Origin of the sequence: Actinoplanes sp. NPDC026670 (assembly GCF_040638175.1) — a bacterium.
In the GTDB taxonomy this organism is placed as follows: Bacteria; Actinomycetota; Actinomycetes; order Mycobacteriales; family Micromonosporaceae; genus Actinoplanes.
Genome location: NZ_JBEZXU010000054.1, coordinates 1 through 55222 on the forward strand (window position 1 = coordinate 1; position 55222 = coordinate 55222).

The 55222-nt window shown below is 69.2% G+C and carries 60 protein-coding genes and 1 pseudogene (1 of these 61 cut by a window edge); 29 read left to right on the forward strand and 32 right to left on the reverse strand.

The window, feature by feature from the left end:
* Positions 1-402: 402 nt before the first annotated feature.
* The 5 genes from AB0E94_RS37730 to AB0E94_RS37750 all read right to left on the reverse strand — a co-directional run bounded on the left by AB0E94_RS37730 (position 403) and on the right by AB0E94_RS37750 (position 4527).
* Positions 403-1017 carry a Maf family protein gene (locus AB0E94_RS37730; protein WP_360336447.1) on the reverse strand — a complete coding sequence of 205 codons (615 nt, stop codon included), beginning with the start codon at positions 1015-1017 and terminating at the stop codon, positions 403-405.
* Between the two features lie 326 nt (positions 1018-1343).
* Positions 1344-2390 carry a type VII secretion-associated serine protease mycosin gene (gene mycP / locus AB0E94_RS37735; protein WP_360336449.1) on the reverse strand — a complete coding sequence of 349 codons (1047 nt, stop codon included), beginning with the start codon at positions 2388-2390 and terminating at the stop codon, positions 1344-1346.
* A gap of 102 nt (positions 2391-2492) precedes the next feature.
* Positions 2493-3794, reverse strand: coding sequence for a hypothetical protein (locus AB0E94_RS37740; protein WP_360336451.1), 1302 nt, complete (start codon positions 3792-3794; stop codon positions 2493-2495).
* On the reverse strand, positions 3794-4243 hold the full coding sequence (locus AB0E94_RS37745) for a hypothetical protein (protein WP_360336453.1): 450 nt from the start codon (positions 4241-4243) through the stop codon (positions 3794-3796). Before AB0E94_RS37745 ends, AB0E94_RS37740 begins: the two co-directional genes overlap by 1 nt.
* An 86-nt stretch (positions 4244-4329) precedes the next feature.
* Entirely contained in the window at positions 4330-4527 is a 198-nt protein-coding gene (locus tag AB0E94_RS37750; RefSeq protein WP_360336455.1) for an acyl-CoA carboxylase epsilon subunit, read from the reverse strand.
* 101 nt (positions 4528-4628) lie between these two features.
* On the opposite strand from AB0E94_RS37750, the pseudogene AB0E94_RS37755 reads away from it, so the two are divergent.
* The 3 genes and pseudogenes from AB0E94_RS37755 to AB0E94_RS37765 all read left to right on the forward strand — a co-directional run.
* Positions 4629-6122 (forward strand): annotated as a pseudogene (locus AB0E94_RS37755) (protein kinase); the annotation flags it as partial.
* Between the two features lie 1442 nt (positions 6123-7564).
* Positions 7565-7783, forward strand: a complete 219-nt coding sequence (locus tag AB0E94_RS37760; RefSeq protein WP_360336457.1) for a hypothetical protein — start codon at positions 7565-7567, stop codon at positions 7781-7783.
* A gap of 23 nt (positions 7784-7806) precedes the next feature.
* Positions 7807-8550, forward strand: a complete 744-nt coding sequence (locus AB0E94_RS37765) for a M50 family metallopeptidase (protein ID WP_360336459.1) — start codon at positions 7807-7809, stop codon at positions 8548-8550.
* On the opposite strand, the gene AB0E94_RS37770 is transcribed toward AB0E94_RS37765, so the two are convergent.
* Positions 8547-10109, reverse strand: a complete 1563-nt coding sequence (locus AB0E94_RS37770; RefSeq protein WP_360336461.1) for an acyl-CoA carboxylase subunit beta — start codon at positions 10107-10109, stop codon at positions 8547-8549. The two genes, AB0E94_RS37765 and AB0E94_RS37770, sit on opposite strands and share 4 nt — an antisense overlap.
* A gap of 305 nt (positions 10110-10414) precedes the next feature.
* Between AB0E94_RS37770 and AB0E94_RS37775 the strand changes: the two genes are divergently transcribed.
* From AB0E94_RS37775 to AB0E94_RS37785, 3 genes are read left to right on the forward strand one after another with little or no spacing between them, the layout of a single operon-like run.
* Entirely contained in the window at positions 10415-11029 is a 615-nt protein-coding gene (locus tag AB0E94_RS37775; protein WP_360336463.1) for a hypothetical protein, read from the forward strand.
* Between the two features lie 9 nt (positions 11030-11038).
* Complete coding sequence (locus AB0E94_RS37780) at positions 11039-11860, forward strand: biotin--[acetyl-CoA-carboxylase] ligase (protein ID WP_360336465.1); 822 nt, start codon at positions 11039-11041, stop codon at positions 11858-11860.
* 4 nt (positions 11861-11864) lie between these two features.
* Complete coding sequence (locus AB0E94_RS37785; protein ID WP_360336467.1) at positions 11865-12416, forward strand: PH domain-containing protein; 552 nt, start codon at positions 11865-11867, stop codon at positions 12414-12416.
* On the opposite strand, the gene AB0E94_RS37790 is transcribed toward AB0E94_RS37785, so the two are convergent.
* Genes AB0E94_RS37790 through AB0E94_RS37800 form a run of 3 tightly spaced genes read right to left on the reverse strand, consistent with a single transcriptional unit; the run spans position 12380 to position 14274 of the window.
* Positions 12380-12937: a GtrA family protein gene (locus AB0E94_RS37790; RefSeq protein WP_360336469.1), complete on the reverse strand. Its 558-nt coding sequence runs from the start codon at positions 12935-12937 to the stop codon at positions 12380-12382. The two genes, AB0E94_RS37785 and AB0E94_RS37790, sit on opposite strands and share 37 nt — an antisense overlap.
* Before the next feature lie 37 nt (positions 12938-12974).
* Entirely contained in the window at positions 12975-13457 is a 483-nt protein-coding gene (locus AB0E94_RS37795; protein WP_360336471.1) for a GtrA family protein, read from the reverse strand.
* Positions 13458-13509: 52 nt separating this feature from the next.
* Positions 13510-14274: a sigma-70 family RNA polymerase sigma factor gene (locus AB0E94_RS37800; RefSeq protein WP_360336473.1), complete on the reverse strand. Its 765-nt coding sequence runs from the start codon at positions 14272-14274 to the stop codon at positions 13510-13512.
* A 311-nt stretch (positions 14275-14585) separates the two neighbouring features.
* Between AB0E94_RS37800 and AB0E94_RS37805 the strand changes: the two genes are divergently transcribed.
* Positions 14586-16394 carry a phosphoenolpyruvate carboxykinase (GTP) gene (locus tag AB0E94_RS37805; protein WP_360336475.1) on the forward strand — a complete coding sequence of 603 codons (1809 nt, stop codon included), beginning with the start codon at positions 14586-14588 and terminating at the stop codon, positions 16392-16394.
* 157 nt (positions 16395-16551) lie between these two features.
* Entirely contained in the window at positions 16552-17322 is a 771-nt protein-coding gene (locus AB0E94_RS37810; RefSeq protein ID WP_360336477.1) for an isoprenyl transferase, read from the forward strand.
* Between the two features lie 782 nt (positions 17323-18104).
* Here AB0E94_RS37810 and otsB read toward each other — a convergent pair.
* The gene (otsB, locus tag AB0E94_RS37815; protein WP_360336479.1) at positions 18105-18911 is read right to left on the reverse strand and encodes a trehalose-phosphatase; all 807 of its coding nucleotides are present in this window, start codon (positions 18909-18911) and stop codon (positions 18105-18107) included.
* Positions 18912-19188: 277 nt separating this feature from the next.
* On the opposite strand from otsB, the gene AB0E94_RS37820 reads away from it, so the two are divergent.
* The 4 genes from AB0E94_RS37820 to AB0E94_RS37835 all read left to right on the forward strand — a co-directional run bounded on the left by AB0E94_RS37820 (position 19189) and on the right by AB0E94_RS37835 (position 22994).
* Positions 19189-20601, forward strand: a complete 1413-nt coding sequence (locus tag AB0E94_RS37820; protein WP_360336481.1) for a PhoH family protein — start codon at positions 19189-19191, stop codon at positions 20599-20601.
* 198 nt (positions 20602-20799) lie between these two features.
* On the forward strand, positions 20800-21489 hold the full coding sequence (locus AB0E94_RS37825) for a lytic transglycosylase domain-containing protein (RefSeq protein WP_360336483.1): 690 nt from the start codon (positions 20800-20802) through the stop codon (positions 21487-21489).
* 78 nt (positions 21490-21567) lie between these two features.
* Complete coding sequence (locus AB0E94_RS37830; protein ID WP_360336485.1) at positions 21568-22332, forward strand: serine protease; 765 nt, start codon at positions 21568-21570, stop codon at positions 22330-22332.
* 44 nt (positions 22333-22376) lie between these two features.
* Positions 22377-22994: a rhomboid family intramembrane serine protease gene (locus AB0E94_RS37835; protein ID WP_360336487.1), complete on the forward strand. Its 618-nt coding sequence runs from the start codon at positions 22377-22379 to the stop codon at positions 22992-22994.
* Positions 22995-23061: 67 nt separating this feature from the next.
* Here AB0E94_RS37835 and glpX read toward each other — a convergent pair whose 3' ends face one another.
* Positions 23062-24087 carry a class II fructose-bisphosphatase gene (gene glpX, locus AB0E94_RS37840; protein ID WP_360336489.1) on the reverse strand — a complete coding sequence of 342 codons (1026 nt, stop codon included), beginning with the start codon at positions 24085-24087 and terminating at the stop codon, positions 23062-23064.
* Positions 24088-24179: 92 nt separating this feature from the next.
* Here glpX and AB0E94_RS37845 point away from each other — a divergent pair, with 92 nt between their 5' ends.
* Entirely contained in the window at positions 24180-24755 is a 576-nt protein-coding gene (locus tag AB0E94_RS37845; RefSeq protein ID WP_360336491.1) for a DUF4245 domain-containing protein, read from the forward strand.
* Here the strand turns inward: AB0E94_RS37845 and AB0E94_RS37850 are convergent.
* From AB0E94_RS37850 to AB0E94_RS37865, 4 genes are read right to left on the reverse strand one after another with little or no spacing between them, the layout of a single operon-like run.
* Positions 24752-24955: an exodeoxyribonuclease VII small subunit gene (locus AB0E94_RS37850; protein ID WP_317790164.1), complete on the reverse strand. Its 204-nt coding sequence runs from the start codon at positions 24953-24955 to the stop codon at positions 24752-24754. The two genes, AB0E94_RS37845 and AB0E94_RS37850, sit on opposite strands and share 4 nt — an antisense overlap.
* Positions 24955-26181, reverse strand: a complete 1227-nt coding sequence (gene xseA / locus AB0E94_RS37855) for an exodeoxyribonuclease VII large subunit (RefSeq protein WP_360336494.1) — start codon at positions 26179-26181, stop codon at positions 24955-24957. The genes AB0E94_RS37850 and xseA overlap by 1 nt, the downstream gene beginning before the upstream one ends.
* 9 nt (positions 26182-26190) lie before the next feature.
* Positions 26191-26712, reverse strand: a complete 522-nt coding sequence (locus AB0E94_RS37860) for a hypothetical protein (RefSeq protein ID WP_360336496.1) — start codon at positions 26710-26712, stop codon at positions 26191-26193.
* A 9-nt stretch (positions 26713-26721) separates the two neighbouring features.
* Complete coding sequence (locus AB0E94_RS37865; protein ID WP_360336498.1) at positions 26722-27177, reverse strand: hypothetical protein; 456 nt, start codon at positions 27175-27177, stop codon at positions 26722-26724.
* Positions 27178-27224: 47 nt separating this feature from the next.
* On the opposite strand from AB0E94_RS37865, the gene AB0E94_RS37870 reads away from it, so the two are divergent.
* Positions 27225-28268 (forward strand): 4-hydroxy-3-methylbut-2-enyl diphosphate reductase, encoded by a 1044-nt coding sequence (locus tag AB0E94_RS37870; RefSeq protein WP_360336500.1) that lies wholly within the window; start codon positions 27225-27227, stop codon positions 28266-28268.
* Here AB0E94_RS37870 and AB0E94_RS37875 read toward each other — a convergent pair.
* Positions 28261-29394: a DNA recombination protein RmuC gene (locus AB0E94_RS37875; RefSeq protein WP_317790169.1), complete on the reverse strand. Its 1134-nt coding sequence runs from the start codon at positions 29392-29394 to the stop codon at positions 28261-28263. The genes AB0E94_RS37870 and AB0E94_RS37875 overlap by 8 nt on opposite strands.
* A gap of 54 nt (positions 29395-29448) precedes the next feature.
* On the opposite strand from AB0E94_RS37875, the gene AB0E94_RS37880 reads away from it, so the two are divergent.
* Positions 29449-30216 carry a hypothetical protein gene (locus tag AB0E94_RS37880; protein ID WP_360336502.1) on the forward strand — a complete coding sequence of 256 codons (768 nt, stop codon included), beginning with the start codon at positions 29449-29451 and terminating at the stop codon, positions 30214-30216.
* A 76-nt stretch (positions 30217-30292) separates the two neighbouring features.
* Here the strand turns inward: AB0E94_RS37880 and AB0E94_RS37885 are convergent, their stop codons facing one another.
* The 4 genes from AB0E94_RS37885 to AB0E94_RS37900 form a co-directional block, all read right to left on the reverse strand.
* The gene (locus AB0E94_RS37885; protein ID WP_360336504.1) at positions 30293-30832 is read right to left on the reverse strand and encodes a hypothetical protein; all 540 of its coding nucleotides are present in this window, start codon (positions 30830-30832) and stop codon (positions 30293-30295) included.
* Positions 30833-30855: 23 nt separating this feature from the next.
* Positions 30856-33393, reverse strand: coding sequence for a valine--tRNA ligase (valS, locus tag AB0E94_RS37890; RefSeq protein WP_360336506.1), 2538 nt, complete (start codon positions 33391-33393; stop codon positions 30856-30858).
* 40 nt (positions 33394-33433) lie between these two features.
* Complete coding sequence (locus AB0E94_RS37895; RefSeq protein WP_360336508.1) at positions 33434-33928, reverse strand: methylated-DNA--[protein]-cysteine S-methyltransferase; 495 nt, start codon at positions 33926-33928, stop codon at positions 33434-33436.
* A 143-nt stretch (positions 33929-34071) separates the two neighbouring features.
* Entirely contained in the window at positions 34072-35535 is a 1464-nt protein-coding gene (locus AB0E94_RS37900; RefSeq protein WP_360336510.1) for an AlkA N-terminal domain-containing protein, read from the reverse strand.
* A gap of 111 nt (positions 35536-35646) precedes the next feature.
* Between AB0E94_RS37900 and AB0E94_RS37905 the strand changes: the two genes are divergently transcribed.
* The 5 genes from AB0E94_RS37905 to AB0E94_RS37925 all read left to right on the forward strand — a co-directional run bounded on the left by AB0E94_RS37905 (position 35647) and on the right by AB0E94_RS37925 (position 38619).
* Positions 35647-36441, forward strand: a complete 795-nt coding sequence (locus tag AB0E94_RS37905; RefSeq protein WP_360336512.1) for an alpha/beta hydrolase — start codon at positions 35647-35649, stop codon at positions 36439-36441.
* Between the two features lie 22 nt (positions 36442-36463).
* Complete coding sequence (gene ychF / locus AB0E94_RS37910; RefSeq protein ID WP_360336514.1) at positions 36464-37549, forward strand: redox-regulated ATPase YchF; 1086 nt, start codon at positions 36464-36466, stop codon at positions 37547-37549.
* A 91-nt stretch (positions 37550-37640) separates the two neighbouring features.
* Positions 37641-37925: a hypothetical protein gene (locus AB0E94_RS37915; RefSeq protein ID WP_360336516.1), complete on the forward strand. Its 285-nt coding sequence runs from the start codon at positions 37641-37643 to the stop codon at positions 37923-37925.
* On the forward strand, positions 37907-38320 hold the full coding sequence (locus AB0E94_RS37920) for a hypothetical protein (protein ID WP_360336518.1): 414 nt from the start codon (positions 37907-37909) through the stop codon (positions 38318-38320). Before AB0E94_RS37915 ends, AB0E94_RS37920 begins: the two co-directional genes overlap by 19 nt.
* Before the next feature lie 8 nt (positions 38321-38328).
* The gene (locus tag AB0E94_RS37925; RefSeq protein WP_360336520.1) at positions 38329-38619 is read left to right on the forward strand and encodes a DUF1905 domain-containing protein; all 291 of its coding nucleotides are present in this window, start codon (positions 38329-38331) and stop codon (positions 38617-38619) included.
* Positions 38620-38622: 3 nt separating this feature from the next.
* Here AB0E94_RS37925 and AB0E94_RS37930 read toward each other — a convergent pair whose 3' ends face one another.
* Positions 38623-39201, reverse strand: a complete 579-nt coding sequence (locus AB0E94_RS37930; protein ID WP_360336522.1) for a Uma2 family endonuclease — start codon at positions 39199-39201, stop codon at positions 38623-38625.
* A gap of 4 nt (positions 39202-39205) precedes the next feature.
* Positions 39206-39679, reverse strand: coding sequence for a GNAT family N-acetyltransferase (locus AB0E94_RS37935; RefSeq protein WP_360336524.1), 474 nt, complete (start codon positions 39677-39679; stop codon positions 39206-39208).
* Between the two features lie 65 nt (positions 39680-39744).
* Here AB0E94_RS37935 and AB0E94_RS37940 point away from each other — a divergent pair, with 65 nt between their 5' ends.
* Entirely contained in the window at positions 39745-40350 is a 606-nt protein-coding gene (locus tag AB0E94_RS37940; protein ID WP_360336526.1) for a TetR/AcrR family transcriptional regulator, read from the forward strand.
* A gap of 98 nt (positions 40351-40448) precedes the next feature.
* On the opposite strand, the gene AB0E94_RS37945 is transcribed toward AB0E94_RS37940, so the two are convergent.
* Together AB0E94_RS37945 and AB0E94_RS37950 are read right to left on the reverse strand one after the other, a co-directional pair.
* Complete coding sequence (locus AB0E94_RS37945) at positions 40449-41069, reverse strand: phosphoesterase PA-phosphatase (protein WP_360336528.1); 621 nt, start codon at positions 41067-41069, stop codon at positions 40449-40451.
* 183 nt (positions 41070-41252) lie between these two features.
* Positions 41253-41702, reverse strand: coding sequence for a MarR family transcriptional regulator (locus tag AB0E94_RS37950; RefSeq protein WP_360336530.1), 450 nt, complete (start codon positions 41700-41702; stop codon positions 41253-41255).
* A gap of 201 nt (positions 41703-41903) precedes the next feature.
* Here AB0E94_RS37950 and AB0E94_RS37955 point away from each other — a divergent pair, with 201 nt between their 5' ends.
* From AB0E94_RS37955 to AB0E94_RS37965, 3 genes are read left to right on the forward strand one after another with little or no spacing between them, the layout of a single operon-like run.
* Positions 41904-42881 carry a G5 domain-containing protein gene (locus tag AB0E94_RS37955; protein ID WP_360336532.1) on the forward strand — a complete coding sequence of 326 codons (978 nt, stop codon included), beginning with the start codon at positions 41904-41906 and terminating at the stop codon, positions 42879-42881.
* Between the two features lie 48 nt (positions 42882-42929).
* Positions 42930-43763: a nucleotidyltransferase domain-containing protein gene (locus tag AB0E94_RS37960; RefSeq protein WP_360336534.1), complete on the forward strand. Its 834-nt coding sequence runs from the start codon at positions 42930-42932 to the stop codon at positions 43761-43763.
* Positions 43760-44491: a peptidase E gene (locus AB0E94_RS37965; protein ID WP_360336536.1), complete on the forward strand. Its 732-nt coding sequence runs from the start codon at positions 43760-43762 to the stop codon at positions 44489-44491. Before AB0E94_RS37960 ends, AB0E94_RS37965 begins: the two co-directional genes overlap by 4 nt.
* A 122-nt stretch (positions 44492-44613) precedes the next feature.
* Here AB0E94_RS37965 and AB0E94_RS37970 read toward each other — a convergent pair whose 3' ends face one another.
* Positions 44614-44769, reverse strand: a complete 156-nt coding sequence (locus tag AB0E94_RS37970; RefSeq protein ID WP_360336538.1) for a hypothetical protein — start codon at positions 44767-44769, stop codon at positions 44614-44616.
* A 283-nt stretch (positions 44770-45052) separates the two neighbouring features.
* Between AB0E94_RS37970 and AB0E94_RS37975 the strand changes: the two genes are divergently transcribed.
* Entirely contained in the window at positions 45053-45952 is a 900-nt protein-coding gene (locus AB0E94_RS37975; RefSeq protein WP_360336540.1) for a hypothetical protein, read from the forward strand.
* A gap of 9 nt (positions 45953-45961) precedes the next feature.
* Here the strand turns inward: AB0E94_RS37975 and AB0E94_RS37980 are convergent, their stop codons facing one another.
* Together AB0E94_RS37980 and AB0E94_RS37985 are read right to left on the reverse strand one after the other, a co-directional pair.
* A complete protein-coding gene (locus tag AB0E94_RS37980) occupies positions 45962-46324 on the reverse strand; it encodes a PH domain-containing protein (protein ID WP_360336542.1) in 363 nt (120 codons plus the stop codon).
* Positions 46325-46348: 24 nt separating this feature from the next.
* A complete protein-coding gene (locus AB0E94_RS37985; protein WP_360336600.1) occupies positions 46349-46660 on the reverse strand; it encodes a 4a-hydroxytetrahydrobiopterin dehydratase in 312 nt (103 codons plus the stop codon).
* 184 nt (positions 46661-46844) lie between these two features.
* Here AB0E94_RS37985 and AB0E94_RS37990 point away from each other — a divergent pair, with 184 nt between their 5' ends.
* Entirely contained in the window at positions 46845-47270 is a 426-nt protein-coding gene (locus tag AB0E94_RS37990; RefSeq protein WP_360336544.1) for a (deoxy)nucleoside triphosphate pyrophosphohydrolase, read from the forward strand.
* Between the two features lie 3 nt (positions 47271-47273).
* On the opposite strand, the gene AB0E94_RS37995 is transcribed toward AB0E94_RS37990, so the two are convergent.
* Positions 47274-48809, reverse strand: coding sequence for a long-chain fatty acid--CoA ligase (locus AB0E94_RS37995; RefSeq protein ID WP_360336546.1), 1536 nt, complete (start codon positions 48807-48809; stop codon positions 47274-47276).
* 102 nt (positions 48810-48911) lie between these two features.
* Here AB0E94_RS37995 and AB0E94_RS38000 point away from each other — a divergent pair, with 102 nt between their 5' ends.
* From AB0E94_RS38000 to AB0E94_RS38010, 3 genes are read left to right on the forward strand one after another with little or no spacing between them, the layout of a single operon-like run.
* Positions 48912-49541: a TetR/AcrR family transcriptional regulator gene (locus tag AB0E94_RS38000; protein WP_360336548.1), complete on the forward strand. Its 630-nt coding sequence runs from the start codon at positions 48912-48914 to the stop codon at positions 49539-49541.
* Positions 49538-50950 (forward strand): aldehyde dehydrogenase family protein, encoded by a 1413-nt coding sequence (locus AB0E94_RS38005; protein WP_360336550.1) that lies wholly within the window; start codon positions 49538-49540, stop codon positions 50948-50950. Before AB0E94_RS38000 ends, AB0E94_RS38005 begins: the two co-directional genes overlap by 4 nt.
* Positions 50951-51008: 58 nt before the next feature.
* Entirely contained in the window at positions 51009-52085 is a 1077-nt protein-coding gene (locus tag AB0E94_RS38010; protein WP_360336552.1) for an alcohol dehydrogenase catalytic domain-containing protein, read from the forward strand.
* 136 nt (positions 52086-52221) lie between these two features.
* Here the strand turns inward: AB0E94_RS38010 and AB0E94_RS38015 are convergent, their stop codons facing one another.
* The 4 genes in view from AB0E94_RS38015 to AB0E94_RS38030 are tightly spaced (each overlapping or abutting the next) and all read right to left on the reverse strand, a layout consistent with a single transcriptional unit that may run on beyond the window.
* Positions 52222-52824 (reverse strand): TetR/AcrR family transcriptional regulator, encoded by a 603-nt coding sequence (locus AB0E94_RS38015; protein ID WP_360336554.1) that lies wholly within the window; start codon positions 52822-52824, stop codon positions 52222-52224.
* A complete protein-coding gene (locus AB0E94_RS38020) occupies positions 52821-54020 on the reverse strand; it encodes an acyl-CoA dehydrogenase family protein (protein WP_360336556.1) in 1200 nt (399 codons plus the stop codon). The genes AB0E94_RS38015 and AB0E94_RS38020 overlap by 4 nt, the downstream gene beginning before the upstream one ends.
* Positions 54020-55000 carry a phosphotransferase family protein gene (locus tag AB0E94_RS38025; protein WP_360336558.1) on the reverse strand — a complete coding sequence of 327 codons (981 nt, stop codon included), beginning with the start codon at positions 54998-55000 and terminating at the stop codon, positions 54020-54022. Before AB0E94_RS38025 ends, AB0E94_RS38020 begins: the two co-directional genes overlap by 1 nt.
* Positions 54997-55222, reverse strand: partial view of an SDR family oxidoreductase gene (locus AB0E94_RS38030; RefSeq protein ID WP_360336560.1) — the final stretch only. 551 nt of this gene lie beyond the right edge of the window; 226 of the gene's 777 nt are visible here — the last part of the coding sequence; the start codon falls outside the window, past its right edge; the stop codon is at positions 54997-54999. Before AB0E94_RS38030 ends, AB0E94_RS38025 begins: the two co-directional genes overlap by 4 nt.

Here is a 55222-nt window from a genome sequence, read left to right on the forward strand (position 1 = left end):
TTCGGATCCTGTCTCGACAAACCGGAACCTAAGGCCTGCAACGGCGTGCGCCTGTCTAAACCCCTCAAACCACCCACACATACGACCGGAGAGCCGTATTTCCGGGTTCTCGCGAACTTGCACGTATTTCCCGACCCTGGGGTGAATTGCCGTGCAAGAACCACTTCGCCGCGGAGATCTTGCAGCCTTCTCCTCGTCGGGGCGTGGAGAAACCTGCAAGGTCGGCCGGTAGGTGCACATTCGTGCAAGATCCACCGAGGAAGAGGAGCGGATCGGCGGCCAAGGCCACTGGTCGTGTGCTTTTGTCGTCGCCGTCGAGTCCGCCAGCGGTCGGTGAGGTTCTTTTCGTGTCCACGGAAGCGGCCCGCCGCTACTTCGAAGGGCCGAACGGGTGCACAGTTGTCAGCGGCGCCAGAGCGAGGTGATCGGAATGTCCATGTCGGCCAGCAGTCGTCGCAGCAGCGGCAGCGAGAGACCGATCACATTTCCGGGGTCGCCCTCGATCCGCTCGACGAACGCACCGCCCCGCCCATCGAGCGTGAACGCCCCCGCCACCTGAAGCGGCTCACCCGACGCCACATAGGCTTCGATCTCGGCATCGGTGACATCAGCGAAATGCACGGTGGTGGTACCAACCGCCTCAGCTTGAAGCCCACTGACCAGCCCGGTCAGGTGATGCCCGGTGTGCAGCACTCCAGACTTTCCGCGCATGGCGGCCCAGCGCTTGATCGCCTCGTCCGCACTGCCCGGCTTGCCGAACACTTCCCCTTCGAACGCCAGCACCGAATCGCACCCCAGCACCAGCGCGGCCGGATCCGCAGGCAGATTGGCAGCCACCGTACGAGCCTTCATCCGAGCAAGAGCAAGACTGGTCGTATAGGCATCATCGGCATCGACGACACTCTCGTCCACGCCACTGACGATCACCTCAGCGTCAATCCCGGCCCCGGTGAGCAGCGCCCGCCGGGCAGGGCTGGCCGAGGCAAGAATCAGGCGATACACGATGTCGGTCTGCACGACAATCGAGCCTACAAGCCCCACCGATGTAAAACCGTGAGCAACCGGCGTGTTTCAGCCACGTTCTCCACCAAACTGCTGCTCCCGCACCGCCCGCAACCTTCGCTCGAAGCCCCAAACCGCCCGCAGTCCGGGACGCCATCCGAAGCACCACTCAAAGCGGCGGTAGGAAACGGAGCCCAGGGAGGCCCGAGCCCTGAGGAGGCAGGGGAAAGCCGAGGGTTGCTGAACAGCGCTCAGTTAGCAGTCGGCACAGTTCCTCTCGGGTCCCCCTTTGAGGTGCTTTCAGCGGGGCACACCGTTCACGTCGCCGTCGAAGGCTCCGCTCAGGACGAACCCCGCCGCCGTCGCCGAACCAGAAACGCAAGAACCGTCCCCAAAGCGACAACCGCGGCCCCGATCCCTGCAAGGAGCGGCAGATTGCTCCCAGCGGGCTCCGGAGCAGCCACCGCCGGCGAGGCCCCCGTTCCCGAAGACGCCGACCCCTCAACGGAAGACGCCGGAGTAGGTGAAGCCGACCCACCGTTCCCGGACGGATTGAGCGGAGGCACATCAGCAGTCAGAGCCTTAACGACGTTAAGAACCCCATACCCACACTGCTCATCCCGCCCAGGCGGCCCGTTGTCGTCAGCGGTAGCAGTAAGCCGATGAACAACCTCAGCCGCAGAAAGCTCCGGAAACTTAGCCCTAACAAGAGCCGCCGCCCCCGAAACAACCGCCGTTGCCTCGGAGGTTCCACTGCCTTTTCCGTATTTGTCGTTGATGTCAGTCGTTACGATTTCCACGCCGGGTGCGCAGATTCTAACCGCAGGGCCGGTGAGTGAGAAGTCGGCTACCTTGCCGTTTCTATCGGTTGCCCCAACGGCGAGAACTTCTGGCATCGCTGCGGGATAGTCGAGGCGCAGGGTCTGAGACCTGTTTCCCGCTGCTGATACCACGACTGCGTCAGCTTTGACGGCCGCAGCTATTGCTTCCTCTATTCCTCTTGAGCGAGGTCCGCCGGTGGATACATTAATAACATCGGCGCCGGCCTCGGCTGCCCATTTAATTCCTTCTTCGAGCCCGAGTCCATTGTCTTGCGCACCGATGCTTTTGACGGGAATTAGAGATGATTCTGGGGCGATGCCGAGAACGCCGTCGTCGGTGTTATGGCCGTGCCCGGCGATAATCCCGGCCATATTCGTTCCGTGACCGTCATTATCTACCTGGCCTGAGCCATCGCCGCCCGCGACCGTGTCGGTTCCCTTCTTAAGATTCCGAACCAGATCCTGGTGTCGGTATATGCCACTATCGACCACGGCTACGGTGACCCCGCTGCCCTTGGTGATTTTGTGGGCTTGGTTGATATTTAGGTAGCGGGTATGCCACTGCATGCTGCGAATGCTGTCGGCATAAGCGGGGCTGGGGGCGGAAACGGCGACTGCCGTGGCAGAAACGATGAGTGCCAGGATTCTCGATATCTTGCTGCCTGCCACCTATCGGCCACCAATGGTGGGGCCAGGGTTGATCCTTTGTTCCTGTGATGGAAGCAGTACTGGATTGACGCCTTCTAGCGTCTCCCACGGGTTGTCGGGGTCCCATTGTCGATTTGCTTCGTCTTCGCGACGTGAGGCGTTGCGCTGTCCGGGGCGAATCCCTGAATCTTGGCCGATCATGCCGCCAACGGGATTGATGCGTTGGGCTGTTGATCCTCGTGTTGAAGGTCCCATTGGACCGCCAGCGCGGCCGGTAGGTGAGCCGCCAATCATCCCGGAAGGCGAGCCGCCGATAATCCCATTGGTTGACCCCACCATTCCCCGGCCACCATTGGTGGGTGGGATCGTGCCGCTTGGTGTCGATGCGCGAGGAGGTGGCACCATAGAGGTGGGAGGAATTCCGGGAGTGACCGTATTGGGGCTGATTGTATTGGTGGGCAGCGTATTGGGGCTGGGTGGCGTTGTCGTGGGTGGGCCTGCAATGGGAGGTGGTTGAGTCTTCGTGCCGCCGAGAATGGGGCCTTCAGTGGAAGGTTTGTTCGATCTTGGCGGATTGGTTTCCCCGTTGCTGGGTAGCTCCACTTTGTTTCTGCCGCCAGAGCCGCTAGCACTTGACGTCTTTGTCGGATTCAGTGATCGCGGGGAAAATGCAGGCACTATTGCTGTGGTGGCTGGGAATCCGCCACCTGAATCGAGCGATTCAAAGCTGTTCTCTCGCCCGGCTCGCAAGGAGTAAGGCAGGGGGGCGATGAAGGTGGTTTGTGCGGCGGCGAGTTCGGCTGACAGGGACTGCATGGTGTTGCGGGCCTGCTGCTCGAGCTCGGTCTGCCGGCTGTAAGGCACCGGAGGTGTGGTGGGCAGCGGATCCATCGTTGCCAGAGCGGTCTCCTGCTGGGCCTTCTCGAACTCCTGGAGCTTTACCCGGTTTTCCGCATACTCCTTCTGGATGCGGGCGAGCTTCTCCTTGCTCTCGTCCACGGCGTCGATCGCGCTGACGAGTGCGCGCTTGTTGGTGTCGGCCGCGAGTCGGGTCTCTTCGAGGCTGGCGATGAGTTGCTCGAGCCGTTCCAGATAGGCGTATGCGGCCTTGCTCTTCTCGGGAGGCCAGGCGTCGGCCAGCCGGTCTCGGTAGGACCGCACCTGATGCAAATGGTTCTCGAGGAGGATGGCCGACCTCTGCCAAGCGCCGCCCATCTCCCGGTGTGGCCCGCTGTTGTGGTCTTTGAGTAATTCCCAGATGGCTTCGACCGACATGCCGGCCCAACTGGTGCCGCTGACTCCGCCGTAGGGATCCTCAGCCATCACTCACCCCCAGAGATGATCTCGGTCTGGGTATCCGTGCTGCTGGGGAACGGGGCCCCTGTCTCGCCGGTCTTCTCGAACTGGGCGGTCACGTCGGCGACCTTGGCGCGCGCGAAGGCGTCGGCGCCGCGGTACTGCTCGCTGATGCCGCTCGCGGCACTGGCGAACTTGTAGGTGCCGTCGGTGTAGCCGGCCACGTTCATCTGGGTGGCGATCTGTACCTGGTCATGCGCATACAGGAACAGGTGCAACTCGTAGAAGTTCGTCTCGGGGAGCTGCTTGATCATGGTGTCGCTCACCGCGTCCGCGTAGGGGGCGTAGTTCTGCTCGATGTCGAGCTTCAACTGCGCCGCGAACTGCTCCATGGCGTTGATGTCCGCCTCGATGGCGCCGAAATCGGTGTAGTCGACATTGCCCAACCACCCCGGCGAGTCTCTGTACTCGGACAAGTGGCGTCCTTCCATCGATCGGCGGCGGATGACCCTGAGAGGTTAGCGAATCTGGGCCTGGGCTACCGCCCCCTGTGGATGACGCCTCAGTGGGGGAGGGCTGCTGTCTGCCAGCTTCGAGGGGTGGCGCCCGGACGGGCGGAACGTAGCCAATCTGAGGGGGCTTGAGCTGCCGTGGGGTAATTGACCGAAGTGGATCGAGATGTCAGGATGGCGGCCAACGCTGCCACCTCATGATCGTCTAGGCTTCCCCGTACGACGCTGACCAGCGGTTCCGCAATCATCAACCGAGCGTACGACGTTGGGCCGGAGATCCGGTGACACGTGTCCCACACTCGGCTGATCAATTCGCGGCCGCTCGACAGAACCAGGTATTTTCTGCGTGATGTCTTCTTCTCCCCCACTCGTTGTCGCTGATCGTTACCGGCTCGTCGCGCCGCTCGGTCAGGGCGGGATGGGACGTGTCTGGCGAGCGACCGATGTCGTCCTGCACCGAGAAGTGGCGATCAAGGAGCTCGTGCCGCCTCCGGGGCTCACCCCGGGTGAGCGGCAGGAGATGCGTGAGCGCTCCCTTCGCGAGGCACGTGCCATCGCCCGGCTCAACAACATCAACGTGGTGCGTGTCTTCGACGTGCTCAGCACGGACGCCGACCCGTGGATCGTGATGGAGTATGTGGCCTCACGTTCCCTCCAGGACACCCTGGCTCAGGACGGCCCGTTCAACGCGCTGCGCACCGCCGAGATCGGCCTCGGTGTGCTGAACGCTCTGCGGGCCGCGCACCGTAACGGTGTCGTGCACCGTGACGTCAAGCCGGGCAACGTCCTGCTCGGCGCGGACGGTCGCGTGGTGCTCACCGACTTCGGCCTGGCCACCGTCCCGGGCGATCCGAATGTGACACGCACCGGCCTGGTGCTCGGTTCGCCGGCCTACATCGCCCCGGAGCGTGCCCGGGACGGCACGGCTGGTCCGGCCGCCGACCTGTGGTCGCTGGGCGCCACTCTCTACGCCGCGGTCGAGGGGGCCTCGCCGTTCGCCCGTCCGTCGGCGATCGCCACGCTGGCCGCGCTGGCCACCGAGAACGTGCCTGTCGCACGTAACGCGGGGCCGCTGAAACCGGTGCTGAACGGTCTGTTGCGCAAGGACCCGGCGCACCGGATCAACGCGGAGGAGGCGGAGCGGCTGCTGTCGCGGGCCGCCGGCCGCCGCGGCAAGATCACGTTCCCGATGAGCCCGACGATGCGCCGGCCCGGTGTGGGCCGGGAGCGCCCGTCACTGCCGAGTGGTCCGGGTGGTCCGCCGGTGCTGCCCGGATCGGGTTGGGCGACCGCTACGGGTTCGGCGCCGGTCGTACCGAATCCTCGTCCTCCGGTCGCGCAGCCACCCGGCGCCGATGGGCGTCCGCCGCATTTCGCCTCCGGAAAGGCCCAGGTCGGCGGCCAGCCGCCGGAAACGCCGCGCCGCGGCGCCAAACCACTCGACCCGACGCGCCTCGATACGCCGCCGGTTCGCGACGATTTAAAACCCCTTTCTGGTACGGGCCAGGCGCCCCCATCCGGAGCGGATGCCTCGTCGCGTTCGGGTGCCGGCCGGACGCCTCGCCCGGATGCGGGCCGGGCAGCTCGTCCCGCCTCGGGCCAGGCCCCCGTTTCGGGCGCCGGAAGCGCCGGCACGGCGTCGTCGGGCGCCGGAACAACGCCGTCGGGTGCTGGAAACGCCGGCACAGCGTCGGGCGCCGGAAATGCCGGAGCAACGCCGCCGGACGCCGGAAGCGCCGGCACAGCGTCGGCCGCTGGAAACGCCGCAACGCCGTCGGCCGTCGGGAAAGCCGGAACAACGCCGTCGGCCGCTGGAAAAGCGGGGACAACGTCGTCGGCCGCCGGGAAGACGCCCGGTTCCACGGACACGCCGTCGGCTGTCGGTAGCAACGCGCCCACCAACGCGCTGCGTACCGGGTTCACCGCCGCCGACGTGGTCGCCAACCGGCGCAAGCAGGCCGCGCCCGAGCACGAGCGTTCCCTCGCCCAGGCGACCTCCGGTTTCCCTGTGGTGACCCCGCGTAATGCAAAGCCCGCCGACGGTGACGACCAGGACGGCAACGCGGAGGAACCCGCCGAGGCCGCCGAGGCGGTCACCCCGGCCGACACGCCCGAGCCGACCGGCATCGAGGCGGAAATCTCCGAGCCGGAGCCGGACGCCGCCGAGGAGAAGGTGGAGCCGGAGGCCGAGGCCGCCGAAAAGCCGGAACCCGACCCGGATCCGGACCCGGAGCCCGAGGCGCCGGCCGCCGAGAAGGTCGAAGAGAAGCCCGCCGAGCCCGCCGAGGACAAGACCTCCGTGGTCGCCCTCCCGTCCACGGCCGGCGAGGACGAGAAGACCTCCCTGCTGCTTCCGGCCGCCCGGCCCCGACCGTCCGCCGACGAGGACAAGACGTCGGTGGTCAGCATGCCGCCGCGCCGTCGCATCGTCACCGCCACGGAGCCGGCCACCCAGGTGGTCGGCGATCTGGCGCCGGATCCCGGGTTCTCCCGCCCGAACCGTCCGGCGTGGACGCCGATGCAGATGCGGCCGGTCGTTCGCCGTACCAATGGGATCACCATCCTCGGCACGACGCTGACCCGCCGCCAAGCCGCCATCGGCTTGGGCATCGTTCTGACGTTCCTGCTGCTCGTCGGCATCATCGTGGTGCAGGCGTTCGGGTCGGACGACTCGGATAAACCGACAACACCGGCCGCGGTGGGCAACTCGGCCGGACCGGCGCCGTCGGCCGGTGACAAATCGGAGGAACCGGGGAAGAACGGTTCGCCGTCGCCGAATCCGTCGAAGCCGAGTCCGTCGCCGTCGTCGGCGAGCACCCAGATCCCGGCCGGCTGGCGTCTCTATCAGGGCAACGGCTTCCGCTTCTGGGTTCCTGACAGCGTGTCGGGGTCCGGCGGCGGCACCGGGACGATGCTCGACTGGGGCAAGGGACGGATGATCCGGATCGACATCGTCGGCGGCACACAGGACCCGGTCGAGTACCTGAACGACGACAGCAGCACCGGCTACGACAAGAGCCAGCCGAGAAGGCTCACCGTCAACGGCATGCCGGCGGCCGAGATGGAGTATTCACGCAATGCCGGCGGCGGTACGAAGCAGCACGTCGTGCGGCGTGTCATCACTGTGCAGAAGCAGACCTACGTGCTGACCTGGTACACCGAGGCCGACGACTGGGACGCGGCCAAGGCCGACCTCGAGAAGATCTACGCGGGGTTCCAGCCGAAGTAGGTGCGTGAGATCCGTGATGCTGGGTAGTTATCCAGCATCACGGATGGAGGTGCACCATGAACTGCCGACGACACGGCAGTAAGCCGACTATCGCCCTGTGGATGCTGGTGGCGGCGGCGGATGTTGCGATCATCGTGGCGTCCACCGGGCTGCTCGCGTTGATGCTGGTCCTGACCGTTCTGGCAGTGACCGTCACCGCCGGTGTGTACGCGTCCAGGTCGCTCGGCAACCGCGAGCCCGAGCCGGTCAAGGCCGTGGCCAGGCGACGCGCATAGCGGAATCGGCTACAGTCCCCGGCGTGTTGTCGATCGAGGGTGTGACTGATCTCTGGGACCAGTTGTTGGGCGCACAGCCCGACCCGCCCGGGACGCTGGTGCTGCTCACCGCGGTGGCCGGGTTCCTCGCGGTGGCGGTCCGACCGGTGTGGCGGGTGGCCCGTAACGCGGTCACGATCGCCCACGAGGGCGGGCACGCGCTGATCGCCCTGTTGACGGGCCGCCGGTTGAAGGGCATCCGCCTCGAGTTCGACACGTCCGGCCTGACCCTGTCGGCCGGCCGCCCGACCGGCCTCGGCATGATCCTCACCCTGCTCTTCGGCTACATCGCGCCGTCGCTGGTGGGTGTGCTGGGCGCGTGGCTGCTCGGCGGCAACCGGATCACGCTGCTGCTGTGGTTGGCCGTGGTGTTGCTGCTCCTCATGCTGATCAACATCAGGAACCTGTTCGGCGTGGTGTCGCTGCTGGTCACGGGCGCGATCGTGTTCGCCGTGTCCTGGTATGCGGAGCCGGAGACGCAGGCGGCTTTCGCGTACGCCGGGGTCTGGTTCCTGCTCTTCGGCGGTGTCCGCCCGGTCTTCGAGTTGCAGAGTCTGCGCAGCCGGGGCCGGATGCGCGATTCGGACGCCGACCAGTTGGCCCGGCTGACCCACCTGCCGGCGCTGTTCTGGGTCGGCGTCTTCCTCGTCGTCAACGCGATCGCCCTGGTCTCCGGCGCGTTCCTGCTGGCCGGCCAGTGGCTGCCCGAAGGCGGCCTGAGTCTCTAGAGCGGGATGTTGCCGTGCTTCTTCGGGGGCAGCGTCTCCCGCTTGGTGCGCAGCATCCGCAGCGCGCGGGTCACCTGGGCGCGGGTCTGTGACGGCTGGATCACCGCGTCCACGTAACCGCGTTCGGCCGCGATGTACGGGTTGGCCAGCGTGTCCTCGTACTCCTGGATGAGCTCGGTCCGGCGCTGCGCCGGGTCCTCGGCGGCGGCGAGCTCGCCCCGGTAGAGGATGTTGACCGCGCCCTGTGCGCCCATCACCGCGATCTGCGCGGTCGGCCAGGCGAAGTTCACGTCGGCGCCGAGGTGCTTGGAGCCCATCACGTCGTAGGCCCCGCCGTACGCCTTGCGGGTGATGACGGTGACCTTGGGCACGGTCGCCTCCGCGTACGCGTAGATCAGTTTCGCCCCGCGCCTGATGATGCCGTCCCACTCCTGGCCGGTGCCGGGCAGGAAGCCTGGTACGTCCACGAAGGTCAGCACCGGGATGTTGAACGCGTCACAGGTGCGCACGAAGCGGGCGGCCTTCTCCGACGCGGCGATGTCGAGCGTCCCGGCGAGGCTCATCGGCTGGTTGGCGACGACGCCGACCGGCCGGCCCTCGACCCGGCCGAAGCCGACCACGATGTTCTGCGCGTAGAGCGGCTGGACCTCGAGGAAGTCGTCGACGACGGTCTCCACGACCTTCTTGATGTCGTACGGCTGGTTCGGCGAGTCCGGGATCAGGGTGTCCAGCGCGTGGTCGTCAGCGCCTTCCTCGAACGCGTCGAAGACGACCGGCTCGTCGAGGTTGTTGCTGGGCAGGTAGGAGAGCAGCGCGCGAACGTACTCGATCGCGTCCTCCTCGTCGCTGGCCAGATAGTGCGCGTTGCCGCTGCGGGTGTTGTGGGTACGCGCCCCGCCCAGTTCCTCCATCCCCACCTCTTCACCGGTGACCGTCTTGATCACGTCCGGCCCGGTGATGAACATGTGCGACGTCTGGTCGACCATGACGGTGAAGTCGGTGATCGCGGGGGAGTAGACCGCCCCGCCCGCGCACGGCCCCATGATCAGTGAGATCTGCGGGATGACCCCGCTGGCCCGGACGTTGCGGAAGAAGATGTCGGCGTAGAGGCCGAGCGCGACCACACCCTCCTGGATGCGCGCGCCACCGGAGTCGTTGATTCCGATGATCGGGCAGCCGATCTTCATGGCCAGGTCGAGCACCTTGACGATCTTCTCGCCGAAGACCTCGCCGAGGGAGCCGCCGAAGACCGTGAAGTCCTGGGAGAAGACGCACACCTGGCGCCCGTCGATGGTGCCGTGGCCGGTGACGACGCCGTCGCCGTACGGCCGGTTCCTCTCCAGGCCGAAGGCGGTGGACCGGTGCCGGGCCAGCTCGTCGAGCTCGACGAAGGAGTCTTTGTCGAGCAGCAGCTCGATGCGTTCGCGTGCCGTCTTCTTGCCGCGGGCGTGCTGTTTCTCGATGGCACGGGCCGATCCGGCGTGCACGGCCTCGTCGGTGCGGCGGGCGAGTTCCGCGAGCTTGCCGGCGGTGGTGTGGATGTCGGGCTCTGTCGTCACGAAGGTCTCCACCCTCTGAGCGATCGTTAAGGCAACGATCAGCATCGTAACTGGCAGAACGTCGCACACGGAGGGCGTCGCTACGCGTGCGTTTCATACCCAATGCCCCATTCGTTACTACCGGCGTGACGAACTGGATGACCGCGGCCGGGCTCGCCTTCATCGCAGGCGGCCTCGCCACACTGATCAGCTTCCGCACCGTGATCTTCGGTGGCGGGGCTCGTCGGGCGAATCGTGCCGGCTCATCCCCTCGCCGCCGGCGCCCGGAATCCGTGGCGAGCTCCCGACCTGGGCCGCAAGCCACGGTGGACGCCGGCGTTGACGAGGGCGGTGAGCCCCGGCCCGAGCGCCGGAGGCGGCTGGCGGCCGCTTTCAGCGGCCGGCCGGCCGAGGGCGAGGGGAGCCCCAGCGGGCTGGCCTCGATTGGGCTGGCCGACGACGACGAGGAGCAGCACGGCGAGCCGCCGTACGACGACGACGAACGCCTGGGCTACGAGAACGGCTACCCGGAGAACGGCTACCCCGAGAACGGACAGTGGCCGCCCCGCCGGCGCCGCCGCGAGCCGGAGCCGGACGGCCCGGCCTGGGCCCGGCGTGACATCGAGAACCCGGGTGGCTACGCCGGTCGCTACACCGACCTGGACGAGGACCGTCGGCAGCCGGGCGACTACTGGACCCCGCTGCCGGACGAGCTCTTCAACTCGCCGGAGATCGCCGCGCTGCCACCGGTGCCCGACTACGAGCCGGCGACCGGTTTCGACCTGCCGGCGGCGTCGCCGATAGGGCCGGTGCCGGAGTGGCCGCCACGGTCGCCGACGTGGACCCAGCGGGACCGGCAGAATGAGGACGAGGACACCGAGAACCGGCCCAGCCCACGCCCCCGGCCCTACGTGAGCAGGCACAGCGCCGGCCCGCACTAAGCTGCCGGGATGGCCTACACCGAGCTCGACCGCCCGCCGTTGTCCGCCCGGGCACTCAACCGTGCTCTGGTCGTACCCAATGGATTGTGGTCGAAGATCGAGGTGCGGGAGGAGACCGGCTCGACGAACGCCGACGTCGCGGCGGCCGCCGCGGCCGGCGAGCCGGAAGGTCTCGTGGTGGTGGCCGAGAGTCAGGTCGCCGGGCGCGGCCGCCGCGACCGTCAGTGGGTGTCGCCGCCGCGGGCCGGTCTCACCGCCAGCGTGCTGCTGCGCCCGGGGCCGGGAGTACCGGCGTCGGCGTTCGGCTGGCTGCCGTTGCTGGCCGGGGTGGCTCTGGTCGAGGCGGTGGCCCGGGTGGCCGAGGTGGACGCCGCGCTGAAGTGGCCCAACGACCTGCTGGTCGGCGACCGCAAGTGCGCCGGGATCCTGGCCGAGGTGTCCGGTGACGCCGTGGTGATCGGGGTCGGCCTGAACGTCAGCACCAGGGCCGACGAGTTGCCGGAGACCACCGGGGTGCCGGCCACGTCGCTGCTCGTGGCGGGCGCCGACAAACCGGACCGCAGCCCGCTGTTGCGGGCGCTGCTGCGCGGCATCGGCCGGTGGTACGAGGGCTGGCGCGAAGCCGGGGGCGACGCCGAGATGTGTGGGCTGCTCGCCGCCTACCAGCGCAACTGCGCCACTATCGGCCGTCAGGTGCGGGTGCTGCTGCCCGGTGGCGGTGAGCGGTCCGGTGCGGCGCTGGCCGTGGACCGCGACGGCCAATTGGTGATCCGTACGGAGGAAGGCACGGAATTCCGTGTCTCAGCGGGGGATGTTCTGCACGTACGCTGACGGCGTGGCGTTCCCGGAGGATGTTCTGGCGGACGAGGAGGAGATCGTCCTCCATCTGCGTCCGCACTGGAAGGCAGTGGTGCTGCCGGCCGCCGTGGTCCTGCTGGCCGTGGCCGGTCTGATCATGGGCCTGGTGCTGCTCCCGCCGACCGACGGCGGCCGGATCGGCCTGCTGCTGGTCGCTGCGATCATGGTCTACTACGGCGGCCGGTACGGGCTGTACCCGCTGCTCGACTGGCGCTGCACCGAGTATGTGCTGACCGGCGAGCGCCTGCTGACCCAGCGCGGCATCGTCGACCGGGAGCGGCGTGACCTGCCGCTCAACCGGATCAACGACCACTCGATGACCCAGTCGTTGCTGGACCGTCTGCTCGGCAGCGGCACGCTCACCATCGACTCGGTCGGGGATCAGCGGGCCGTGCTGGCCGGGGTGCCCGCCGCGCCGCTGGTGCAGAGCACCCTCTACGAGCTGATCGAGCTGGCCCCGGCTGTCGAGGACGAGGAGGAAGAGGAAGAGCCTCAGCGCGGGTCGAGCTCGGGCCGCAGATCGAGGTGAGCCACGCTGCCCGGCTCGTCGATCGCGCTCAGCTCGGCGAACCCGGCGGTCGCGTCCATGTCGGTGATGGCGCCCTCGTGGCCGTCGACGGGCGGCTTCAGGAAGACGAACGTCCGGTACGCCCAGAAGCGGAAGACCGTGGCGATGCCGATGCCGAGCGTCGTCATGCCGAGCAGCAGGAACTTGTCGTCGTGCTCGGACAGCCCGAACCCGTACTTGCCGAGGTAGGTCATGCCCGACTGGATGACCATGCCGACCAGGTTGAACCCGAAGAACAGCGTGTACTCCCGGCGCAGCGCGGTCCGCGTGTGGTGCCGGTAGGTCCAGTAACGGTTCGCCACGTACGCCAGGGTGGTGGTGATGATCGTGGCGAGGACACTCGCCTTGACCGGCCCGATCGGCATCGCCACCCAGTAGATCGCGAGATACAACAGCGTGTTGCCGGCCCCGATGATGCCGAAGGCGATGGCTTCGGGGGCGAGCCGGCGGAGGCGTTCCGTCAGCGGACTGGCTGAGGGCATTGGGCAACCTTACGGGAACGGGGGCGATTACGCCGAGTCACTGGGAAACTGACGCCGGGGCGGCAGTGACCCGGAAGACGAATCGGCGGTAGGACCAGAAGCGGAACATGGTACCGAGTACTGTCCCGACGCCGACGCCGGCGATGTTGTCGGCGAGCGGGCTCTGCAACTGTGGCCAGATCTGCCCGAGGCCGTAGTGGCTGATCGCGAGGCACGCCAGAGCGATACCCAGGCCGATCAGGTTCAGCACGAAGAACGTCGAATACTGCCGTGCCATGTTGGTGTGCTCACCGTCACGCCAGGTCCAGAAGCGGTTGCCGAAGAACGCGATGGTGGTGGCCACGGCCGTGGAGACGGCTTTGGCGGTCAGTGTCTCCAGCCCGGCCTGGAGCAGGACGTTGAAGAGCACGAAGTCGACGGTGAAGGCGATCCCGCCGACGATGCCGAATTTGCCCAACTCGCGGACGAGTCCCGTGATCCGGGAGCGCAGTGTGAACGCCTGGGGAAGTTTGGGGGGCACGGATCCGAGGGTACCGGGGCTGGTCACCCAGCGCCGTCCTCGTTGCCGGGTCTTAACCGGAGGTCTCGGCATGGTGACGCTGGCGATACGGAGCGTGACGAAATCCGTCGACTTCACGGATCTCGGCGAGCCTGTTCCGGCACTCCGAGCACCATCCGAGGTGCGTTCGCATGCGATGTGCGTCACGCGGAGCGAGCCGGCCGCGCACCTGGCCGCCGAGCCGCTCGCCCGCCCACCGGCACTCCGGATGGTCGGCCGCGGCCACGTGCTGCTGTAGATAGAGGCTGCGCAGCCCCTCGCGCGCGCGGTGGGCGAGGACGGCGACCGCGTTCGGGGTGAGGCCCATCCGTGGCGCCAGCTCGGCCGGGGTGCTGCCCTCGACCTCGGTCTGCCACAGCACGTCACGCCAGCGCTCCGGCAGCTGCCGGAAGGCGGCCGCCGCGAAGGTGCGCTCCAGCCGGTCCAGGGCCGGGTCGCTGAACGGCTCGCCGGCGTCGTACCGGGTCAGGTCGTCGGTGAACTCCAGCCGCCGGTCCAGCCGCACCCGCTGGTATCTGAGGTGCCGCATGGTGGTGTGCAGGTAGGCGCGGAACGCCACGAGGGGCCCCCGGCCGGCGCGCAGCGTGGCGAACACCTTGGTGAACGTCTCGGCCACCAGGTCGTCGACGTCGGCGGGATCGTGGACCAGTCCGAAGGCGAACTTGCGGGCTGCCACGTGGTGCCGCTCATAGAGCGTGCCGTACGCGGCGGTGTCGCCGGCCCGGACCGCGGCCAACAGGCCGGTGTCCGAGTCCGCGTCGTCGCCCGGGATCGTCATTCCGCCTCCTGTGGCCGGAACTGCGAGGAAAGCCCGATTACGCGAAAGTCTAAGCCGATAAGTCCTTTTTGTGAAAGTTGTCGAGAGCGACGGTGTGGCTAGGCCCGGAACGGCCGCCTTGCGCACAGTTGCGCTTTGCGGCGAAGAATCGCTCGTCTGCGCGCAAAGCAACCAAAGATTGTGCGGTTGTCCACAGGTGCAACCGATGAACTCAATGCTCAGTCGGGCTTACGCTGACGTGACTCCCCCATGACAGAGCCGGTTTACCGGCAGGTCAGTCATAGGTCAGTGCCGACCGAAGGAGCTTCACCTTGACTCAGCCCCCTACCTCGCACCCGCGATTGCTCGCGTGGATCGACGAGGTCGCCGCCCTGACCACACCCGACCGCATCGTCTGGTGCGACGGTTCCGAGGCCGAGTGGACCCGTCTCACCGATGAGCTCGTCGAGTCCGGCGCCCTGGTCCGGCTCGACGACGAGAAGAAGCCGAACTCGTTCTGGGCGCGCACCGACCCGTCCGATGTGGCGCGGGTCGAGGAGCGCACGTACATCTGCTCGGTCGACGAGGCCGACGCCGGTCCCACCAACAACTGGATGGACCCGGCCGAGATGAAGCAGCTGATGACCGGGCTCTACCGGGGCTGCATGGCCGGCCGGACGATGTACGTCGTCCCGTTCTGCATGGGCCCGCTGGACGCGGCCGAGCCGATGTTCGGCGTCGAGCTGACCGACAGCCCGTACGTGGTGGCCAGCATGCGGATCATGACGCGAATGGGCGCCGACGTCCTCGCCGCCCTCGAAGCGGCCAACGCGGATTTCGTGCCGGCACTGCACTCGATCGGCGCGCCACTGGCGGAGGGTCAGCAGGACGTCGCCTGGCCCTGCAACGAGACGAAGTACATCTCGCACTTCCCGGAGACCCGGGAGATCTGGTCGTTCGGCTCGGGTTACGGGGGCAACTCGCTGCTGGGCAAGAAGTGCTTCGCGCTGCGGATCGCCAGCGTGGCCGCCCGCGACGAGGGCTGGCTCGCCGAGCACATGCTGATCATGAAGCTGACCTCGCCGGAGGGCGTGGTCCGGTACATCGCCGGCGCGTTCCCGTCGGCGTGCGGCAAGACCAACCTGGCGATGCTGGAGCCGACTCTCGACGGGTGGAAGGTCGAGACCGTCGGTGACGACATCGCCTGGATGCGGTTCGGCGAGGACGGCCGGCTCTGGGCCACGAACCCCGAGTTCGGCCTGTTCGGTGTCGCGCCCGGCACCGACTTCCACACCAACCCGAACGCGATGCGCACCCTCGCCAAGGGCAACTCGGTCTTCACCAACGTGGCGCTCACCGACGACGGCGACATCTGGTGGGAGGGCATGGGCGAGCCGCCCGCGCACCTGACCGACTGGAAGGGCAAGGACTGGACACCCAAGTCCGAGGCCGTCTCCAGCCACCCCAACAGCCGGTTCTGCACGCCGATCGAGCAGTGCCCGATCCTCGCCGACGAATACCACGACCCGCGTGGTGTGCCGATCGACGCGATCCTCTTCGGCGGCCGCCGCAAGACGACGATCCCGCTGGTCAGCGAGGCCCGCGACTGGGTGCACGGGGTCTACCTGGGCGCCACCCTGTCGTCGGAGACCACCGCGGCTGCGGTCGGCCAGGTCGGCGTGGTCCGCCGCGACCCGATGGCGATGCTGCCGTTCATCGGCTACCACGCCGGCGACTACTTCCAGCACTGGATCGACATGGCCAAGGGCGCGTCCGGCGACGCCGCCAAGCTGCCGAAGGTGTTCTACGTCAACTGGTTCCGGCGCGGCGACGAGGGCCAGTTCCTGTGGCCCGGATTCGGGGAGAACAGCCGCGTCCTCAAGTGGGTCGTCGAACGCCTCGACGGCAAGGCCGACGCGGTCGAGACCCCGATCGGCCACGTGCCGACCCCGGAGGCGCTCGACCTGACCGGGCTCGACATCGACCCGGCCGACCTGGCGGCGGCGCTGCGGGTCGACCCGGCCGAGTGGGCCGCGGAGATCCCGCAGGTCACCGAGTGGTTCAACAAGTTCGGCGACAAGCTGCCGGCCGTGCTCTGGGCCGAGCTCGACGCGTTGAAGGCGCGCCTCGCCGACGCATGACAACCGGACGGTCCCGCCCGCGGCAACGGCGCCCGGGCGGGACCGGCCGGTCGGCGGATGCCCGCGATCGCACGATCGGGCGCATCCTCCTCGCAGACGGCCCCATGGAGCCCCGCCCCGCTTGAGCCTGTGGCGTGGGTGGCTACGCTTTGGGGTGATGAGTCTGCGTTCTCTGGTCTACACCTTTTACGAACGGCGGCTGGCGGGGAAGCTGGCCGGCAAGCCCGTGCCCAAACACATCGGCGTGATGTGCGACGGCAACCGCCGGTGGGCCCGGGAGATGGGCTTCGTCGACCCCAACGACGGCCACCGTGTCGGCGCGACCCGGGTCAAGGACCTGCTGACCTGGTGCGACCAGTCCGGTATCGAGCACGTCACGCTCTACCTGCTGGCCACCGACAACCTGCGCCGCCCGGCCGCCGAGCTGGACCCCCTCGTCAAGATCATCGAGGACCTGGCGACCGAGCTCGCCGAAGAGGGCAACCCGTGGCGGCTGCGCATGGTCGGCGCCCTCGACCTGCTGCCCGCCGCCACCGCCGCCACCCTGAAGGCTGCGCAGGAGAAGACCCGCGACCGCTGCGACGGCGTCGAGGTCAACATGGCCGTCGGCTACGGCGGCCGCCGCGAGATCACCGACGCGGTCCGTTCCCTGCTCTACGAACATGCGGCCACCGGCGGCACGATCGAGGAACTGGCCGAGATCCTCGACGTCGAACACATCGCCGAACACCTCTACACCCGCGGCCAGCCCGACCCCGACCTGGTCATCCGGACCTCCGGCGAACAGCGCCTGTCCGGCTTCCTGCTGTGGCAGTCGGCCCACTCGGAGTTCTACTTCCACGACGCCAACTGGCCCGACTTCCGGCGCATCGACTTCCTTCGCGCGCTGCGCTCCTACGCTTCCCGTCAGCGTCGCTACGGCGCCTGACCCCTATCTGGTACGGCTACACCGCCCCGGAAACCACTCCGCCCCGCGGCTCCGAAGCCACTCAGGATCGAAACGCGCCCGCCGGTGTGAGCTCGCGCCGTCCTGGAGGCTTCTTCGGGGCTTTCGCCGTATTCGGGGTCAATCCCTCTGCTGTGCGATGTCCTGCCGCCCAGCCTTCGGCTACGGCGCCGGTCACCGGCGATGGCACCAGTCACCGGCTATGGCATCGGTCGCGCAGGCGGCTGAGACACCGGGCCGATATCTGGAATGTCGTATTTGCGAAGAATCCGTCCCCGCTCAGCTCTGGAGATCTTGCACGGTTCTCCGCGTTAGCGGCGATCTTGCACGGTTGTTCACGTTTGGGCGTGGTTTTTCGTGCAAGATCTACTGCGCTGGGGAGACCTTGCAGTCTTGTTCCTGTTGGGGCGTGGAAAGGGCTGCAAGATCGGCGCGAGCGTGAAAAGTCGTGCAAGATCCGCGGGCGGCGGGCGGCGGGCGGCGGGCGGCGGGCGGCGGGCGGCGGGCGGCAGGCGGCAGGCAGCGAACGGAGCGCGGCAGGTGGCGGGCAGCAGGCGGCGGCGGGCGGCGAGCTGAGAGCGGCGAGCGGCGGGTGGCTAGCCGTTGTCGGCGGGGCGCGGTGTGGAGGCTCGAAGGGGGTTGGGCTGTACCGGCGGATTCAGCCCGGCGGCCGCGTTTCGGCCGGGACCCGACGTCTGCGTCGCGTGGGCCGCCACGGGACGGCCCACGTCGGTGAGGGCGGCCGGTCTCGTACCAGATGAGGGTTAGAAGCGGCGTAGGCCCTCGGTGAGGAAGGCAGCCACCGCGTCGGGGGATTCGAGGGTGAGGTCGGCGGCGCTGGAGACCTCGGCGCCGGTCTCCGGGTTGGCGACGGCGACCGCCATGCCGAAGAAGGCCGGGTCGACGGCCTCGCGGGCGCGGAGCGCGTCGAATGCCTTGATGTCCGACATGTCGTCGCCGAAATACCAGGCGCAGCCGGCGTTGCGGACGCCCTCGGTGATCACCACGCCCTTGTCCTGGTCGACCGGGGGCTTCAGCTCGACCACCATGCGGCCGTGCTGGATGCGCAGGCCCAGCCGCTCGGCCTGCTCGTGGGCCCAGCGCTCGACGGTGCGGCTCTGGTCGGGAGCGGTGCGGTAGTGCAGGGCCACGGATAGCCGCTTGTACTCGACGAGGATCTCGGGCGGCAGCTCGGTGCGGGCCTGGTCGGCCAGCTCGGCCATGGCCGGGACGAAGTCGAGGGCGGCCGGCTCGGTGACGACCTGGCCGTCGTGCCAGACCTCCAGGCCGTAGAGGCCGTGCAGGTCGACGTTGTCGAGGCTGGCGAAGCGGGAACGCAGGAAACTGACCGGCCGGGCGGAAACGATGGCCACCCGGGCGACCGAGTCGGCCAGGCGCTCCAGGACGCCCAGCACTTCGGGCACCGGCTGGGAGACGTCCGGGTCGTCGGTGACGGGTGAGAGGACACCGTCGAAGTCGAAGAAGAACGTGGTCGCGGAGGCGCGGGACGCGGTGAACGCCCACGCTTCGTCGGTGGTCAGCGGGTGTATCGGACGCACAGTCTCTGCCACGGGAGTCAGATTACCCGCGAGTGGTCGTCTTTTAAGCCTGGCGATTTGGCCGGGAGGCGAGCGTCACCCTCCAGTGCCCGATTTTGCGCACTACCGCGGGACGTAGTTGACCGCTAGCGTTTGAGTCATGGCACGGGGTCATCCCGGGCCAGCCGGTCGGCCCGGACCTGCGACGACTGCGCCACGGGGACCGCAATCCGACCCCGTGCAGAGGGCCGGCGACCGGTAGGTGGCGGACCGCGGGCGGACCGGGTTGCACGCCCGCTGGAGCAGGCCTGTGACATCTCGCCGTACCGATGCCGGGGTCGACCAGAACCCGGCCGACAAAGTCTCCAGCAGCCGTGCCACGTCGGGTCGCCGTAAGACCCGGGACCGGCACGCCGACGCGGAGCCCGCCAGCGCAGGCAGGGTCTTCGTCCTGGACACTTCGGTCCTGCTGTCCGACCCGGCGGCTTTCCGCCGGTTCACCGACCACGAGGTGGTCGTGCCTCTCGTGGTCATCTCCGAGCTGGAGGGCAAACGTCACCACCCTGAGCTGGGCTGGTTCGCCCGGCAGTCGCTGCGGATGCTGGATGAGCTGCGGATCAAGTTCGGCCGCCTGGACCAGCCGGTGCTCTGCAACGACGAGGGCGGCACGCTGCGGGTGGAGCTGAACCACGCCGATCAGAGCGTGCTCCCGCAGGGTTTCCGCAACGACTCGAACGACACCCGCATCCTCTCGGTGGCCCTGGGGCTCGCCGCGGAGGGCCGTGAGGTGACTCTGGTCAGCAAGGACATGCCGCTGCGGGTGAAGGCCGCCTCGGTCGGCATCACCGCCGACGAGTACCGGCACGGCCAGGCCAGCGATCCCACCTGGACCGGCATGGCCGACCTGGAGCTCTCCGAGGAGCAGGTGGTCTCGCTCTACTCCGGCGAGGAGCTGGAGATCGAGGAGGCGGACAACCTGCCCTGCCACACCGGCCTGGTGATCCATTCGCCGCGCGGTTCGGCGCTGGCCCGGGTCAACCCGGACAAGTCGATCAAGCTGGTGCGCGGCGACCGGGACGCGTTCGGGCTGCGGGGCCGGTCGGCGGAGCAGCGGGTGGCGCTGGACATCCTGATGGACGAGCAGATCGGCATCGTGTCGCTGGGCGGCCGGGCCGGCACCGGCAAGTCGGCGCTGGCGCTGTGCGCGGGCCTGGAGGCGACGATGGAGCGCAACCGCCACAAGAAGGTGGTGGTGTTCCGTCCCCTCTACGCGGTCGGCGGCCAGGAGCTCGGCTACCTGCCCGGCAGCGAGTCGGAGAAGATGTCGCCCTGGGCGCAGGCGGTCTTCGACACGCTCGGCTCGGTGGCGCACTCCAACGTCGTCGACGAGGTGATGGCCCGCGGCATGCTCGAGGTGCTGCCGCTGACCCACATCCGGGGCCGGAGCCTGCACGACGCGTTCGTGATCGTCGACGAGGCGCAGTCGCTGGAACGCAACGTGCTGCTGACCGTGCTGTCCCGGATCGGGCAGAACTCGCGGGTCGTGCTGACCCACGACGTCGCTCAGCGGGACAACCTGCGGGTCGGCCGGCACGACGGTGTCACCGCGGTGATCGAGGCGCTGAAGGGCCACCCGATCTTCGCGCACGTAACCCTCACGCGGTCGGAACGTTCGCCGATTGCCGAGGTGGTGACCGACCTGCTGGAGGAAATCCCGCTGTAAGAGATCTTGAGAACGCCAGCGTGGCTATTTCGTGCCGGAATAACCCGGTAAGTCGTGTGACTAAAGTCACATAGCCACGCTGGCGTTTCACATCCACTTCACGTTGCGCCATGGTGTTCGGCGAGCAACATGCGGCGAGGTCCGCCCCGGCCGGGGTGATGACGCGCCGCTTCCTTGCCCCCGACGAAGGGAATCTTCGTGAAGCGGCTCTGGAGCCGGATGGGTGTCCGTGCGGCCTCGGTCGGTCTTCTCGTTCTCGGTCTCACCGGTGGTGTGTACCTGGGTCAGAACCGTGACGACCAGCAGCAGAGCGCTCAGGCGCAACTCGTCCTGCAGGCCAACGAGGACGAGATGCGGCTGCTGAAGGCGCGTCAGGCCGACCACGCCGCCGCCCGCGCGCACCGCGTGGTCGCCGAGGAGGCCGCCGCCGCGAAGGCCGCCACCGAGGTCCAGTCCGCCGCCTCCAAGGCGCGCAAACTGGAGAAAGAGGTCATCGAGGCCAAGGAGGCCGAAGAGGCCAAGAAGGCCGAGGAGGCCTCCGGCCCGGTCGCCTACACCGGCGAGATCCCCGAGTCCTGCAACGAGTACAGCGGCAGCCGCAAGATCGGGTGCGCGCTGATGCTGGAGGAGGGCTTCGGCCTCGACCAGTTCCCGTGCCTGGACAAGCTGTGGAAGAAGGAGAGTGGCTGGAACTACAAGGCCCTCAACAGCGGCTCCGGGGCGTACGGGATCCCGCAGGCTCTGCCCGGCGACAAGATGGCGTCGGAGGGCTCGGACTGGAAGACGAACCCGGCCACCCAGATCAAGTGGGGCCTCGGCTACATCAAGGGCCGCTACGACACTCCGTGTGGCGCGTGGAGCCACTCGCAGAACGTCGGCTGGTACTGACAGAACCTCGCGACGGGGCTGCGCGGCTTTCCGCGCGGCCCCGTTTCGCTGTGATCAAATGTCCACATGGTCCGGAAAGTGGCATTCTTCCTTCTGGTTTGTGCCCTCCCCGCCACTGATCTGCCCGCTCGGGCGGATTCCGGGCGACCCCCGGTACGCGAGGTCGTCGGCGGCAAGATCGCCGGTGACGGCAGGTTCCCCTGGGCGGTCCGGCTGTCGATGGGCTGCGGCGGCACCCTCACCGCGCCCCGGGTCGTCCTCACCGCCGGGCACTGCGTCGGCCCGACCGGCCCCAACGACCGGATCACCGTGACCGCCGGCGCCACCGACCTCCAGTCCCGGTCCGCGATCACCGTGAAATCGGTGGAGGTCTACCGCTCCCCGGACTTCGTCACCGAGACCAGCGGCGACGACTGGGCGGTGGTCCGTCTGGAACGCGAACTGAGCCTGCCCACCCTGCCGCTGACCCCCGACGGCGTCGACCGGGGCCGGTTCACCGTGATGGGCTGGGGGCAGACCCGCGAGACGTCGCCCCAGCAGGAACGGCGGCTGCACTACGCGACGGTGCCGACGATCCCCGACGACGAGTGCGCCAAGGCGTACCGCAAAGCGGGTGTGGAACTGGTCCGCGACGAATCGATCTGCGCCGGCCGCCGCGGCGTCGACACCTGCCAGGGCGACTCCGGCGGGCCGATGGTGCGCCGCGACCGTCTCGGCCGGTGGGTGCAGGTCGGCATCGTCAGCTGGGGGCTCGGCTGCGCCCGCGACGGCTATTTCGGCGTCTACACACAGATCGCCAAATTCCGGGCGGACATCCAGGCGGCGGTCCGCAAGCTGAGCTGACGCCCGAGTGGCCGTGCTGGCCAGCTCCTGCCACCATCGAACGCATGAGCTACGAATGGGCGGCCGCCGCACGCTCGGACGAGGCGGCGCGGTTCGGCACCGAGGCCTTCTACGCGTCGCTGGGGCGCGCGTTCGTGACGATGTGCGCCGTGGTCCCGGCCCTGTTCCTGGTCGAGGCGATCGACATCGCCCTCGGCCCGGGCACCCTCGACCTGGCCGGCGGCATCATCCCCCGCTCGGTCGAGGGCATCGACGGCATCCTGTTCAGCCCGTTCCTGCACGACGGGTGGGAACACCTCTACGGCAACGCGGTCCCGCTCATCCTGCTCGGCACGTTCGTCCTGGCCGGCGGCGCACGCCGGTTCATCTGGTCGACCGCGCTGATCATGGCGGTGGCCGGCGTCGGCGTCTGGTTCATCGGCGACCCGAACACGGTGGTCGTCGGCGCCAGCGGCGTCATCTTCGGCTATCTAGGGCTGCTGCTGACCCGCGGCCTGGTCGAACGCAGCTGGTGGCACTTCGCGGTCGCCGGCTTCATCGGGCTGCTCTACTGGTACCAGCTGTTCAACGTGCTGCCCACCGACCAGCGGATCTCCTGGCAGGGACATCTGCTGGGCCTGCTCGGCGGGGTGGTCGCCGCAGTCATCTTCCGGCGGCGCTGACAACCTTTCATCCGGTACGGCGAGAGCCGATCCCGCCGTACCAGATGAAGATCTTGACCGGAAGTGGTCAGGACAGCGGGACCGTCGGCAGGTGCCCGTCGAAGTCGACGGCCGAGTAGAGGGCCAGCTTCTCCAGCCGGTGGTAGGAGTCGATGACCCGGATCGTGCCGCTCTTGGACCGCATCACGATCGACTGGGTGTGCGCGCCGCCCGCCCGGTAACGAACCCCCTTGAGCAGGTCGCCGCTGGTCACACCGGTTGCGACGAAGAAGCAGTTGTCACCGGTGACCAGGTCGTCGGTGCTGAGCACCCGGTCCAGGTCGTGCCCGGCGCCGATCGCCTTCTCCCGCTCGGCGTCGTCGAGCGGCCACAGTTTCGCCTGAATCGTGCCGCCGAGACATTTCAGGGCACAGGCCGCGGTGATGCCCTCCGGGGTGCCGCCGATGCCCATCAGGACGTCGACGTCGGACTCCAGCCGGGCCGCCGAGATGGCACCGGCGATGTCACCGTCGGAGATGAACTTGATGTTGGCGCCGGCCTGCCGCACCTCCTCGACCAGCTTCGCGTGCCGCGGACGGTCCAGAATGCACACCGTGACGTCGGAGACACTCGACCGTTTCGCCTTGGCGATCCGGCGCAGGTTCTCCTGCACCCCGGCGTCGATGTCGACGACATCCGCACAGTCCGGGCCGACCGCGATCTTGTCCATGTAGAAGACCGCGCTCGGGTCGAACATGGCGCCCCGCTCGGCGACCGCGAGCACCGCGATCGACCCGGGCATGCCCTTGCTCATCAGGGTGGTGCCGTCGATCGGGTCGACCGCGACGTCCACCTCCGGACCGGTGCCGTCACCGACCTGCTCCCCGTTGAAGAGCATCGGCGCTTCGTCTTTCTCACCCTCGCCGATGACGACGACGCCGCGCATCTGGATCGAGTTGATGAGTTTGCGCATGGCGTCGACGGCAGCGCCGTCACCGCCGTTCTTGTCGCCTCGCCCGACCCAGCGACCGGCGGCCATGGCGGCGGCTTCGGTCACGCGGACGAGGTCGAGGGCGATGTTGCGGTCGAGATCCTGGGGGACTCGGGCGGGCACGGCGGCCTCCTCGCGACGTTGCGGGGCAGTGGATGCCTCCGATCCTGGCATCCGAGGACGTGTTGAGTCCCGTTTCAGCGACGTGGTTAACAATGGGGTTCGTGGAACCTGCCTCCGAATCGCCCGCACCCGCGCCTGCACCCGCCGCCGCGCCGCGCCTCGCCGCCCGCGAGGAGCGCCGCCCGCGCGACATGATCCTGTCCCTGCTGGTGCTGCTGGTGCCGATCGCGCTGTTCCTCACCTTCTACCGGGTCGTCCTCGACGGCGACAAGCCGATCTCGGTCGACCCGACGTCGTCGATCGAGCTGGCCACCCGCGAGTTCCCGGTCGCCCAGCCGGACGGGCTCGGCGACGGCTGGCACGTGACGTCGGCCAACTTCCGCCGCGAGGACACCGGCGCCACCCTGCGTCTCGGCTACGTCGACCCCGACGACAAGCCGATCCTGCTGGTGCAGAGCAACATCGCGCCGGCCACCCTGGTCCCGGCCGAAGTCGGCGCGGAGGGCCAGCGGACCGGCGCCTACCGCAGCGGCGAGCGCACCTGGATGCGATACACCGGCCGGGAGAACGAGACCGCGCTGATCCTGACCGAGCAGACCCGCACGATCGTGATCATCGGCAACAGTGCCGACACCACGAACCTGGAGAAGCTCGCGTCGTCGCTCTAATCGTCGGCGCGGGCCGCGCGGGCCGCCTCGATCCGCTCCCGTGCCCCGTCCAGCCAGCGGTGGCAGACGTCCGCCAGTTTCTCGCCGCGCTCCCACAGGGCCAGCGACTCCTCCAGCGTGCCGCCACCCTGCTCCAGCCGCTCCACCACCGACGCCAGCTCGGTGCGGGCCTGCTCGTAGGACAGTTTCTCGTCGCTCATCAGCTCTCCATAACCGCTGCTCGCAGCTCACCGTCGGCGAGCCGGACCCGAAGAATGTCGTCCGCCGCCACCTCGTCCGCGGCCCGGACCACCCGGCCGTCGGGACGCTGCACGATCGCGTAACCCCGCTCCAGCGTCTTCGCCGGAGACAACGCCCGCAGCCGGGCCACGGTGTGCTCCAGCGCGTCGTCGGCCCGCCGGATCCGATGCTCCAGGTTGCGGGCCGCCCGGTCACGCAACGCCGTCACCTCGGCGCCCCGCTGCCCGATCAGCGCCTCCGGCCGGGCCAGCACCGGCCGAGACTGCCACGCCTCGATCCGGTGCCGCTCCCGATCGATCAGGCCGAGCACCGCCCGGTCCAGCCGGCCCCGCGCCTGCGCGATCAGCCGCTGCTCGTCGGCCAGGTCGGGCACGATCCGTTTCGCCGCGTCGGTCGGCGTCGACGCCCGCAGGTCGGCCACATAGTCCAGCAGCGGAGCGTCCGTCTCGTGACCGATCGCGCTGACCACCGGGGTGCGGGCGGCGAAAACCGCCCGGCACAGCGCCTCGTCGGAGAACGGCAGCAGATCCTCGACACTGCCGCCGCCCCGGGCGATCACGATCACGTCGATCGTGTCGTCACCGTCGAGCACCTTCAGCGCGTCGATGATCTGCGCCACCGCGGTCGGACCCTGCACCGGCACGTTGATCACCCGGAAGTCGACCGACGGCCAGCGGCGGCGCGAATTCATCAGCACATCGCGCTCGGCGGCGCTGGCCCGCCCGGTGATCAGCCCGACCCGGCCCGGCAGGAACGGCAGCCGCCGCTTGCGCTCCCGGGCGAACAGACCCTCCGCGGCGAGCAGTCGTTTCAGTTTCTCCAGACGGGCCAGCAGCTCACCGATGCCGACCTGGCGGATCTCGTCGGCCCGCAGGCTCAGCGTGCCCCGGCCCGGATAGAACTCCGGCTTGGCGTGCAACGTCACCCGGGCGCCCTCGGCCAGCTCCGGCGCCCCCGCATGCAGCACGTCGTGGCTGGTCGTGACAGTCAGGCTCAGGTCGGCCGACGGGTCACGCAGGGTCAGGAACACCACGTTCGACCCCGGGCGGCGGCTGATCTGCGCGACCTGCCCGTCGACCCACACCCAGCCGAGCCGGCTGATCCAGGCGGTGATCTTCTGACTCACCACACGGACCGGCCACGGCTCGTCGGCGGAACTGCGCGGCGCGCTCTCGGGCTCGTTCACCCGGCCAGATTACGTAAGCCCACCGACATTTCCACCGCGCGGTGACGGCTCGGCGTACGCGTTGTACCGGCTCAGGTCCACCGGCGTGCGGCGCTCCGGCAGCACCCGCTCGAACACCGCCAGCACCACCACCGTCAACAGGGCGGCACAACCCCAGAAGATCGCATCGGCCGCCAGGTACAGCGGATCCACGTGCAGGCCACCGCCGACACCCAGGAACGGGAACGGGAACCCGTGCCGCCCCGGATAGTCCTCCATGCAGCACTCCGACGAGCCGGGCACGGTGGTCACCGCGATCGCCGCCCCGATCAGGGCCGCCGCCACCGCGAACCCGGCCCGGCCCGGCGCCGGCCGCCGCCGCAACAGCAGCAGCACCCCACCGGCCGCGATCATCAGATGAAAGATCAGATACGCGCCGGTCAGCCCGCCGTCGAACTCCACGGCCAGATCGAGCAGCCCGATCCCGAGCAGGAACCAGCCCGCCATCACACGGAGCACGGCCGGAATCGACGGCCACTGCTCCATGCTCATAACCAGGGATTATTCCGTCACTTCGGGCGCCTTGCGGCCCTTTTGGGCCCGCACCGCAAGACCGATCAAACAGATCAACACCAGGCCTGTGTACGCCCACACGACCACATCCGCAGCGAGCCGCGTCCCGTCGGTGGCCCAACCACCGGCCACCGCCTGCCGCCGGGCCTCGTCGACGCTGTCCGCCAGCCCGCCCCGGCCCAGCCAGGCGAACGGCCAGCCCCGATCCTCGAACCAGCCGAACATCCCACCCGTGGTGACCGTCCGGACGATCAGCCCGCCCGCCGTCCCGGCCAGCCCCACCGCCACCGAGACCACCGTGACCAGCCGGACCGGCAGCCGGATCCGCCGCCACAGCAACAGCACCAGACCGCCCCCGGCCAGCGCCACACCCGTGAAGACATGCCTGTCCACCGCCACCGTCACATTCATGACCAGCCAGAACATGCCGAAGGTCAGACTCACCTGACCCACCGTCAACCGAATGATGCGACCCGTCATGACCGGGCAGTATGCACCCCCTGTGCCGCACGTCTCGCCACCGGCAGCCGGTGCCGCCGGGCACGTACCATGGCCGGGTGACTGAACCTCGTAAGCGGGTGTTGCTCGCCAAGCCGCGTGGCTACTGCGCCGGCGTCGACCGCGCCGTGCAGACCGTCGAGGAGGCGCTGAAGCTCTACGGCGCCCCGGTCTACGTGCGCAAGCAGATCGTGCACAACAAACACGTGGTCAGCACCCTCGAAGCGCGCGGCGCGATCTTCGTGGAGGAGAACTACGAGGTCCCCGAGGGCTCGACAGTCGTCTTCTCCGCGCACGGCGTCGCCCCCGAGGTCCACGACCAGGCCCGCGAGCGCAAACTCAAGGCCATCGACGCCACCTGCCCCCTGGTGACGAAGGTCCACCACGAGGCCAGACGGTTCGCCGCCGAGGACTACGACATCCTGCTCATCGGCCACGAGGGCCACGAGGAGGTCATCGGCACCGCCGGTGAGGCGCCCGCCCACATCCAGCTCGTCGACGGCCCCGACGACGTCGACAACGTCGTCGTCCGCGACCCGGCCAAGGTCGTCTGGCTGTCCCAGACCACCCTTTCGGTCGACGAGACGATGGAGACCGTCGCCCGCCTCAAGACCCGGCTGCCGCTGCTCCAGTCACCACCCAGCGACGACATCTGCTACGCCACGTCCAACCGGCAGCACGTGATCAAGGAGATCGCGCCCGACTGCGACGTCGTCATCGTCGTCGGCTCCACCAACTCGTCGAACTCGGTGCGGCTCGTCGAGGTCGCCCTCGGCGCCGGCGCCCGCGCCGGCCACCTCGTCGACTACGCCTCCGAGATCCAGGACGCATGGCTGGAGGGCGCCACCACGGTCGGCGTCTCGTCCGGCGCCAGCGTCCCCGAGGACCTCGTCATGGAGGTCCTCGCCCACCTCGCCGACCGGGGCTTCGGCGAGGTCACCGAGTACACGACGGCCGAGGAGCGGCTCACCTTCTCCCTCCCGCAGGAGCTGCGCCGGGACATGAAGGCCGCCGCGGCCGCGCGAGCCGCTAGCTGAACTCGGGCGCCTGCGGCTGACGGGGAGCCGTCTCGACCTGCACCGGCGGGAACAGCTCCTCGTCCGACACACCCATCTCGGCCAGCTTGCGGGCGCTCACCAGCACCCGCGACTCCAGCGACCCGACCGCCCGGTTGTACGCGGTCACCGCCCCACCCAGCGCCGTGCCCAGCTTGTCCACATGATCACCGAGAGTGGACAGCCGGCCGTACAACTCCCGGGCCAGCCCGTGCACCGCCGCCGCGTTCCGGGTCAGCGCCTCCTGCCGCCACGAATACGCCACCGTCCGCAGCATCGCGATCAACGTCGCCGGCGTCGCCAGCACGATGTTGCGCCGGAACGCGTGCTCCATCAGCGCCGGATCCCGCTGCAACGCCGCATCCAGAAACGGATCCGCCGGCACGAACAGCACCACGAAATCAGGCGCCGACTCGAACGCCGACCAGTACCGCTTCCCCGACAGCGCGTCCACATGCGCCCGCAGATGCCGGGCATGCTGATCCAGATGCCCGTCCCGGGTGTGCTCGTCGCGGGCCTCCATCGCCGACAGATAACCCTCCAGCGGCGCCTTCGCGTCCACCACCACCGTCCGGCCACCGTGCAGCCGCACCACCAGGTCCGGGCGCACCCCCTGCTCGTCGGTCGACGCCGTCACCTGCTCCGCGAAATCACAGTGCTCCAGCAGCCCGGCCGCCTCCACGATCCGCCGCAACTGGTGCTCACCCCACCGGCCCCGCACCTGCGGCGCCCGCAACGCCGCCACCAGCTGGCGCGTCTCGGTACGCAACTCACCCGACACCGCACCCATCGCCCGGACCTGCTCCCGCAACTCGGCGTACGCGTCGATCCGGTCGTGCTCCAACTGGGCGACGCGCTGCTCGTACCGCCGCAACGTGTCGTGCAACGGCGCCACCGCCCGCGCCACCGCCTCCTGCGACTGCGCGGTCGCCTCATAGGACAGCGCCCGCAACGACTGCTCCAGCCGCTGCTCACCGTCCCGGGCGGCCTCCACCGTCGCCTCCAGACGAGCGATGTCGGTCGCCGCCCGCGCCCGCGCCGCGAGCCAGCCGACCGCCGCGCCCACCGCGAGACAGACAAGAATCACAGCCAGTGTCGAGAACGTCACCACCGCAGATTGCCAGACCGGGCGCCCACGACAAGCGGGGGTACCGTGGGAAACATGAAGGGCGTGTTGCTGATCCTGCTCATCGTCGTGCTCGCCGGCCTGGCCATCGCCGCCACCCAGCGAGGCGGCAAAGCCCGCCGCCAGACCGAACTCGACGACGCCCGAGCCGACGCCCACCGCTGGTATGAGCGGCTCGGCGGCCAGGTCATGAACCTCACCTCCGAGGAGCCGGCGGCCCGGCAGGCCCTCGCCGACGCGAGCGAGCGCTACAACGCGGCCGGCGGCCAACTACAGACCGCCAATTCGGTACGGCAGTTCCAGCTCGCCCGCGAGTCGGCGCTGGAAGGCCTCACCTACGCCCGCGCCGCCCGACTGGCCATGGGCCTCGACCCCGGCCCGGACCTGCCGCCGCTCAGCTCCGCCCACAACACCGGCCAGATCACCAGCGAGCGTGAGGTGACCGTGCAGGGCCACTCCTACAAGGCCGGCCCGCGCCCCGGCGCCGACACGCCCTACTACTACCCGGGCGGCCGGGTCGAGGGCCGCCCGGTGCCGGCCGGCTGGTATTCGACACCCGTCTGGCGCACCGCGCTCGGCGCCGGCGCCGGAGTCCTCGGCGGCATGCTCATCTTCGACGCCCTGTTCTCCCCGGAGTTCGGCGACTTCGGAAACTTCGGCGGCGACTTCGCCGGCGGAGACATGGCCGCCGGCGATTTCAGCGGCGGCGACTTCGGAGGCGGCGACCTCAGCGGCGGCGGCGATTTCGGCGGTTTCAGCGGCGGCGATTTCGGTGGCGGCGATTTCGGCGGCTTCGACTTCTAGCAGCACCCACCGCCCGCGATCTTGTTGACTTCGGTCCTGTCTCGTGGAAGTCCACAAGATCGAGTTGGGTGGGTGGTCAGCGGCGCAAGTGGCGGTCGATCGCCCGGCGCAGCGCCCGTGGGCTCGGCCAGATCTGCGTCAGGTCCGCAGTGAACGCCGGCCCACGCGGCGTGTCCGCCAGCGCCGGCCCGCCACTGTCGCCCTCCTGCACCTGATGCACGCTGTCCAGATCCGCCGGAACCACATCCAGCACCGTCCGCAGCCCATCCCGCCGGATCACCACCGCCGCGATGTCCGCCCAGTCCAGCAGAATCGGATCGGACTCCTGGGCGGCCAGCTCCAGCCCGCCCGACGACACCCGCACCCACGTCGGCAGAGCCGCCCGGGCCGAAACCGCATACGCCCCGGCCACCGCGGCGCCGACCAGCACCGCCTGCAACGCGGTCACCCACCACGGGTCCCCGCCGTCCCCGGCGATCCACCCCACCACCGGGGAAACCGCCAGGTAGGCCACCATCAACACGACGAACACCATGACGAAGGTCCGGGCCGGCGACGACCGGAACAACATCGCGTCCCGAGCCGGAGCCCGGACCTCCTCAGGTGCGATCGACATGCCTCCTATGGTGGCCGCCCCGCTCAGAATGCGCAGGCGATCACCAGCTCTGGGGTGCGGTCCCGGAGCAGGTCCAGCTTGCCGATCCGCGCCGCCGCCCGGAAATCACCGTCGATCGACTCCAACCGGTCCAGCAGATCGGCCGGCCCGAGCGCCTCAGCCAGCGGAACCTCCGTCTTCATCGACAGCTTCCGGTCCGACTTGGCCCGGCGGACCTGTCGCAGCGCCTCCCCGGCCAGATCGAGCAGCGACGGATCACTCTCCGGCGCCACCCGCGACAACTCGTACCGCGTCGGCCACGTCGCCCGGTGCACCGACCCGTACCGCCACCACGACCAGATCTCCTCGGTGACGAACGGCAGGAACGGCGCGAACAACCGCAACAACACCGACAACCCGGTGGCCAGCGCCGCACGGGCCGAATCGCCGGCCGGCCCCTCCGCGTACGCCCGGTTCTTCACCAGCTCGATGTAGTCGTCGCAGAACGTCCAGAAGAACGTTTCCGTCGCCTGCAACGCGTCGGTGTGCTGATAGCCGTCGAACGCGGCCGTCGCCGTGACCACCACGTCCGTCAACCGGCCCAGCATCGCCCGGTCCAGCGGCTCGGTCACCGGCTGGCGCAGCGCCTCCGCCGCACCCAGACCCAGCGCGAACCTCGACGCGTTCAACAACTTCATCGCCAGCCGCCGCCCGACCTTCAACTGCGCCGGCTCGAACGCCAGATCCGCCCCCGGACGACCGCACGCCGCCCAGTACCGGACCGCGTCCGACCCGTACTGCTCCAGCAGTTGAACCGGGGTCTCCACCGCGTTGCCCTGCGACTTCGAGATCTTCTTGTGGTCCGGGTCGAGAATCCAGCCGTTCAGGACCGTATGCCGCCACGGCAGGCCGCCGGTGAGCTGGCCGCCCCGCAACACCGACGAGAACAGCCAGGTCCGGATGATCTCCTGACCCTGCGGGCGCAGATCCATCGGATAGGTACGGGCGTGCAGATCCGCATCGGTGCTCCAGCCCGTGACGATCTGCGGGCTCAACGACGACGTCGCCCACGTGTCCATCACATCCGGGTCGGCGGTGAAACCACCCGGAACACCACGCTGATCCTCCGACCAGCCCGGCGGGCACTCCGACGACGGATCGACAGGCAGCGCCGCATCCGCCGGCAACAGCAGCCGGTCGTAGTCGGGCTCCCCGTTCGCGTCCAGCGCATACCAGACCGGGATCGCGACCCCGAAGAACCGCTGCCGGCTGATCAGCCAGTCACCGGTCAGGCCACCGACCCAATGCTCATAGCGGTGACGCATGCTCTCCGGAACCCAGCGCAGCTCACGGCCCCGCCCCAGCAGCTCCTCCCGCAACCGCTCGTCACGGCCGCCGTTACGGATGAACCACTGCCGGCTCGTCACGATCTCCAGCGGCCGGTCACCACGCTCGTAGAACTTGACCGGATGCGTGATCGGCGCCGGCTCCCCGACCAGATCACCCGACTCCCGCAGAAGCCGGACCATCTCGGCGCGCGCCGCATTGACCGTCGACCCGGCCAGCCCCTGATAGGCGGCGGCCGGAACACCCGGCGGGGCCTCCGGCAGGAACCGGCCGTCCCGGCCCAGCACGACCCGCGTCTCCAGGGCCAGATCCCGCCACCACGTGACATCGGCCAGGTCACCGAACGTGCAGACCATCGCGATGCCCGTACCCTTGTCGGCTGCCGCAAGCGGATGCTCCCGGACCGGGACCTCGACGTCGAAGAACGGTGTGCGAACCGAAGTGAGACCCGCGAAGCGGGGATCACCCGGATGATGAACCAGCGCGACACACGCCGGCAGCAGCTCCGGCCGCGTCGTGTCGATCTCGACCGGCCCATCCGGCCCCTGGAACCGCAACCGGTGATACGCGCCCGGCCGCTGCCGGTCCTCCAGCTCCGCCTGCGCGACAGCCGTCCGGAACCCGACGTCCCACAACGTCGGCGCCTCCGCCGTATACGCCTGACCGGCGGCGAGATTCGCCAGGAAGGCCCGCTGCGAGACCGCCCGCGCCCGCTCCCCGATCGTCGTATACGTCAAACCCCAGTCGACCGACAGCCCCAGCCGGCGCCACAGCGCCTCGAACCCCTTCTCGTCCTCGACCGTCAGCCGGCCGCACAACTCGACGAAATTGCGCCGCGAGATCGAAACCGGATCCTTCGGGGCCTTCGCCGGCGGCTCCCACGACGGGTCATACGGCAACGACGGGTCACATCGGACACCGAACAGGTTCTGCACCCGGCGCTCCGTCGGCAGCCCGTTGTCGTCGAAACCCATCGGATAGAAGACGGCCTTGCCGCGCATCCGCTGGAACCGCGCGACCGTGTCAGTGTGCGTGTACGAGAAGACATGCCCGATGTGCAACGAGCCCGATACGGTCGGCGGAGGTGTGTCGATCGCATACACGTCGGCCCGCTCCTTCGAGCGGTCGAACGCGTACGTCTCCTCCTCCTGCCAGCGCGGCGACCACTTCTCCTCGAGCCCGTCCAGAGACGGCCGCTCGGGGAGACCGTGACGCCCGGTTCCCGTATCAGTCATGCCGGTCAGCGTAGGACCGGCACCACCACGTCGCCATGGATTAAGCCGCCGACTCGTGCTTCAACAGCCACTCCTTGACGTGCAGCCCCCAGCGGTAGCCGCCGAGCGACCCGTCCGTGCGCATGACCCGGTGACACGGCGTGAACAGAGCCACCGGATTACGGGCGCAAGCCGCCGCCGCGGCACGGATCGCCGACGGACGGCCCGACAACTCGGCGAAGCCCGTATACGTCACCGGGGCGCCCGGCTTGATGTCCCGCATCACCCGCCACGCGCGCGACATGAACGCGCCGGCCGTGTGCTGCTCCACGTCGATCGCGTCAATCGCGGTCAGGTCGCCCTCCAGATAGGCCCGGACGGCCGGAGCCACCTCGCCCGGATCACCGGGCCGCGCGGGCTCCAGCAACACCGGATGCACCAGTTTCAGCAGCTCGGCGACATCAGTCGTGAAACCGGCCGCGCGCACCGCGCCGGACTGCGCCACCACCACGGTGAACGGGCCGACCGGAGTGTCCAGAGTCGAATGAAGCAACATCGTTTCCTCCTCGTTGGGGGCTACAGCGTGACGCGATTTCGTGGTTTGTGGGCCGGGAAACGGGCTGCCTGTGGACAACTCGCGCGGTGGTTTCAGCAATGTGGACAACCAGTCCGGCCGGAGCGCTGAGGGGTAGGTTCGGTTTACGCGGCACGCCACAGGCGGATCAGGGCGTAGGAGCGCCACGGGCGCCAGCGTTCGGCGTACGACGAAAGGGTTTTGGCGGTGGCGGGCAGACCGAGAGCCTCGGCGCCGCGGCGGGCCGCCAGGTCGGTGGGGAGGAAGACGTCGGGGTCGCCGATCGCGCGCATGGCGACATAACCGGCGGTCCAGGGGCCGATGCCGGGCAGTTCGGTCAGGCGGGCGACCGTCTCGGTGCGGTCGGCTGTCGGGTCGAGGTCGAGCTTGCCGGCGGCTACCGCTTCGGCCAGGGCACGGATGGTGGCTCGGCGTGCGGTCGGCATGCCGAAGGCGGTGTCCGGCAGGGCGGCGATGACGTCGGCCGGTGGGAAACCGGCGAGGCGCGCGGTGGTATCGGTTTGGGGGATGGGGGTGGGTTCCCCCACAGCGACCAGAACGACCGCTGCTTTCAGGATCCTCCCCAGCGTGGTCCGCGCCCCCGCCACACTCACCTGCTGCCCCACCACGGCCCGCACCGCCATCTCGAACCCGTCGACCGCCCGCGGCACCCGCACCCCAGGCTCCCCGGCCACCGCCCCGGCGAGCGCCGGGTCCGCCCCGAGCAGCCCGTCCACGGCAACCGGATCAGCGTCCAGATCGAACAGCCGCCGGCACCGGGCGACCGCCGGCGCGAGGTCCCGTACGTCGTCGAGCCGCAACGTCGCATGAACGACCCGGTCTCCGGGCCGCAGTGAGACGGTCGCGCTTCCGTGCGGCAGGTTCAGCCCGCGCCGGTACGCCCCGTCCACGACTTCGTCGACGCCGGGCAGCGTCCGCCCGGCGAAGAACGCGAGCAGCGATTCGGCATGCAACGGCGGCCGGTACGCGAGCCGCAGGTTGACGACTCCCGCCTCGCCCCGTCCGACGGGCTGTTTCTCCCGCATCTGGCTGGGTGACCGCGCATAGACCTCGAGCATCGTGTCGTTGAACTGCCGGACACTCCCGAACCCGGCGGCGAACGCGATCTCGGCCAGCCCCAGGTCGGTGGTCTCGACGAGGATGCGGGCGGTCTGGGCGCGCTGCGCGCGGGCGAGGGCCAGTGGCCCGGCGCCGAGTTCGGTGGTGAGCATCCGGTTGAGGTGCCGTTCGGTGTAGCCGAGCCGTCCGGCGAGCCCGGGCACGCCTTCGCGGTCGACGACGCCGTCGCCGATGAGGCGCATGGCGCGGCCCACCGTGTCAGCGCGGATGTCCCATTCGGGCGAGCCGGGTGCGGCGTCGGGCCGGCAGCGACGGCAGGCGCGGAATCCGCCGCGCTGGGCGGCGGCCGCGCTGGGGTAGAACGTGACGTTCTCCCGTTTGGGGGTGACGGCCGGGCAGGACGGCCGGCAGTAGATGCCGGTGGTGCGTACGGCCGTGTAGAAGCAACCGTCGAACCGCGGGTCACGGCTGTCGACGGCCCGGTAGCAGTGTTCGAAGTCCAGCTCCATGTGGTCGAGTCTGCTCCGCTCCGGGCCGGTTCGGCTGGCGGGATTCGGACATGACCGTGCATCTGTCAACCGAGGTTGACGGGTTCGAAGGTGTCAACTACGGTTGACGACATGATGGCGCAAGCGGCAAGGACCGACATCAGGTGGCGCGCCTTCGGGGGCGGGCCCAAGGTCGTGCTTCTGCACGGCGGCATGCAGACCTCGGCGAACTTCACGAAACTGGCCCGCTCGCTGGCCGCTGATTTCACCGTCTACGTCCCGGATCGTCGTGGCCGTGGGCGCAGCGGTCCGGCCGGGTCCGGCCACGGGCTGCGGGCCGAGATCGACGATCTCGCGGCGGTGCTCGACGAGACCGGCGCGCGCAACGTGTTCGGGCTCAGCTCGGGCGCGGTCATCGCGCTGCGCGCGGCGATGGAGCTGCCGGTCGAGCGGCTCGCGCTCTACGAGCCGCCGCTCAAATACGGTGATCATGACCCGGTCGCGTGGCTTCCCCGGTTCGAGAAGGAGCTCTCCCGTGGTCACCGGGCTGCGGCTTTCGTCACGGTTGTCAAAGGCACAGGCGATTTGCGGTACGTGCCGCGCGCTGCCCTGATTCCCTTCCTGGGACTGGTGATCCGTGCCGGCGAGGGCAAACGGCTCGGTGAGCTGATCCCGACGATGCGCCTGGACGCGGCGGTCGTCGAGGAGGCGGCCGGCCCACTGAGCCTGTACCGGACGGTGGCGGCGGACACGCTCCTGCTGGGTGGGGACCGCTCGCCGGCGTACCTCACCGGGGTCTTGAACGGCCTTGAGCCCGTCCTGCCGCGAGTGCGGCGGGTGACCTTGACCGGTGTCGGTCATCTCGCCGCAGACGACAGCGGCAAGCCGGAAACCGTGGCCACCGAACTGCGGAAGTTCTTCCGCTGACCCTTGCGTAGACTGGCGTTCCGTGAGCCTCACCATCGGAATCGTCGGCCTGCCCAACGTCGGCAAGAGCACCCTGTTCAACGCCCTGACCAAGAACGACGTGCTCGCCGCGAACTACCCGTTCGCGACGATCGAGCCAAACGTCGGCGTGGTCGGCCTGCCCGACGAGCGGCTGAACAAGCTGGCCGAGCTGTTCAGCAGTGAGAAGATCCTGCCGGCGCCGGTGAGCTTCGTCGACATCGCCGGCCTGGTCCGCGGCGCGTCCAAAGGCCAGGGCCGCGGCAACGCGTTCCTCGCCAACATCCGTGACGCGTCCGCGATCTGCCAGGTCGTGCGCGCGTTCTCCGACCCGAACGTGCTGCACGTCGACGGCAAGGTGTCCCCGGCCGACGACATCGAGACGATCAACACCGAGCTGATCCTCGCCGACCTGCAGACCGTCGAGAAGGCGCTGCCCCGCCTCCAGAAGGAGGCGAAACTCAAGAAGGAGAAGGCGGCCACGGTGGCCGCCGCCGAGGCCGCGTTCAAGCTGCTCAACGACGGCGTCACCCTCTACCAGGGGGCCGGCGCCGCCGGCATCGAGCTGGACCTGCTTTCCGAGCTGCACCTGCTGACCACGAAGCCTTTCCTGTACGTGTTCAACGTCGACGAGACTGAGCTGGGCAACGAGGCGTTCCTCGACGAGCTGCGTGCCCTGGTCGCCCCGGCCGAGGCCGTCTTCATGGACGCGAAGATCGAGTCCGAGCTGATCGAGCTGGACGAGGCCGACGCCCTGGAACTGCTCCAGTCGACGGGCCAGTCCGAGCCCGGCCTGAACCGGCTGATCCGGGTCGGCTTCGACACGCTCGGTCTCCAGACCTACCTCACGGCCGGCCCGAAGGAGGCCCGCGCCTGGACGGTCCCGGTCGGCGCGACCGCCCCGGAGGCAGCCGGTGTCATCCACTCCGACTTCCAGCGGGGATTCATCAAGGCCGAGATCGTCAGCTACGACGACCTGGTCGCCGCCGGTTCGATGTCCGCCGCGAAGGCCGCCGGCAAGGTCCGGATGGAGGGCAAGGACTACATCATGAAGGACGGCGACGTCGTCGAGTTCCGCTTCAACGTCTGAGTCACTTGAGTTCTGCCGCCTTGGCTTCGCCTGGGAGTGAAGCCAAGGCCGGGTTGTGGCGCCTTTCCTACTCGTTTGACACACTTGATGGATGAGCGAAGCGGAATACAGCATCGGGGAGGGGCCCGCGACGCGGGTGAGCCTCTCGTTGCCGGAAGGAACCGCCGACGCCATCCGGGCGCGTGTCGGTAAGCGAGAGTTTTCCGCGTTCATCGCCGGGGCAGTCGAGCGGGAACTGCGTGGGCAGGTGCTTGACGAATACCTGGCAGATTACGAGAGCCGTCGGGGTCCGATCTCCGACGAGGCTCGTCAGCGGGCGCGGCAGGTCTTCGACGAGGTCTTCGCGGAGGAGAGCCAATGGCCCGCCGCAAGCTGAGTCATCAGGGGACGCTGGTCCTCGACAGCGAAGGGCTCGCCAAACTCCTCGCCGACGATGAGCATGTGGTGGCGATGACCGCCGAGGCGCGCTCGCGCGGCATGGAAGTCGTGATCAGCGCACTCACCATCATCGAGGCCGTCCACGCCCGCACCCACAAGGCTCGTATGAACTGGGTGCTCTCCGGACTGCGTGTGATCCCGGTGGGCGATGAGGAGGCGCGGGCGGCATCGAAGCTGCTGATGGGCACCGGTCTGCATGGGCACAAGTATGCGATCGATGCCGCCGTCGCCGAGGCCGCGTTGCGCCAGCACCGCCCGGTGGTCATGTTGACCTCCGACATCGATGACATGGTCAAGCTCTGCGGCGATCGCGTCCGGCTAGTGGCTGTGTGAGGTCCACTGTGGAGTGGGTTTTCGACGGTGAGATCATCGAGTGGCGGGGGCCGGCGCCCTTCTTCTTCGTCGCCATGTCCGAGGCTGACAGCGCTGAGCTCAAGGAAGAAGCCCGGTCCCTGATCTACTGGGGGCAGGTTCCGGTGCAGGTCGTGCTCGGGGACACCGAGTTCCGGACGGCGCTGTTCCCGAAGGGCGGCCGCTATCTGGTCCCGCTCAAGGATGCCGTCCGCAAGGCCGAGGGCGTCGGCGAAGGCGACCATGTCACGGTCACCCTGCGCCCAGCCGTCAAATCTTGATCGTCAGGAACGTGGCGGGATGAGGCCGGCCAGATCGATGTCGATGTCGAACGGCACCGGTCGGCGGAGCACATCACGGTGGATGCCGGAGGCGACGTAGGTTTTCGTCGGCTCGTCCATCTCGTAGACGTGGACGACCGGCGCCCCGTCTTCGTCCTCGATCCGCCAGTAGTGCGGGATGCCCGCATCGGCGTATTTGCGGAGTTTGACCGTGCGATCCCGGTGGGCCGATTCGGGCGAGACAACCTCGACTACGAGTCGCACCTCATCTGGCGTGAAATACGTACGGTCGGGGTCGTAGGCGGTGCGCGTCACCAGCACATCCGGCTCAGGCCTGTTGAATTTGTCGAGCCGGATCGTCATCTCCTGATCCACCTCGAAGTCGGCCGGTGCCTGTGCTGCGAGCGACTGGCGGAGCGCGAAGATGATGCGGCTGTGCCAGGCGCGCTGCGGCGACATCATGAAGACGAGCGCTCCGTCGATGAGTTCGGTGTGGCGAGGAGCCTCGGGTAGGCGGTCCAGGTCTTCCGCGAACCAGCCTTCCGCGCGCGGTGGGTACATCCACTCGGGCAGGGCCGTCATGAGACTAGGGTACCGGATTGCTGGTCAGCATCCGTTCGTAGCAGACCGAGAGGTCGGAGCCGATGTACGCGCCGAAGAGTGGGATCTCGTGATAACCCTCCCGCTGGTAGAAGTGCATCGCGTCCGGCTGGGCCGGGCCCGTCTCCAGTCTGATCGTGGTCCAGCCGCGGTCCAGGGCGGCCGCCTCCAGTGCCCGCAGGATGGCCGTCGAGGCGCCGGATCCACGGGCCGCGGGAGCCACGTACATGCGCTTGACCTCGGCGGTTGCCGGGTCGAGGCGGCGGAGGGCGCCGCAGCCCACCGGGTCGCCGTCGGCGTTGAGCGCGACCAGGAACAGGTCGATGTCGGCGGCGGACGGCGGGGTGCCTGGCTCGTGGTCGTCGGAGCCGTAGCGGGCGTCGAGTTCGGCGCGCTGGGCGGCGCGGAGCGCGGCGCCGGTGGGATCGTCCCAGGGGCGAGGTTCGATGGTCCAGGTCAAGACGGGCCTCCGTTCGTAACAAGCGTTACGGTAACATCTGTTCCGAGTGGGAAGGGGTGCGACGCGTGTCACGAGCAGCGGATCGGTCGGCGCAGGGGGAGACGCTGTCCCGGGCGGTGTGGAGCGTGCTGGCCGGGCAGGGGCTGGAGCGGCTCACCGTGCGGGCCGTCGCGGCGGCCGCGGGGTGCACCACCGGGCTGGTCATGCACCGGTTTCCGAACCGGCAGGCGCTGCTGCTGCACGCCCGGCAACTGCTGCATCAGGTGACCCGGGGACGGGTCGAGGCGCTGGAGGCGGCGGCCGGTTCGCCCCGGGCCGCGCTGCGGGCGGTCCTGCATCAGGGGATGGCGCTCGACGAGCAGACCCGGCAGGAGGCGATCGTGTGGATGGGGTTCCTGGCCGCGGCGGTCACCGATGACGAGTTGATCGCCGAGCACCGGCGCAGCAACCGGGCGTGGCGGGACCGGATCGAGCGGCTCACCGCGGCCTCGGCTCCGGAGTGGACTGCCGAGCGGGTGGCCACCGTCGCTCTGGCGCTGATCGCGATGACCGAGGGGGTGGCCGCCTACGCCGCCGCAGACCCGGCCGCCTTCCCGGCCGCCGACCAGGAGCGGATGCTCGACGCGACCCTGGCCGCCCACGGCCTGTTGGAAGCCGACCCGCCGTGGTGACGTACGGCGCGAATCGCGCCGCACATCACCACGCTGCGGGGCGAACAAAAGCGTGGTGACCTGTGGTGCGGGTTGCGCCGCACGTCACCACGTCTGGGTTAGCGGAGCAGGGGGAAGACCGTGCCGGCGATCGCGGCGCCGACCAGGGCGCCCGCGACCACCTGCGCCGGGGTGTGCGCGGTGAGGCGGACCCGGGCCCAGCAGCCGAGCAGCACCAGTGGCGCGCCGAGCAGGGCGACCTCGCCGTAGACGGCGGTCAGGGCGGACACCGTGCCGGCCGCCACGCCGGCGTGGATGGACATCTTCCACCAGTGGGTGACCAGGGCGAACGCGGCCAGGCCGACACCACCGGCGGCGAGCAGGGCGAGCACCTCGCGGGGCGCGCCCAGCGCCAGCATCAGCACCAGGCCGGCGATCAGCGACGCGGTGCCGAAGAGCAGCGGGATCCGGCGGTCGGCGCGTTCCGGGATGTGATGGTTGGTGAGGCGGCCGCGGCGTACGCCGTGCAGGACGTAACCGAGCGGGATGACCGCCGCGAACAGGGCGCCCGGCAGCCCCCACCAGCGGGAGACGCCCGGGGTGTCGCCGGCGTGCCAGCCGACGGTGAGCAGCAGCACCGCGACCAGGACGGCGGGCGCGAGCACCTCGGAGACGACGGTGGCGATCCGGTCGAGAGCACCCTGGGCCGTCCGGGTGTCGTCGGTGGCAGCGTTCAGCACGGTTAGATCATCGCAACCCGGAGGCCCCGACCCACCGGCACGAAACGCGGCAGGCGGCAAAGAGGCCGGGCAGCGAAGAGGCCGGGCAGTGAAGGGGCCGGGCGGCAGAGAAGCCGGGCAGCGAAGGGGCCGGGCGGTGAAAATGGGCGGTGAAAAATGGCGGTGAAAGATGGACGGTGGGGATCAGCGCTCGGCGGTCATCGAGTTGAAGGCGCTCGCCAGCCGCCGCAGGTCGAGACCGTCCAGGTGGTCGAAGATGTGCCGGCGGACGCTGGCCAGGTGGGTGGGCCAGGCCTCCCGCAGCCGTTCCATGCCCTTCTCGGTGAGGACCGCGTTGGCGCCCCGGGCGTCCTCCTCGCAACGGATGCGGCGCAGGCAGCCGAGCGACTCGAGTTTGGCGGCGAGGCGTGTCATGCCGCTGAGTGACATGTCGCACGCGGTGGCGAGTTCACTCATCCGCATGAGGTGGCCGGGGGTTTCCGAGAGGTGGCGCAACACCGCGTACTCACTGGCGGACATGCGCTGCTCGTGGATCAGGTCGGCGTCGAGGGCACGCGGCATGACCAGCAGGAACCGGCCGAGGGCGCGCATCACGGCCTCCTCGTCCGGGCTGAGGGGCACAGGCGCGGGCATGGGACCGATCGTACGGCGGCCGCGCATCCGGGAGCCGTCAGGCGACTCTGCGCCTCGCCGGAGCAACGCGTGGGATCGGTCTCGGGGCGCGGGCGTCAGCTTTTCGGGTGACAGGTGATGGCTTGCCGACGCGCCGGTGGAGGTGACAATGCTTTGGTGCAAAACCAGACAACTAGTGACTCTTGGCAGCATTTGCTCGAAATGCCACGAAAGTCTTGGTGGGCCCGACTGCCGTTCGGCGTCCGGATGACCGCCGGCGCGTGTGCGATGTTCGTGATCGTGGGTGGTGGCGTGGCCGGCGCCGTCTCCACCATGACCGCTCCCGGCACGAGCGAGATCACCGCTCAGCCGATCGACGCCGATCTGGGCGCGCCGCGGCTGGAGGAGGACCCGGAGGTGGTCAGCCGGGCCGCGGCCGCCGCCGAGCCGCTGCCCCGGCGGCACGGCGAGGCGCCGGCCGAGGTCAAGGCGGCGGACGACAGCACGACCGCACCCGCGGTGGCCGGCCGTAAGGCGCCGGCGCCGCACATCGCGGCCGCGGCCGAGCAGCTCAGCCGGGCCCGGATCGCCGACGACCGCGCCGACCGGACCGGGCAGCGTCCGGCCCGTACCCTCGCGGAAGCCCCGGCCTTGCGCCGGGCGGCGGCCGCGCCGGTCATCGCCACCCGGACCGAGGTCGAGACCCGGGCCGTCCCGTTCGACACCGAGGTGATCCGGGACCCGTCGATGCTCCGCGGCACCCGCCGCGTCGAGACCCGCGGCGCCGCTGGTGAGCAGACCCTGCGCTACCTGGTGACTCTGACCGACGGCAAGCAGACCGCCCGGCGGCTGCTCAGCAGCACGGTCACGAGGAAGCCGCAGAACCGGGTGATCGCGGTCGGCTCGGCCCGCCAGGTCGAACCCGATGTGGACTGTGACCAGATCCTCGGCATCTGCCTGCCGTTCGGCCGGACCGCGATGGCCTGCCCGGCCGACGACCCGGCGGAGCCGTTGCCGGACCTGATCGGGAGCGGCGGCCAGATCCTGATCACCGACGAGGACCTGGAACTGCTCCACGAAGCCGGAATCGAAGCCGGAATCGAAGCCGGAAACGGAGCCGGAATCGAAGCCGGAATCGAAAACGTCGAAGACGGGATCGAGGAGGTCAGGGCGCTCCTGGACCTCGCGGAACTGTGTTGACGATCACCGGCGGTTGCGCCCGGGCCGCCCGGGGAACACGGTGATGCCATGGCGCTGACCGACTCCAGGTTGACCGATCTCGCCCACCGGCTGCTGACCGTTCCCGGTGTCGTCGGGGTGGTCCTCGGTGGCAGCCGGGCCCGCGGCACGCACACCGAGGACTCGGACACCGACCTGGGGCTCTACTACCGGTCGCCGCTGGACACCGGCCGGCTCGGCGAGCTGGCCACCGAGGTGGCCGGGGCGGGCGCCGGGGTGACCGCGACAGGTGGCTGGGGCCCGTGGGTGGACGGCGGCGGCTGGCTGCGGATCGACGGCCACGCGGTCGACTGGATCTACCGGGACACCGACCGGGTGCACCGCTGCTGGGCCGACGCCGAGCAGGGGCGCTACTCGTTCCACATCCAGGCCGGCCATCCACTCGGGGTGCCCGATTTCTCGTACCCCGGCGAATTGGCCCTCAGCCGCATCCTCGCGGATCCGACCGGAGAGCTGGAGCGGCTTCGGCGTCGCGCCCTGGTCTTCCCGCGTCCGCTGGCGGAAGCGCTGGTGGCCGGGCTGTGGGAGGCCGATTTCCTGATCGGGGTGGCCCGCAAGGCGGTGTCGCGCGGCGACAGCGCCTACGTTTCCGGGTGCCTGTTCCGGATTGCCGGAGTCTGCGCGCACGCCCTGCACGGGGCGGCCGGGCGCTGGCTGATCAACGAGAAGGGCGCGGTGGCCGCGGCCGGGCTGCTGCCGGGCGCGCCGGAGCGGTTCAAGGCCCGGATGGACGCGGTGTTCGCCGCGGTCGACGGCGATCCGCTGCGGCTGAGCATCGCGATCGATCTGGTCGAGGATCTCGTCCTGGAGGTCACCGACGCGTGCGCGATGATGCTGCGGTGACCGCTGACGTCCCCACCATCCTCGCCACCAGCGCCTTCCTGCGGTCCGGCGGCCGTGGTCCGCTCGATCTGCGGCCGGGCCGCGCCCACTACCTGGCGGCCGAGTTGTCGAACGCGAAGACGCCGCGGATCTGCTTCCTCGGCCAGGCGAGCGGCGACAACGAGTCGCGGATCGGCGCCTACTACGCGGCGTTCGCCGGCACCGAGTTCGTCGCGTCGCATCTTCAGCTCTTCCCGATGCCGAACGTCGGCGACCTCCGGGCGCACCTGCTCGCGCAGGACGTCATCTGGGTCGGCGGCGGTAGCGTGGCCAACCTGTGCGCGGTCTGGCGGGTGCACGGCCTCGACGAGATCCTGCACGAGGCGTGGCAGGCGGGCGTGGTGCTCGGCGGCGTCTCGGCCGGCTCGATCTGCTGGCACGTCGGCGGCAGTACCGACAGTTTCGGGCCGGAACTGCGCGGTTTCACCGACGGGCTGGGGTTCCTGCCGTTCAGCAACGGCGTGCATTACGACGCCGAGGCGCGGCGGCGGCCGCTGATGCACGAGCTCATCGGGTCCGGCATGCTGCCGGACGGCTACGCCACCGACGACGGCGCGGGGCTGATCTTCCGGGGCACGTCACTGTCCGAGGCGGTCGCCGATCATCAAGGCCCGCGGGGGTACGAGCTGAGGCGCGCCCAGGACGGCACAGTGCTGGAGACGCCGTTGCCGACCCGCGTCCTGACCTAGGCTGGACGCGTTGGGACTTCCGGAGTCCATCGAGTTCGTCTGAGGAGAACCATGTCCGACCGGACCGGCAAGGGCGGCGAAGGCGGAAGCTGACGCGCGTGGTCTCGCCGCGGCGGCCGGTGTCAGTACAGGGCGACCGTGGCGAGTCCCACCAGCACCGCGGAGAGCAGCATCGCCGCGGCGAAGATGGCGTTGTGCCCGATCAGCAGCCGCCGGTGGGGCTGCCCGCCCTCACCCCCGCCCGCGATCGGCACGGCGTCGAGGTCGTGACCGAACATCTCGGTCCGATATCTCCGGGTCAACGGCCTCTGTAGGTGGCTCAGCACCGGGGATCGCCTCCGGGGGGTCGAGGATCGATTCTGGTGGAACTCCCGGTAGCATGCGGCGGTCCGGAAACAGCCTGCAATAGGTGACGGGGAAAAATAATCGCGGGTGGGCCGGACTGGCATGGCGGGTCCACTGATCGGACACCGGATATCAGGCGATCAGCCGTCCCCAAGCGATGCCATTCACTCTTTATGAGGATTTGTCGGTAACGATCGTTTCGCCATCATTGGGACGATGCCGGATACTCCGACGATCTCGCAGACCCTGTTCAGGGGCACCCTGAACGTCTCGGCCATGCTCATCGGCCTGGCGTCGGGCATCGCACAGCTCACCGGGATCCCCATCCGGTTCGCACAATGGGCGTTCACCGCGGTCTTCCTGACCTGCCTGCTCTACTTCGTGGTCCGCCTGTGGCAGCTCGCCTTCGTCGTGAAGATCCGCGAACTGAAGGCCGACCTGCAGGACGCCACCCGGCTGCTCAGCCTCCAGCAGGCCGGTCATCAGCACTATCTCGACGCCATTCAGCGGATCAGCGACCGGGAGAAGCCACTCTTCTCGGAGACCGTCGAGGTGCTCGTCACGATCGGCGCCGACGACGACGGCGACCGCATCGTGGAGAAGCGGATCACCACCCCGGAACCGCTGGTCACTCACCGGACCATGCGCCCGATCGTGCCGACCGACACCGGCCGGATCACCAGGCTCGACGAGATCTCGTTCAAGACGCTGCGGCCGATCGGCGGGCACATCACGTCGCTGCCCCTGGAGCAGAGCCGGCTGCTGCGGGTCTGGCTGATCTTCGACCCGGCGATGACCACACCCACCGAGTGGCAGGTCGAGTACCGGCCCCGTGGGCTGTGGGGGCCGCTGCGTGAACGCGGCTGGGACCAGCTCGTCTGGGAGGACCGGCTGCCGGCCGCGAGCGGCAGCCCGTCGGCGTTCACCAGGTTCCAGGTCACCTTCAGCTTCCCGGACACCGATCAGCCGCCGAGCGTCAAGGAGCGGCAGGGGTACGGCCGGTTCAGCGAGCCGGAACGCGACCACCGCGGACGTTGGGAGGTGGTGTGGCGGGACGAGAAACCCGCCGGCCGCCGGTACGTGTGGGATCTCACGCAGGCGGTCGGCGGGCGCTAGAAAGCGGGGTCAGGACGCCTGGCTGAGGATCAGGTTGTGCACGTGGTGGGCCTTGTCCGAGCCACGGAACTCGACCTCGTACGTGACCGTGCCGACCGCGATGGCGATCGTGCCCGAGGAGAAGAACTGGCCGGCCCAGCTCTTGTTGCTCACCACGCTGACACTGCTGACCCGCGAGTACGGGATGCTGGTGATCGCGAACCGCTGCCCGACATAGGACTGGTCCTGGATGATGATCCGCCGGCTGGTGAGGCCGATGAAGCCGGTCCCGGCGCCGATCGCGTCGTAGACCGCGATGATCTGCTCGCCCTCCAGCAGACCGTCCTGGATCTGCTCGAGCTGACCCTTGTTGTCGTACACCACGTCAGTCATGCGGCGCAGCGTAGTCCGCCTGGATCATGACCTCTCGACCACGGTGCGATAGAAGTCCTCGATCCGGGCCGCCAGAGTGACCTCACCGTCGGTGATGGCCGCGCCGTCCTGTGACCCCAGACAGATCTGAGTGTGACCGTTGATTCGCCGGATGCTTGGTCGTATGTGAAGAGTGTCCGCAGCCACCTTGATACGTTCCGTCAAGGCGGCGTGCTGACTGTCGTCACATGCCAGATCGCGGCGTAACTGGACGCCGTCACGGGTCCAGCCGGTCAGTAAGGTCAGGGCGTCGTTGAGATAGTCCGCGCCGGTGTCCCGGCGTCTTCTCGCCCGCACTCGCGCACCCCCCTTAGCGTCGTTGCCGGCTTGTGGCCGAACTGTCGCCGGATCGTCATGGTCGGTGTCCCACAGTTTCGTCCGTCCAGCCACCCATGTCCACGCCCACATATCCGTGTTTGCGTGACGATCAGGGCACCAGCGGGCAACCTGAACGATGAACTTTCGTGAGATCTTGGATCGCATGCGGCCCGAACAATACGTCAAGCCGGCGCCATCACCCAGGGTGATCGTTGCGGCTGTGATCATCACCGCTGGGCGGGTCCTCGCCTGTGAACGCAGCTCCCCGCCGGAGGCGGCCGGGCGCTGGGAGTTCCCCGGCGGCAAGGTCGAGCCGGGGGAGACCGACCAGCAGGCGCTCGCTCGTGAATGTGCCGAGGAGCTGGGCGTACGCGTCGAGGTGGGTCCCCGGGTCGGACCGGACGTGCCACTGGCCCACGGTCGTGCCGTGCTCCGGGTCTACGCCGTCGAGTTGCTCGGCGGCGACGTCCCGGAGGCGCTGGAGCACCGCTCCATGCGCTGGCTGACCGTGGACCAGCTGGACACCGTCCCGTGGCTGCCCGCCGACGTGCCGATCGTCGCCGAGCTGCCACCACTGCTTCTTCGTTGAGGATCAGCTGTACTGCTTGCGCAGCTCCCGCTTCAGCACCTTCATGCTCGGGCCGAGCGGCAGCGACTCGGTGAACCGCACCTGACGCGGGTACTTGTGCTTGCCCAGCCGCTCCTTCGACCACTCGATCAGCTCGTCCGCGGCCAGGCTCTGGTCGTCGAGCACGACGACCGCGCAGATCTCCTCGCCCAGCGTCTCGTCGGCCACGCCGATCACCGCGACCTGCTGGATCGACGGGTGCCGGGCCAGGACCTCCTCCACCTCACGCGGGTAGACGTTGAAGCCGCCGCGGATGATCAGGTCCTTGGTCCGGTCGACGATGCTGATGAAGCCCTGTTCGTCCCGCACGCCCAGGTCGCCGGTCCGGAACCAGCCGTCGACCAGGGCCTCCGCGGTCGCCTCGGGCCGGTTCAGGTAACCGGCGAACACGTTGTGCCCGCGGATCACGATCTCCCCGAGCTCGCCGTCCGGCACGAACTCGATGCTCTCCGGCACCTCCGGGCGGGCGATCTCCACCTCGACACCCCAGATCGGATGCCCGACCGTGCCGGGCTTGGCGCCGAACGAGGGCTGGTTGGTGGTCGCCGTAGGTGAGGTCTCGCTCAGCCCGTACCCCTCCCAGATGGTCGAACCGAAAGCCGCCGCGAACTTCTCCAGGACCGCCACCGGAAGCGAAGCGCCACCTGACACGCACAGCTTCAGCTGTGGCAGGCGGTCGGCCTTGGCCGCCGCCTCCAGGAGCCCGATGTACATGGTCGGCACGCCGTGGAAGATCGTGACGTTCTCCCTGATCATCAGCTCGATCGCCGCCTCGCCGGTGAACCGCGGCAGCAGCACCAGCGTCCCGCCGAGCCGGAACGTCGCGTTCATGCCGACCGTCTGGCCGAACGTGTGGAACAGCGGCAGGCAGCCCATCACCACGTCGTCGCCGGTCAGCGGGTGCACGTCGAAGACGTTGACGGCCGCGTTCATCACCAGGTTCAGGTGCGTGAGCAGGGCGCCCTTCGGCTTTCCGGTGGTGCCGCTGGTGTAGAGGATCACCGCGACGTCCTCGGCCTCGACAGTCACGTAGGTCCGGACCGGCTCCAGGCCGGCCGAGATCTGGTCCAGCCGCGGTGGGTACTGCGGCAGACCCTCCGGCAGCGGGCCGACATTGGCCAGCGGGGTGCCCGTCGCGGCGGCCGCGGCCGCGCCGACCTGGAGGAACGCCGAGTGCGTGACCAGCAGCTTCGCGCCGCTGTCGGACAGCACGTAGCCGACCTCCTCGGCGTTGAGCAGCAGTGACACCGGCACGATCCGGGCGCCGACGGCCAGCGCGGCGTAGTAGACCCGGGGGAAGTCGCCCACGTTCGGGATCATCACCGCCACCGTGTCGCCGCGGCCGATGCCCAATTCCGTCAAGCCTGCGGCGTACGACCGGGTCTGCGCCCAAAGCTCACGATAGGGAATCCGGCCCCCGGCCTCGTCGACGATCGCTACCTTCTCGGGGTACCGGCGGGCCGCCTCGGCTAGAACGGTGGCGAGGGAAAGCGTCGTCATTGCTGATCTCCCTTAGTGATGTACGTCGCAGCTGTGCTTAAACTAGCGGCGTAAGTTTTTACACGTCCAGTGTTGATTTCTTCTTTCTTCAGGAGTTCTCATATGGCCCGCCCCCGACAAGCCCTCCTCACCCGGGAGCGCATCGTCGAGGCGGCCGCCGTGGTGATCGACGCTGAAGGACTCGACGCCTGCTCCATGCGGCGCCTCGCCACCGAGCTCGGGGTGCAGGGGCCGTCGCTCTACAACCACTTCGCCACCAAGGCGGAGATCGTCGACGCGGTCGCCGAAGCCGTCGTCGCGCAGGTCGACATCTCGGTGTTCCGGGGCAACGATTGGCGCGAGGGGCTGCGGATGTGGGCGAAGTCGTACCACGCCGTGCTCGCCGCACACCCGAACATCGTCCCGGTGCTGGCCACCGGCCCCGGTCGCCGGCCGGCCGGGCTGGCCATGGCCGAGGCCGTCTACGGCGCGCTGCTCGAAGCCGGCTGGTCCCGGGCGCGGGCCACCCACATCGGCGCGCTGATGCGATACCTGATCACCGGCTCCGCGCTCGGCTCGTTCGCCCTCGGCTTCGAGGCCGACCCGGAGCTGTACGACCGCTTTCCGCACCTGCACCGGGCCCACGAGCTCGCCGCGCACCGCGACGCCGTCGACGAGGGCGCGTTCGAGCTCGGGCTCGACCTGCTGATCAACAGCCTTTCCGACCGTTACGACCAGGGGGTACGCCGATGACGTCGGTCTTCCGTGATGAGCACTGGATCGGCGGCACCTACGTGCCGGCCGCCTCCGCAGAGCGCATCGGAGTCGAGAACCCGTACACCGAGGAGGAGTTCGGGCATGTGCCGGCCGGCACCGCCGAGGACGTCGACCTCGCCGTCTCCGCCGCCCGTGCCGCCTTCGACGGCTGGGCCTTCGGGCTGACGCCGGCCGAACGCGGCGCGGCGCTGAGCCGGGTGCACCGGGCGCTCACCGCCCGCGCCGACGAGATCGCCCGGATCGTCGGGCTCGAACTGGGCACCCCACTCAAGATCGCCAAGGCGGTCCAGGCCGGCCTTCCCCTGACGGTCCTCGCCGGGTACGCGGAACTGGCGAACCAGCCCGCGCAGGAGGAAACGATCGGGAACTCGCTGGTCGTCCACGAGCCGATCGGTGTGGTCGGCGCGATCACCCCGTGGAACTATCCGCTGCACCAGGTCGTCGCCAAGGTCGGCGCGGCCCTCGCGGCCGGCTGCACGGTCGTCCTCAAACCGAGCGAGCTGACCCCGCTCACCGCGTACCTGCTGGCCGACGCGTTCGCCGAAGCCGACCTGCCGCCGGGCGTGTTCAACCTGGTCACCGGCACCGGCCCGGCCGTCGGATCGGCCATCGCCGGGCACCCGGGCGTCGACATGGTGTCGTTCACCGGCTCCACCCGGACCGGCGCCGCGATCAGCCACGCCGCCGCCGACCGGATTGCCAAGGTGTCGCTCGAACTCGGCGGCAAGTCCGCCAACGTCATCCTCGACGACGCCGACGTGGTCAAGGCGGTCAAGGTCGGCGTCGGCAACGCCTTCCTCAACAGCGGCCAGACGTGTACGGCGTGGACGCGCATGCTGGTCCACCGCAGCCACTACGACGAGGCGGTCGAGCTGGCCGCCAAGACCGCCGCCGGATACACCCTCGGCGACCCGTTCGACCCGGCCACCCGGCTCGGGCCGCTCGCCTCGGCCGCCCAGAAGGAACGGGTCCGCGGCTTCATCGAACGCGCCACGGCCCGCCTCGTCGCCGGTGGCCTCGACGCGCCTGTGCCCGGCCAGGGCCACTTCGTCGCGCCGACCGTCTTCGCCGACGTCGACCCGGACAGCGAGATCGCCCAGGAGGAGATCTTCGGGCCGGTGCTGTCGATCATCCCGTTCGGCGACGACGACGAGGCGGTGGCGATCGCCAACAACTCGAAGTACGGGCTGGCCGGCGCGGTCTGGGGTTCCGGCGCGCGGGCGGTGGCGGTGGCCCGGCGGCTGCGCACCGGCGCGGTCGACGTCAACGGCGGCTCGTTCAACCCGTTCGCGCCGTTCGGTGGTTACAAGCAGTCAGGTATCGGCCGTGAGCTCGGCGCCTACGGGCTGACCGAGTTCCAGCAGGTGAAGGCGATCCAGCAATGAGTTTTCCGGTCCGCGTCCTGTCGATCCCCGGCCTGGAGGTTACGCGTTGAGTCACTACATGACCGGGCTCGTCGTCCGGGACCCCGGCGTCCCCGCCGAACTCGCCGAACTGCGGCTGCCCGAGATCGGGCCCGGCCAGGTGCGGGTGCGGGTGCGTGCGGCCGGGGTCTGCCACTCCGATCTGTCCATGGTGAACGGCACGCTGCGGCCGCCGCACCCGCTGATCCTCGGGCACGAGGCAGCCGGCGAGGTGGTCGAGGTCGGCGAGCACGTCACCCGGGCCGCGGTCGGTGACCACGTGGTGCTGAACTGGCAGCCGGCCTGCCGCACCTGCTGGTACTGCGAACACGGCGAACCGTGGCTGTGCAGCACCTCGCACGGGGTCGCGGCGCTCTCCAACGGCATCACGCTCGACGGCACGCCGGTCCACGTGACGCTTGGCGTGGGGGCGTTCGCCGAGCAGGTGGTCGTGCCGGAGAATGCGGTCATTCCCGTACCCGCCGAGCTTGGTTTTGATCTTGCGGCTCTGCTCGGGTGTGCGGTTCTGACCGGGACCGGTGCGGTGCGCAACACCGCCCGGGTCGCACCAGGCGAAACGGTCGTGGTCATCGGGCTCGGCGGGGTCGGGCTGTCGGTCGTCACCGCGGCCCGCGCGGCCGGTGCGGCGCAGGTCATCGCGGTGGACGTCACCGAGGCCAAGAAGGGGCTCGCCGAAGCGGCCGGGGCTACCGACTTCGTGGTCTCGTCGGACAACCTCTCCAAGGAGATCCGGGGCCGTACCGAACGGCGCGGCGCCGACCACGCCATCGAATGTGTCGGGCGGGCGTCGACCATCCGGGCCGCGTGGCGGGCCACCCGGTCCGGTGGCCAGGTGACAGTGGTCGGCATGGGCGCGGCCGACGACATGGTCCAGTTGAGCGCGCTGGACATCTTCTCGTCGGCGCGAACCCTGCGGGCCTCGGTCTACGGGCAGGCCGACACCGACCTGGAGATCCCGGCCCTGGCCAGGGACGTGCTCGACGGCAGGCTCAGCCTCGACCACCTGATCACCGACCGGATCGGGCTGGCCGACGTGCCTGCTGCTTTCGACCGGATGGCCCGGGGCGAGGGCGCCCGCTCGGTAGCCATCCTGTAACCCCACCGCCCCCGGCGATCTTGTTGACTTCCACCAGACTGCTGTGACGGAATTCCACAAGATCGCCGGGGGCGCGCGTGACGAGACGACGCCGACCAGGGCGGCGGTGGCGGTCGGTGTGCCTGCGCCTCGTGGCTCAGCGGGCGGCTGATGCTCCGGCCGGGTTGATCAGGGCGGTCACCACTCGGGCGAGCGCCGCGCGGGCGCTCTCCACCGGCAGTCCCATGCCGTCCCGCCACGACGCCCACGTCGGCCACAGACTGGCCGCGGTCAGCGCGTTGAGCAACTCCTCGTCACTGCCGATCTCGGTGGGGAAGGTGGTGGTCAGCTCGTCGCGTACCCGAGAGGTGTGCAGTTTGCGATAGCGCTGCAACCCGGACGAGAACGGCTCCTTGAGCGCGGAGGCCCGCGCCGCGGGCCCGATCTCCTCCAGCAGGCGGGCCCGCTGATGGCAGAACGCCTCGATCCGCTCGGCGAGCGGCAGATCCGCCGGAATCGGCCGGTACGACGCGTCGCGCTGCTCCAGAACACGCTGGCCACTGGCCGCCATCAGGGCTTCCATGTCGGCGAAGTGGCTCCACAGGGCGCGCAGCGACACCCCGGCCAGCTTGGCCACCCGATCGGCGGTGGGGCGCATGTCCCCCTCGCCGATCAGCTGGAGATGCGCGTCGATGATCGCGTTGCGGGTCCGCTCGGACCGCGCGGTACGACCGTCGACACGCGTCGGTGGGTTGGTCACGAACCACTCCGGTAACGTTTGAGCTCGCGGTGGGCCAGGGACCGTTTGTGCACCTCGTCCGGCCCGTCGGCGAGTCGCAGCATACGGGCGCTGGCGAACAGCCCGGCGAGCGGGAAGTCCTGTCCGAGCCCGGCCGCGCCGTGCGTCTGAATCGCCTTGTCGACGATCCACTCCACGGTGGACGGCACCACGATCTTGATCGACTGGATCTCGGTGTGCGCGCCCCGGTTGCCGACCGTGTCCATCAGCCAGGCGGCCTTGAGCACCAGCAGCCGGGCCTGCTCGATCCGGACCCGGGACTCGGCGATCCAGTCCTGGATGACGCCCTGCTCGGCGAGCGGCTTACCGAACGGCGTGCGGACCAGCGCCCGCGTGCACATCAGCTCCAGCGCCCGCTCGGCCATGCCGATCAGCCGCATGCAGTGGTGGATCCGGCCCGGCCCGAGCCGCGCCTGGGAGATGGCGAAACCGCCGCCCTCCTCGCCGATCAGGTTGGTGGCCGGCACCCGTACGTTCTCGAAGATCACCTCGGCGTGGCCACCGTGGTCGCCGTCGTTGTAGCCGAGCACCGTCATGCCCCGCTTGACCGTCACGCCCGGGGTGTCCCGCGGCACCAGGATCTGGCTCTGCTGGAGATGCCGGGGCGCGTCGACGTCGGTCTTGCCCATCACGATGAAGATCTTGCAGTTCGGGTTCATCGCGCCGGTGATGTAGAACTTGTGCCCGTTGATGACGTAGTCGTCACCGTCCCGGTCGATCCGGGTGCCGATGTTGGTGGCGTCCGACGAGGCCACCTGCGGCTCGGTCATCGCGAAGGCGGACCGGATCTCACCGGCCAGCAGCGGCACGAGCCACCGCTCCTTCTGCTCGGCGGTGCCGAAGTCGGCCAGCACCTCCATGTTGCCGGTGTCCGGAGCAGCGCAGTTCAGCGCGGGCGGGGCGACCGCCGGGCTGCGGCCGGTGATCTCGGCCAGCGGCGCGTACTGGAGGTTGGTGAGCCCGGCGCCGTGGTCACCGGGGAGGAAGAGGTTCCACAGGCCGGCTTCCTTGGCGGCGGCCTTCAGGCCCTCGAGCGCGGCCGGGGGTTCCCAGCCGTCGCTGTGGAACGTGGCCTCCGCGGGGTAGACGTGCTCGTCCATGAAGGCGAGCAGCCGCTTGCGGTAGTCCTCGGTCTTCGCGTCGTACTCGAAGTCCATCAGTGTCCTTCCAGCGCTCGGTGGCCCTGCTCGACCAGGGCGGGAACCATGGCCCCCACGGTGTCGAAGCCGGGGCCGACCGTCTGACCCTTGGTGAAACGGAAGTGCACGCCCTCGAGGATGACGGCGAGCTTGAACGCGGCGAAGCCGACGTACCAGTGCAGGTCGCTGACGTCGCGCTTGCTGCGCTCGGCGTAGCGTGCGGCGATCTCGTCGAGCGTGGGGTGCCCGGGGATGTCGATCGGCGCGAACGGTTTCCCGTCGCGCTCCAGCAGCGGACGGCCGGCGTAGATCTGCATCAGGGCCAGGTCGCTGAGTGGATCGCCCAGTGTGGACATCTCCCAGTCGAGCACCGCGTTGACCGTCAGCTCGTCGCTGACCAGCACGTTGTCCAGGCGGAAGTCGCCGTGCACGACGGCGCCGGGGCCGCCGGCCGGGATGTCGGTGGCCAGCCGGGCGTGCAGCTCGTCGATGCCGGACAGCTCCCGGCTGCGTGACGCGTCGAGCTGCTGCTTCCACCGGCGGACCTGCCGGGCGTTGAAGCCCTCCGGCTTGCCGAAGTCACCGAGCCCGATCGCCGCCGGGTCCAGCGAGTGCAGGTCGGCGAGCGTGTCGACCAGGGTGAACGTCAGCGCCCGGAAGTCGATCTTCTCGATCAGCGCGGCGTCCCGGTAGATGGTGCCGTCGACGTGTTCCATCAGGTAGAACGGCGCCCCGATGACCTCGGTGTCGGTGCAGAGCCGCACCGGTTTCGGCACCGGGAACCCGGCCCTGGAGAGAGCGTCGAGGACCTTGTGCTCACGAACCATGTCGTGCGCGGTGGGCAGCACGTGCCCCAGCGGCGGCCGGCGCAGCACCCAGCGGTTGACGCCGTCGGTGACCGCGTAGGTCAGGTTCGACTTACCGCCCGCGAACATCGTCCCGGAAAGCGGCGGGCTGTCCAGATAGGCCTGGAGTTTCGCCAGGTCAAGGCCCCTCACTTGGACTCGAATCCGCGCTGGAGTTTGTTCATGCCCCCCAGCCAACGGTCCGGATCGCCCGCGCGCAAGCGGTAGTAGCCCTCGACCTCAGGATGCGGGAGGATCAGGAACCGGCCGTCCTCCAGCGAGGCGGCGACCAGGTCGGCCACCGCCTCCGGCGGCAGCGCGCCCTCGGCGAGCAGCGAGGCCGCGCCACTGCCGCGATCGTTTCCGCGGGTCAGC

Bases quoted from the DNA above. Each gene is read 5' to 3' on its own strand.
- mycP (WP_360336449.1), bottom strand. From the start codon at position 2,390: ATGCAGTGGCATACCCGCTACCTAAATATCAACCAAGCCCACAAAATC.
- AB0E94_RS37740 (WP_360336451.1), bottom strand. From the start codon at position 3,794: ATGGCTGAGGATCCCTACGGCGGAGTCAGCGGCACCAGTTGGGCCGGC.
- AB0E94_RS37750 (WP_360336455.1), bottom strand. From the start codon at position 4,527: ATGATTGCGGAACCGCTGGTCAGCGTCGTACGGGGAAGCCTAGACGAT.
- AB0E94_RS37760 (WP_360336457.1), top strand. From the start codon at position 7,565: ATGAACTGCCGACGACACGGCAGTAAGCCGACTATCGCCCTGTGGATG.
- AB0E94_RS37780 (WP_360336465.1), top strand. From the start codon at position 11,039: ATGGCCTACACCGAGCTCGACCGCCCGCCGTTGTCCGCCCGGGCACTC.
- AB0E94_RS37790 (WP_360336469.1), bottom strand. From the start codon at position 12,937: ATGCCCTCAGCCAGTCCGCTGACGGAACGCCTCCGCCGGCTCGCCCCC.
- AB0E94_RS37800 (WP_360336473.1), bottom strand. From the start codon at position 14,274: ATGACGATCCCGGGCGACGACGCGGACTCGGACACCGGCCTGTTGGCC.
- AB0E94_RS37810 (WP_360336477.1), top strand. From the start codon at position 16,552: ATGAGTCTGCGTTCTCTGGTCTACACCTTTTACGAACGGCGGCTGGCG.
- AB0E94_RS37835 (WP_360336487.1), top strand. From the start codon at position 22,377: ATGAGCTACGAATGGGCGGCCGCCGCACGCTCGGACGAGGCGGCGCGG.
- AB0E94_RS37845 (WP_360336491.1), top strand. From the start codon at position 24,180: ATGGGGTTCGTGGAACCTGCCTCCGAATCGCCCGCACCCGCGCCTGCA.
- AB0E94_RS37850 (WP_317790164.1), bottom strand. From the start codon at position 24,955: ATGAGCGACGAGAAACTGTCCTACGAGCAGGCCCGCACCGAGCTGGCG.
- AB0E94_RS37860 (WP_360336496.1), bottom strand. From the start codon at position 26,712: ATGAGCATGGAGCAGTGGCCGTCGATTCCGGCCGTGCTCCGTGTGATG.
- AB0E94_RS37870 (WP_360336500.1), top strand. From the start codon at position 27,225: ATGCACCCCCTGTGCCGCACGTCTCGCCACCGGCAGCCGGTGCCGCCG.
- AB0E94_RS37880 (WP_360336502.1), top strand. From the start codon at position 29,449: ATGAAGGGCGTGTTGCTGATCCTGCTCATCGTCGTGCTCGCCGGCCTG.
- AB0E94_RS37885 (WP_360336504.1), bottom strand. From the start codon at position 30,832: ATGTCGATCGCACCTGAGGAGGTCCGGGCTCCGGCTCGGGACGCGATG.
- valS (WP_360336506.1), bottom strand. From the start codon at position 33,393: ATGACTGATACGGGAACCGGGCGTCACGGTCTCCCCGAGCGGCCGTCT.
- AB0E94_RS37895 (WP_360336508.1), bottom strand. From the start codon at position 33,928: ATGTTGCTTCATTCGACTCTGGACACTCCGGTCGGCCCGTTCACCGTG.
- AB0E94_RS37900 (WP_360336510.1), bottom strand. From the start codon at position 35,535: ATGGAGCTGGACTTCGAACACTGCTACCGGGCCGTCGACAGCCGTGAC.
- AB0E94_RS37905 (WP_360336512.1), top strand. From the start codon at position 35,647: ATGATGGCGCAAGCGGCAAGGACCGACATCAGGTGGCGCGCCTTCGGG.
- AB0E94_RS37915 (WP_360336516.1), top strand. From the start codon at position 37,641: ATGAGCGAAGCGGAATACAGCATCGGGGAGGGGCCCGCGACGCGGGTG.
- AB0E94_RS37920 (WP_360336518.1), top strand. From the start codon at position 37,907: ATGGCCCGCCGCAAGCTGAGTCATCAGGGGACGCTGGTCCTCGACAGC.
- AB0E94_RS37930 (WP_360336522.1), bottom strand. From the start codon at position 39,201: ATGACGGCCCTGCCCGAGTGGATGTACCCACCGCGCGCGGAAGGCTGG.
- AB0E94_RS37950 (WP_360336530.1), bottom strand. From the start codon at position 41,702: ATGCCCGCGCCTGTGCCCCTCAGCCCGGACGAGGAGGCCGTGATGCGC.
- AB0E94_RS37955 (WP_360336532.1), top strand. From the start codon at position 41,904: ATGCCACGAAAGTCTTGGTGGGCCCGACTGCCGTTCGGCGTCCGGATG.
- AB0E94_RS37960 (WP_360336534.1), top strand. From the start codon at position 42,930: ATGGCGCTGACCGACTCCAGGTTGACCGATCTCGCCCACCGGCTGCTG.
- AB0E94_RS37970 (WP_360336538.1), bottom strand. From the start codon at position 44,769: ATGTTCGGTCACGACCTCGACGCCGTGCCGATCGCGGGCGGGGGTGAG.
- AB0E94_RS37975 (WP_360336540.1), top strand. From the start codon at position 45,053: ATGCCGGATACTCCGACGATCTCGCAGACCCTGTTCAGGGGCACCCTG.
- AB0E94_RS37980 (WP_360336542.1), bottom strand. From the start codon at position 46,324: ATGACTGACGTGGTGTACGACAACAAGGGTCAGCTCGAGCAGATCCAG.
- AB0E94_RS37990 (WP_360336544.1), top strand. From the start codon at position 46,845: ATGCGGCCCGAACAATACGTCAAGCCGGCGCCATCACCCAGGGTGATC.
- AB0E94_RS37995 (WP_360336546.1), bottom strand. From the start codon at position 48,809: ATGACGACGCTTTCCCTCGCCACCGTTCTAGCCGAGGCGGCCCGCCGG.
- AB0E94_RS38000 (WP_360336548.1), top strand. From the start codon at position 48,912: ATGGCCCGCCCCCGACAAGCCCTCCTCACCCGGGAGCGCATCGTCGAG.
- AB0E94_RS38005 (WP_360336550.1), top strand. From the start codon at position 49,538: ATGACGTCGGTCTTCCGTGATGAGCACTGGATCGGCGGCACCTACGTG.
- AB0E94_RS38010 (WP_360336552.1), top strand. From the start codon at position 51,009: ATGACCGGGCTCGTCGTCCGGGACCCCGGCGTCCCCGCCGAACTCGCC.
- AB0E94_RS38020 (WP_360336556.1), bottom strand. From the start codon at position 54,020: ATGGACTTCGAGTACGACGCGAAGACCGAGGACTACCGCAAGCGGCTG.